Origin of the sequence: Verrucomicrobium sp. BvORR034, assembly GCF_000739635.1 — a bacterium.
In the GTDB taxonomy this organism is placed as follows: domain Bacteria; phylum Verrucomicrobiota; class Verrucomicrobiia; order Verrucomicrobiales; family Verrucomicrobiaceae; genus Verrucomicrobium.
Genome location: NZ_BATQ01000107.1, coordinates 1 through 46,388, shown reverse-complemented (window position 1 = coordinate 46,388; position 46,388 = coordinate 1). Strand labels below are relative to the sequence as shown.

The following is a 46,388-nucleotide window of genomic DNA, read 5'->3' as shown; positions in this document are numbered from 1 at the left end:
GCCGGACGCCTGGAGGCGGACAGCCTCTGGGACTATACCTGGAATGGCATGGGCCGTCTGGTGTCGATGCAGCGCAAGTCGGGCACCAGCCCCGATCCAGAGCTCACCTCAGAAACTATCGCGTTCGTTTACGACGCGGACGGTCATCGTACGCTCAAGACCCGGACCCGGACCTATGAGGATGCCCCCGACAGGGTGGAGACCAGCAAGCTCTATTGGTCGGACTGGCTGCCGGTGTGCGAGGAGATATCCGTGGACAGCGGCACCGCCAGCCGTCGCTGGTTTGTCTGGGGACAGGATGTGAGCGGGAGCTGGGACGGTGCTGGCGGCATCGGCGGTCTCCTGGCCATTCAGGAGGAAGGCGGGCGCACCCTGTTGCCCGTCCATGACGGTCTGGGCAACATCACCGCCTTGATCCATGCAGGCAATGGCGACACCGTCGCCACGTACGACTACGCCCCCTTCGGTGAAATCATCGCCGAGAGCGGTGAGGTCGATGCCTGCCCATTCCGCTACCAGAGCAAATTCTACGACGGGGAGACGGGTCTGAGCTACTTTGGGTTCAGGTATTACAGCGCCAAGCTTGGGCGATGGATCAGTCGGGATCCGCTGGGGGAGAGCGGTGGGTTTAATTTGTACGGGTATTGCGGGAATGACCCGGTGAATGGGCGGGATTACTTGGGAATGTGGGACGTTGTAAAGGGTAGTTTGCGAATCGATCCGGTACCTACTAATGTGGGAGTCATTTTCAGAGCCAGCGTGGAGATTGCGAGGGAATGGAGCACGCCTGGACCGGTGGCGTCAGGCATGTACAATCCTTCTTGGACGCCCAACGTACATCGGCAGACGGTCCGGATTCCGGTAAATCAAGGGATTCATCTTCGATCTCTTCTGGCAAAGGGCGGGGGGCCAATGGCCCAATACTGGGCCGAGCAGGTATTCCTGGGAAGTGCGCAGAACATCGTGGATGGACTGCATGGTGAGGAAGTGGTGGACGGAATCACCACCGCTAACGATGTGCTCTCGATTTTGCCCGGATGGCAGGTGGGAGAATCCATGGTGGATGGCAAATGGTGGGCGGCGCCACTCTTTTTAGGGCGAGATGTGCTCCTATGGGGCACTGGCACCAAGTTTATTCAGGCTGGTGCTACAATTCCTGCAAAAGTCGGTCGTGGAGCGCTAGTGGGTATGGGGCAAGGTTTTACCGCTGCTACCATCGACATTGGTGTTGACCGAGCGAGCGCAGGTCTCGGAGGGTATGCCTACGCTGGGTCTTGGAGGAGCGATGGGACTAGGGTCTTGATGTCCACTGCCTTTGGTGGATTTGGCGGAGGCGTCGCCGGTCGGTTTGTCAGGGTAGCAGAAACGTCAACCATGCCCATCACCCTGATCCAACAAAGGGAACTGGCACGACTTGCAACGTCAGCAAGAAATGAATTAGTTAACGACTTCGACAAGTTGTTGAGTGAGCTTACGCCATCACAGATCGCTAGCATCGCAGAGGAACCGTGGCGCATGCAGCTATTCTTTGGAACGGCAGTGGAGACTCGAGTTGCTCGCAATGTTGCTGAGATTGTGAAAAGAGATCCTAAAAGTGTCTTGACAGGTCTTCGATGGACTGGGCGAACAAACGCTCCGCAAGATTTTATTGGCCCGGGTGGTTTTGGGTTTGACATTACGGGCGGAAGTTGGAGTTCAATATGGAGCCACCAAAGACGTGCCGCAGTGGATGCGGTAGTCACCTACGATTCAATACCGAGTGATTTGGGCTACAAATTTATTAAGTGGCTTGAATGAAACTAGCCAAAGACTATGGAACTGATTGATACGTTTAAGCCTGACTCATTAGGGCGGATTTTGACGGATGAGACATTTACTAACAAAGTCTTCTCGGATTTTACTTTGAGTCCTCCAGGCGCCAGCAGATTCCTAATGCGTGGCGTCAAGTTTGAAGGTTGTAGGGTGACACCAGGGACATGTGTCATCGAGGCAGGCTCAGTTCTTGATGAGGTGGTTTTTACAAACTTCGAGTGTGGGGATGCCATGCATATCGCATCGGAGGTTGCCATGCGAAATGTCACGATTCAAGGCAAAGAAAGCCCTAGGATGCTCTGGATAAGGCCCTCTGGGAAAGCAGAGTTGCTTCGATCAACGCATGCTTGTAAAGGCGGCTGTTCTTTGGATATCAGCGGATATAATGGTGAGTTGAGCATCACTGGGATTGATGTGAAACGCGTCAGAATAGATCCCCAGCTACACGTGAAAATTGATCTTGGGAAAATGAATACAGTTGATTGGAAGAGTCTCGGTATCGGCGGACTTAGCTATTGGCGTTTGATGGCAAGAAAAGTCAGTGCCGACGGTGCAACTGAAGGAATCTTTAGCATGCCATCGAAGGAGAGCCGCAACTACGAGAAGTCGATGGCAGAACTCGATCTTCTTCGAAAGGCCGGAGTAGAGATGTGAAAGCAGGCGCTCGACAATCGATTGACAGTTTATCAGCTTTGGGCAATCTTGCGGTGCTGATCGTAAATGGACGGACCGAAGGCAGGTCGATAGGACTTGGGATCGAAAACTTGACAACCCATAGCAGGCCGTGCCAGCAGGCTGCTTTCGACAAATTGGGCTCCAAAACAAGCGTCTCGTGAGCAGGGGCTTTATGGGCATGCTCCCTTACCATCCGAACGCAGAAACACACGGTTCCGCCACCATCCAGTGTTCGTTCCCGGCAACAGTGGGGGAGGGTGAGCGGTGTTTTTCAACCTGCCTCTTGTTCACGAACCGGGTTAGATGCGTGACTTGTCTGGCTATGTGCCCTTCACTATTGAGGGGAGTCCTCGCAAGGTAAAGTGATTCCTTTCCATTGGGCGCCCCCCTCGTGATGTTTCACTTCATTGGTAGTGACCAGTGGCAGTATGTCATCGACCGCCTTGTCGGAATGTCGGGCACCGTCGGCGGTCGCAATGTTGGGCTGGAGATCAAGGCCGAGGGCCAGGTGAGGCGTGTGTCCGGCCCCGGTTTTGACAAGTCCTTTGAGCTCACCGGCCCCTCCGGGATTCGAGTTCAAGGAAACGGACTCAAAGCGGAGTGCCGTGAAGGCGGTCAAGGCCAGTGCGGTGGGGGAGTGCGTGGAGGTGAGCGGGAATGTCAACGAACCCAAGACCGCCAGCACCTCGGATCTGGGCAATGGTGAAACGCAGATGTTATACTCGAGGTGCTGCCCCTCGAGTATTCCTGGTCTGTTGTGCACGTGATTCCCCATGCAGTGCTATGGACGCTAGGGAATTAAAGGTTCAAGTGGTGGATCTAGCAAGGTCGGCAATTCAGCCGTCACATTTTGTGTTCGTATTAGCGACACTCCATCGCAGATCAATTGTTGTCGTGGCTGGGTGGGGGGAGTGGTCGGGGGGCCGATAGGCTCGATGTGGAGATGTTTGCGAGTTCGCGGGACACGCAGGTGCTGCTCCGGGTAATCTTCTGGTCCCTGGCAGCATCAAGCCTTTCCACACCTCTTCTGCTCTTCAAAAGCACCTTGATTGAATGCCCTGCCTGCTTCATCGGGGAGGATGCCCTCCAGAGCACTGGTGTCCTCGTCAGATGAGCGGCGCGGCCCTCGTTTTCCCAAGCTGCGATATGCCAGGCCCGCACCGGCTCAGGTGCGGATGCTTGGCGGGTTGATGTTGGGAGCGTTGGGGCTGTTTGTCATCGGCTCATGGCGGCTGCTCATGCTGCACCCCATCATGTGGGGCTTCGCACCGATCCTGGTCGTGATCGTTCTTCACGAGGTTTTGACGGTGCTGGCGAAGTTGCAGAGACCAGAGTACGACTTCAAGACTCAACGTGAACGCAAGTCTCGACTTCGAGACCGTGCGGTCCTTGCCGAAGTGGATGTTCTGCTCCCGGTGTGCGGCGAGCCTCTCGCCGTTCTCCGCCGGACCTGGGAAGCCGTTGCCAGGATTCGATACGCTAACCTCACGATCACCGTTCTGGACGATTCGGCCAATGATGAAATCCGGATGCTGGCTGGGGAATTTGGTTTCCGTTGTCTAACCCGGCCAAACCGGGGGGAGCATGCCAAATCCGGAAATCTGGCCTACGGCTTTGCGCATACCTCGGGAGAGTTCTATCTCGTGCTGGATGCGGACTTTGCCCCACATCCGCAGATTATCGAAGAGATGCTACCCTGGCTGCTGGAGAATCCAGAAGTGGGTATCGTTCAGTCGCCGCAATATTTTGATTTTCACGAACCCGAGGTTGCCGCCACCGCCTTTTCTCGTGCCTCAGCGGCGACGGTGGAGGACTTCTACCGATTTGTGTTGCCCTACCGCAACGCCCACCGTGCCGCCATGTGTGTGGGGACCAGCGCCCTCTATCGACGGGCGACCATCGCTGAAAGCGGATTTTCCCTGGCACCTGCAAGCGAAGATGTGAAGCAGGGGTTGCTGGTCAATGCCAAAAGTTACCGGGTGATTTACCTGCCGCTGGTGCTTTCTGCAGGGCACACGCCTGAAAGCTATGATGCCTTCGCCCGGCAGCAGTCACGCTGGTGCCATGGAGCGTTTCTGAACATGACTTCGAAACTCTTTTGGTCGCTGAAGATGACGCCGTGGCAGCGCACCCTCTGGCTGGGGAATGTCTTGAACTATCTTCGGAGCGGGTTGGGGGCCTTTCTGCCATTTCAGTTGGTGATCCTGGGCTGGCTCCCGGAGGTAACGCTTCATTGGAAGTATGCTTGGTGGTTCCTGCCACTCGCAGTCTGCCGCTTTTGGATGTGGCGATATCGTTTCGCACCGTGGAGACCTGCCCACATGGTGGTAAGTCGCCTGCGCTCTCTTGTCCACTTGTGTTCCATGACTGCCTTTTGCCGCTCGCGCAACTTCCATTGGGTGGCCACAGGGGATGCTCGGGGCAGACAAAGCACTTGGGAATCCCACGGCGGAGTGCTCTTGTATTTGGGTATCGTCGGCTGCGTCAGTTTGGCAACGGCGCTCCACTTGGCGGTTCCGTGGCGGTGGGAGGTGAGTTTGGTGTTTTTCTGGCTGCTTTGGGAGAGCGGAATGGCTCTAGCTACAGTGCTGACGATATTAACCAGTATACGGGCTTTGGGGCAGAAAGTGACGCTCTGAACGACAGACCGTATAGCATCTCGTTTTGTCTGAGCCATTGGAAAAGGATATACAATTGCGAGTGGGTTCTTGCCAGCTTGGGAGTTGGTGATCGAGAGAGGGCGAAAATCATCTTGCCCCCCCTTTTGAGGACAGCGACAAAAGCTTGTATATCCGCCCATCCTTAGGGTTGTCCTGCGTCGACAACTCGCAAGGAGATTGGATTTGGACGGGGGGGCGGATCTTCCTAATCCCAGAACGGAGCAGGGGTTGAGGCAAGGATGCCGGCTATAAGAGCCGAATAAAAAAGCCCCGCCAGGGAGAACCGGGCGGGGCTTCAAAGAGAAAATAAACTACCAAAGGGCTACCTTCCCGCTGCGGCGTTGGAAAGGTCTGCCTGGAGGCGCGCAATCTCGTTCTTGATAGACAGTGTCTGCTGGGAGGCTTGGGCGGCGTTCTGTTCGCATTGTGCGGCCTGGGCGTTGAAGGTGTAGGTGGGGCGCCCGTTGAATTGCGCCATCGAAGCCTGGCTCCGAAGTTGGCCCGCTTTGCTCAACCACTGGGACCGAACCTGCTCAAGTTGAGCGATCTGGTTTTGCTTCTGATCGATCTCGACTTGGATGCGGTTGACCTTTGAAAGGGCGGCCGTTGGGGAAGGGGCCGTCTCCGCGGCTGGTAAGCTGGCCACCGGGGTAGGCTCGGCTCCGGGCTTCAGCAGGGTGAAGGGGACCATGTCATGACGAAATTTCTGGCGGAGGTCAGCAGGCAGGTTTTCCGGGGCAACCTTGGTCACGCCAAGGCTGTGGGTAAACGTTACGTCATCCTCGGTCACTTTCTGGATCTTGGCGGCCTGTAGCCCTTGCCCGGTTGCCAAAGTGATCACACCCAGGTCTGCGCCTTCAGATCCGCTGCGTACCTTGATCACTTCACCCGCAAAATCAGACACCAGCTTTTCCTTGGCAGCCTTGAGTTCGGCGATCTCGCGGGTGAGTCTGGACTTCGCGTCACTGAGGCCTGAGTTGCGCTCCACCACTTCCCGGGTGGCGTCATATTGAATTCGCAAAGCGTCCAACTGCGACTGCTTGTTCGCGATGCCGGTTTGGTTGGATTCAAGCAGGCTCTTCGCCTGATTGTACTCGGAACGTCGGGAGTCAATTTCAAAAAAGTAGCTTACACCGACTGCGAACAGGACGATGAAGAAGAATGCGGCCAGCATGCCTACGACGCGGTTTTCCATAAGATAATCAGCTGAATTTGCTTGGCGGAGAATGCCTTAGTTTGCCTTCTTGTAGGTTTCGAAGTCCTCTTTCAACACTGCCAGTGCCTTCTCAGCATCTGCCTTCTGGCTGGTCAAAGAATCGATCTCGATCTGCAACTTTTTTGCGCGATCTTCAGGAGTTGTTTTGCCTGAATGCTTCAGCGAAGGGTCAGCCTTCAATGCGTTCAGGTTATCCGCAAGGATCCGATACTCGTCGTTGAGGTCCTTGAACTTTTGCTCTTCCTCATCGATTTTTTGCCGCATGATGACGGTCTCACTGGCAAGGCGTTTATGCTCCGTGCAAGCTGGGCTACACAGGACCAAAAGACCGACGATGGCGAGTTTTCCTACAGAGGCAAATTTCCGCATGGTTGACTGGGCTCTTTTTGATGCCTAATAGGGGTAATTCTTAGTGTTAGTCAAGAAGCAAAATTGTCGTTTGCGCCTAATAGATGCTCTTTGCCGACCGCATCCTGTATGTCTCCCGCCGCCTGGAAAACCGTCCTTCTGCTCGCAACCTCGAATGTCTTCATGACCTTCGCGTGGTACGCCCATCTCAAGGACATGAAGTCCAAGCCGTGGATTGTAGCTGCTCTGCTCAGCTGGGGGATTGCCCTGTTTGAGTACCTCCTCCAGGTGCCGGCCAACCGGATCGGCAGTACTGAATTCAGCCTTCCTCAGCTCAAGATTCTCCAGGAAGTCATCACGCTCTCTGTTTTTGTGCCCTTCGCGTTGTTCTACATGAAGCAGCCGCTGAAATGGGATTTCGTGTGGGCCGCGCTGTGCATGTGCGGCGCTGTGTATTTCATGTTCAGAAAGTAGGGAGTGGCTTCTGAAAAGTTGGGTGGTATTAAATTTTCTGCTAAAAAAACTAGAAATGATGCCGCCAGGATGGGATGAGATCCGATAGAGGGGAGTTGTTGGGAGGAGTCCAGTCGGCGCTCTTGGGTGATGGACTCGATTTTGCTTCTCCAACGGCCCCACACCTACTCCCACTGCATTCTATGTTTGGCCGCACCCGAAAAAGACTTGATGAACGCGATGCCCGCTGTCTGGAACTCCGGAAACAAAGGGATGAGGCTAGAAAAGAGAGGGAAGGGCTCAAGGCGCGCAACAGAGAACTGACCGATACGATCAAGCAGATAAACGGCTCGTCTCTGCCTTTGGATCACTCCATGGCATCCCTGATTGAGGCCCGCCGCTTGCTCGCGGCGAGGTATCTCAAAGGGGAGGGTATGGAGATTGGTGCCATGCACTGCCCCGTTGCGGTGCCACCGGGAGTGAAGGTCATCTATGCTGACTACAAGTCCAAAGAGGACAGCATGCGCAAGCACCCTGAGCTCGATCCCACCCACATGGTGGATGTGGATCTGATCATGAATGGCGAGACTTTGGATGAGATTCCCGACGGCAGCCTGGGGTTCGTCATCGCCAATCACATGCTGGAGCACTGTGAAGATTTTGTGCGGGTTCTGAAGAACTTCTATCGCGTCCTCAAACCGGAGGGGATTCTTTTCATCGCACTGCCGGACAAGCGATACACCTTTGACTACCGCCGACCACTGACCCCCTACGAACACATCGTTCAGGACCACCGGACGGGACCACTCGAGAAGCGCTATGACCATTACGTCGAATTCAGCACCCTGGTCTCTGAGACGCCGGTGGGGGAGCTTGACTCCGAATCTGTGGTGATGGCCCTGCCTCACTTGGACATCCACTATCACGTTTGGGATCAGGCAGGGATGATCAGGCTCATCAACGATCTGCGCTCAGACTTTGATCTCAGCTATGAAATGGAATGCTACATGAAGAATGGAATCGAGGGCATCTTCATTTTGCGAAAGACCACGGTGGAAGAATATGATCGCGCCAAGCCTTCAACTTCTGCTCGCAATTGATTTCAGGGTCAGAATTCTTACCGGGATTGCTGAGTGAACTTCCTGCTACACGACATCGCCGGGCGTGCTCAACGCATGGATGATTCTGGCTGCTCCTTGCATGAGGTGCAGTTTGAGCCCGCGCGACGGCAGCGGGCCTCTGAGGAGGCTGGAATCGGTTTGGCAAGAGATGGTGCTGACTACGTGGCGGAGGCACTGTCGCCTGATATGACGATCGTGGGCTGGTTTGTGCCGCCGGAAGCCAGCGGCATCCGAGGGCTTCGTGCCCGTCAAGGGGAGCAGCTTTATGTCGCGCGCCGCAAGCATCGCCGGCATGATGTCTGGCATCGCTTTCCTGATCACCCCTTTTCCCTTGAGAGCGGCTTTGCCGTGGCCGTGCGGCTTCAGTTGGGATGGAATATCATCCAGCTTGAGTTCAAGGAGGAGGTCAGCCGTCGCTGGCGTGAATTTGCGGTATGCCGGGTCTGGCTCTCCCCTTGGTGGCCGCTGAAGGCGCGGGTGTACCGCCCCGCGTGCCTGAGTGAATATGAAGCGTGGGCGCGTCTGGAGCATGATCCCTCTGCACTCGACTTGCGGGCCATGCGGACGACCGAGGCCGCGCTGGCGGATCGACCTTTGTTGTCGGTCCTGATGCCCACTTACAACACCCCTGCAAAATGGCTGGAACGAGCCATCGAGTCGGTGAGAGCCCAAACCTATTCAAACTGGGAGCTGTGCATCGCAGACGATGGCTCCCAGTCGCGACAGGTGCGACGCACGTTGCGGAAATTTGCCGCGCGGGACCCTCGGATCCGTATCACCTGGCGACTGAGGAGCGGGCACATTTGCAATGCATCCAATTCGGCGCTTGAGAACTGTCGCGGCGTTTTCACCGCCTTGATGGATCATGACGATGAACTGGCCCCTGATGCGCTCTTCCACGTTGCGGAGCGCATCGTACACCAACCGGATGTCATGATGATCTTCTCTGATGAAGACAAGATCGACGAGAGTGGGGTTCGATCCGGTCCCTACTTCAAACCAGGTTGGAACTACGATCTGCTGCTTGGTGAGAATTGCGTGAGCCACATGGGTGCCTTCCGGACGTCCTTGCTTCGGGAGATCGGAGGCTTCAGACCGGGGTTCGAGGGCAGTCAAGATTGGGATTTGGCCCTGAGAGTGGTTGAACGAGTGCCCAGGGAGGCTGTCGCCCACATCCCTCGCGTGCTCTACCACTGGCGGATCCTGCCTCAGTCCACTGCTTCCAGTATGGATGCCAAGCCCTACGCGCGGGTGGCCGCCAGACGGGCCGTGAAGGACCATTTAGCGCGTCACCATCCGGGGGTTCGCATGGAGGAGTTGCCCGAGCCACATGATGGCTGGCGTCTGCACTGGCCTTTGCCGGCAAGCCCGCCATTGGTGAGTATCGTCGTATCCAGCCTCGAACCCCTCGATGACGTTCGCGATGCCGTGGAGACCGTCGAACGTATCACGACCTATGCAAATTACGAAATTCTGGTGATGGACACCGGCTTGGCCCATACGCCTGCGGAACTTGCTCTGCGCGACTGGCTGTCAACACGAGCCATGGTTCGAGTCATCAACGCCGCAGGACTGACCGGGTGGTCCCGGCTGAATAATCACGCTGCCCGCGAATCACTTGGGACCGTGCTGCTTTTCCTCAATCCTTCCCTTCGTCCTTCTTCGCCAGACTGGCTCAGAGAGCTCTGCAGCCAGGCCTGTCGAGCCGGTGTGGGAGCGGTCGGGGGGCAGTTGCTGGACCTTCTGGGCACGATTCAGCACGGGGGTATCGTGCTGGGCATGAATGGTTCGACAGGCCATTTGTTCAGAAACTGGCTGCCTGACGCCAACACGATCGGTGGGCGTCCAGACTTGGTCCGCGAGGTCACCGCAGTGACGGGCGACTGCCTGGCGGTGATGAAAAGCCGGTTCGAGGAAGCAGGCGGGTTTGATGAAGCCACACTACCAGACGTGCATGCGGACCTGGATCTATGCTTACGATTGCGTTCGTCCGGGTTGCGTCAGGTATGCACGCCATTTGCTTCGCTGGTGTTCCAGTCAACGCGAACCGCCTGCGGACGCCGTGCCCGCGCTCGTCGCGCTGCGGAGGTGGAGCAGTATTCCGCCGTCGTGCGGCGCTGGCACCTTGAGAAAACGGTGGATCCCTACTTCAATCCCAATCTGTCGCTACAGACCGAAGTTCCCGTGTTGGGAAGGCGGCCTGTCAGCATCGGTTGTGAACTGAGCGCTTCCCAGAGTGACTGAGCCAGGCGCTGGCCCAAAAGGTCCTGACCTGATCTCATCACCCTGGGGCAACCATCCGGCACCGTGCCCTGGATGAAGAGCACCTTTGGGCCTGTTTGACAGGAGATCTTGAAGTGGAGAGGGCAGCCCAATCGCTTGACGACTGAGGGAGCGGCCGGGATCGGTTGCTTCATGGGTCATTCAAGGTGGTGCAGTTCAGTCTGGTAGTGCACTGCCACCGCGATGAAAAACAAGCTGGTGTACAAGCCGCCCCATTCGTAGGTGCTGAGAAGTTCGGTCACGCGTGAATAGGTTTCTGCCATCACGTCATCATCTGCACTCAGGCTGATCATCCAGGCTGCAAAGAGCGGCTCTCGCATGCAATCATCTTCCCACGGGCTGCGAGGACTGTGTTCCGCCCACTTGGGAAGCTGAGTGCGGGCGAGTTGGATGGCGGCATCGCAATCCGCCTGGGCAATCCAATGCTGGTTCAGGAAACGCCAGTCAATGTCAAACGTGCTCTTGTTGTCGCGGCGGTACTTGTATCGTCTCGCAAGATGAGGCACGGCAGCTCTGGCCGTGGCTGAAAGTCCTTGCGCATAGGCTTTCTTCCACTGGGGATCTTCTTCCGTTTTCCAGAGGGTGCGAAGGGCTGCCTGGGACATACTGGACGTCCAGAGAAACGATTCCCCCACTTCCGGCGGATCGAGGGCAAGTCCCGCGGCACACCACTCCAGCCTGGATCTGGGCACCTTGCCTACCTTTTCCTGTGCCAGTTCACGGTAACGGAGCCGCCATCGTTCCTGGCCCGTCAGGGTGTGCATGATACGATGGATGAAGAGCAGACGGGCGGCATCGGTGGCCTTGGGGCGCAAGAAATCTCCGCGAAATCCAAAGGCTGGCGGATCACATGGTACGCGCCACTGGTGTTCCTCCACGGCCAGCACATGTTTCTCCATGAGAGCATGGACTTCGCGTTTCTCAGTCTCGCTGGGGAGATCAGACTTCACGAAGTGCCAGAGGCCATAGAGCCAGGGGAAGAACTGGTCTTCAGAACTGGCGGGGTAGTGGCTGCGGCCATCGGAGGCCAGGCCCCGTGCAACAAAGCCTGGCGTCTGACCGACCTTGGCAAGTTTGACCAAACCACCCGCAATGCGGCGGGCGCTTTTTGCAGCTTCAGGCGTTCTGAGCACCTGCCAGCGCTGGCAGAGGGCGGCGAGATAGAGCCCGCCGAAGAACGGGCCGTCCTCAATGGGAGTGGACCAACTCATACCGTTGGGGCGCGCGGCTTCGCAGTCTTCTGGGGTGGGAAGCACGACTTCGCCATTTAATCCGGCGTAATGCAGTAGCGTGCCGTGGTCCGCAGTGACGAAGCGACGCCAGATCTCCGCATGGGCCGCCTCGGCAGGTCCCTTCGTGGGACTGGCGCGCTCTGGGGCGAGCGCCATTGCCTGCCCGGAAAGGAGCACTGGAAGAGCCCCCGCACTGGTTCGCAGGAATGCGCGACGGCATGAAACAGCGCGGTTTGAAGGATTCATTGCGATGATCGCATCAGACCTGTTCTACCAAGAGGGTGTTTCCTGAGACCACCTGCAGCACCTTCACCTGGCGCTGGGGGGAGAGGTCAGCGGGAGCATCTGTGCATGCTTCCAGAGTCTGCAACCGACCCTGTACCAGAATCTGAATTTTACCGATGCCGCCTCTGCCAGCCGGAATGCGCTGATAGACTGTGCCGGATTGCCCGATGGCGTTTTGAAGGTTCAGGGTGCCTTCGCTGCGGAGGGAGTGCATAGCCCTCATGAGCAGGCCGAGCAACAAGCCGATGGCTACCCCCAAGGCGCTCCCCAACAAGGTGGCCGCAAAGACCCCGAATCCATAACGCAGGGCGATGACGCCGCCCCAGCCCAGACCCAGCATGTACCCAAAGAGCCCTCGAATCGACAGCAGGCCCCAGGAGTGCCCGGCATGCCCATCCATGTCGCTGATGTCGTAGTCGTGATCCACGTCCCCCCCCACCAACGACATCAAGGACTGCAGCAGGATCAGCACGATGGCCACGGTGCCGATGGCGGTGAAGATTTTCTCCGCAACGCCAAGCGTGCTCCAGTCAAAGAGGAAGTTCATGGAGGGTCAGGAGGGTGGGGGAGAGGAGTTCGAGCTGGCAACAAGGGACGGGGCACGTGCCTCGGGACCTCGTCTAGGCGGACGGGCCGGAGGGCTTGCCGCCGCCCATCTCACCAGTCTTGCCAAGGATGCTGGGAAGTTCAATACCGGCGTTTTTCGCCAGCTCATGAATCGGGGGCAGACTGCCGGCAAGGCCGCTGAGGAAGCTGGCGGTGCTGTTTTTCCCGTCGGCTCCGACCCCGCTGTCCCACACCGTGATCTTGTCCACCTTGATGTTGCTGATGGCTTTGACCTGCTCCTCGACCAGTCGGGGAAGCTGCTCGGTGATGAGCAGGTTGATCGCGAGTTCTGGACGGGAGGCGGTGACTTCCACCAGGGCCCGGAAACCTTCCGCCTTGCTCTTGAGCACCTTTTCCGTGCCCTCGGCTTCGGCGAGAAGACGGGCGCGCTGGCCGTCTGCCTCAGCGAGGAAACGAGCCTTCTGGCCGTCTGCCTCAGCCTGTTGCACGTAGCGGATGGCATCGCCCTTGCCCTTCGCCTCAATCTGGATGCGTGCGGCATCGGCGGCGGCGATGGTCTCCATGCGCAGTTTCTCCACTTCAGCAGGCACCACGACGCTGGCATACTGGGACGCTTTATCCTTCTCTGCACGGGCGACTTCCGCCTCACGCTGGGCGAGGTAGGCTTCCTGCTGGACGCGGGCATTGGCGACATTCTGGGCGGCCTCAGCCTGTCGGTTGGCCTCCGCCTCCTGCACAAGCCGGTTGGCATTGGAGTTCGCGATGTCCACAGCGGCAAGGTTTTCACCGGTGGTGGCTTCTGCCTGGGCCTGGGCCACGACAATCTTCTGCTCCTTCTGGGCCTGAGCACGACCGATCTCCCCATCGCGCTCTGCCTGGGATACTTTGATTTTTGCGTCGTTGATGGCGCGGGCGGCGGCCTCTTGACCCAGGGCCTCGATGTAGCCGCTCTCATCTGTGATGTCCTGAATGTTTACGTTGATGAGCTGGAGGCCTACCTTCTCCAGTTCCACCTCAACACCGCGGCTGATATTCTCTATGAGTTTGTCGCGGTCGGCGTTGATCTCCTCGATGGACATGGTGGCGAGAACCACGCGCATCTGGCCAAAGATGATGTCTTTGGCCAGTTCCCGGATGGACTCGTTGGATAGCCCCAGCATACGTTCGGCAGCGTTTTCCATCGTGCCGGGCTTGGTGGAGACGCCGACGGTGAAGGTGGAAGGCGTATTGACGCGGATGTTCTGCTTGGAAAGAGCACCCGTCAGCTTGATGTCGATAGGGATCGGGATGAGATCGAGGAACTGGTAGTCCTGGATCATCGGCCAGATGAAGGTGGCCCCACCATGAATGCATCGGGCGCTCAACCCCTTGCCGACCTTGCCATACACCACCAGTATCTTGTCCGACGGGCACCGCTTGAAGCGGGTCGTCAGGATCCACAAGGTGGACAGCACCAGAAAGGCAACACCGCCAACAAGGAACAACAGGGGGAGATCGGCTGTGGAGGGCATGAAAAGATGTTGGCATGGTGGCACTGTGGAGACAACAAAGAAGGTGCATTTCTGCATGCAAACATTTGCCTTGCCGGAGCCGTTTGGGATTTCGTACCATGCGTGGTTCCCGCCTGTTTCCATCTCCACTTTCATCCATGAAACGCCGCCGCTTCCTGCTTCCCCTGGCCCTTCCTGTCCTGGCAGCTTCTTTCCTCGTGCAATGCGGGCCTTCGTCGAATGGCGGAGGCGGCAAAAAGCCCCGCGTTGCCTACATCGGAAACGCGATTGCTCCTTTCTGGACGATCGCTGAGAAGGGGGCCCGCAAGGCCGCCGCCGAGTATGGGGTGGATGTGGAGGTGCGTATGCCGCAGAACGGCGCCACCGATCAAAAACGGATGGTCGAGGAGCTTCTGGCACGGGGCGTGGACGGCATCGCCTTCAGCCCGGCCGATCCCAAGAATCAGCTGGATCTGATGAAAACGATGGCCCAGCAGACTCATTTGATCACCCAAGACAGCGACGCTCCCGATTCACCCCGGCTCTGCTTTGTAGGGATGGACAACTATGAAGCCGGTCGGCTCTGCGGCAAGTTGGTGAAGGAAGCGATGCCCGACGGGGGCAGCGTGATGTTTTTTGTGGGCCGTGCCGGTCAGCTCAATGCCAAGGAGCGTCGCCAGGGCTGCGTGGATGAGCTTCTGGGAAGGCCTGAAGGGGAGCGGCATGACGATCCGCCTGACGCGGAACTGAAGGGCGAAAAGTACACCGTCCTTGGCACCCGGACGGATGAGGTGGACTTTGCCAAGGCCAAGTCCAATGTGCAGGAATCCATCACCCGCCACCCAGACATTGGCTGTCTGGTGGGGCTTTTCTCTTACAATACGCCCAAAATTTACGAGGCGGTCAAAGAGGCCAATCTGTTTGGGAAGGTGAAAATTGTCGGATTTGATGAGGAGGAAGACACCCTGCGCGGCATTCAGGAGGGCAATATCTACGCCACCGTCGTGCAGAATCCCCACCAATACGGACACGAGAGTGTGCGCATCCTCGCTGCCCTTGCCAAGGGGGATAAGAGCGTTGTCCCCGCCAGCAAGTTCGTCGAGGTGCCAGCCAAGGCCGTGAAAAAAGGCGACGTGGACATATTCTGGACGGAGCTGAAAAAGCAGGTGGAATAGCCCGGTCCATCATGAGTGATCTGCTGTCAGTTCAGAATCTAAGCAGACAGTTTCCCGGTGTCCGGGCGCTGGATGATGTCAGTCTGGCAGTCGCAAAAGGAGAACTGGTGGCTGTCATCGGGGAGAACGGAGCTGGCAAGAGCACGCTCATGAAGATCCTCGCGGGCCTGCAGTCCCCTGACCGCGGACAGATCCAATTTGAAGGGCGCGCCGTGAGTTTGGCAGGAGTCCAGCATGCGCAGTCTCTGGGGATCGCTTTGATTCACCAGGAACTGGTGCTGGCGGACAATCTCGATGCCGCTGGTAACGTCTTCCTGGGCAGGGAGCCTCGGAAGGGCATTTTCATCCGCCACGAGGTGATGCGGCAGCGCGCCCAGGTCCTGCTGGACCAACTGGGCTCTGGCTTCTCGGCCACCACGCCTGTCGCAGATTTGTCCCTTGGCCAGCGTCAGCTGGTAGAGATTGCCAAGGCGCTCTCACTGGACGCGAAGCTGGTCATCATGGATGAGCCGACTTCGAGTCTCTCGCTGAGGGAAACAGAGACTCTCTTTCGCGTCATTGCAGACCTTCGGAGTCGCGGATTGAGCATCCTCTACATCTCGCACCGGCTGGGTGAGGTGAAACAACTCGCAGATCGGGTGGTGGCCCTGCGGGACGGCCGAAATGCGGGAGGGCTCGCGCGTGAGGAAATAACGCATGACGCCATGGTGCGGCTGATGGTGGGGCGGGATCTTTCTGGAGCCCGGCCATTGGAGGCACGACCGCCAGGAGAGGTGGTGCTGGAGGTGAAATCGCTCCGCACGCGGGCCTTTCCCGCCAACCCATTGACCTTTCACGTGTGTCGTGGCGAGATGGTCGGCCTGGCCGGTTTGGTGGGTGCGGGTCGGACTGAGGTGTTGCGCGCCCTGTTCGGGGTGGAGCCTCCGCTTGCTGGGGAGGTGAGAGTGGCGGGGCAGTTGCTTCCGGCACGTCATCCGGATCAGGCAGTTGCAGCCGGTCTTGCCTTGGTGCCAGAGGACCGGAAGACCCTGGGTGTCTTCTTGGAGGAGTCTGTGCAATGGAATGTCGCCCTGACCACACTGGCTCGCGATGCCAAGGCTGGAATCTTTGTGAATGAACAGGCCGGTTTCACCCTGACCGAGGACCTCAGCCAACAGCTGCGGATCAAGGCCGCCTCTCCCGATACCTTGGTCGGCACCCTGTCCGGTGGCAATCAGCAGAAGGTCGTCCTGGGCAAGTGGCTGGCACTAGCCCCCAAGGTGCTATTGTTGGACGAGCCCACTCGCGGGATCGATGTGGGTGCCAAAGCTGAAATCTACCAGCTGATGGAGAAGTTGACCGCTGAGGGCATGGCGGTGCTCTTCGCCAGCAGCGAGATGGAGGAGGTGCTGGCCATGTCCGATCGTGTGCTCGTGATGCACGAAGGGCGGCTGAGCGGGGAACTCTCCCGTGCCGAAGCGACCGAGGAGAGCATTATGGAACTGGCCACGGGCATCACGGCCCCAAAGCGAAGCCTGAATTGATATCTTTGTCCATAGCATGAAAAAAAACTTGGGTATCAGCCTGCTTTTGCTGCTCGTCTGCGTGGTCACCGCATTGGTGAATCCAAACTTCTTGATACCCTACAACGCCGAGAATCTCGTCAACTGGGTGTCCCTCTACGCGATCATCGGTGTGGCGGTGACCTTTGTCATCATCACCGGAGGGATTGACCTTAGCATCGGCAGCGTGGTCGGTCTGGTGGGCACCGTCCTGGGATGGCTGTTGGTAGAGAAGGGCTGGCCCGTGCCGCTGGCGTTAATGGCCACGGTGGCGCTATCAGCCTCCATTGGGCTGGTACACGGTCTTCTCATCACCAAGGTGAAGTTGCAGCCGTTCGTGGTGACCTTGTGCGGCCTGCTCATCTACCGCGGGGTGGCGCGATGGCTGGTGCACGACGGCACCCTTGGTTTCGGTACGGCCTATGATGGGCTGCGCTGGTTCGCCAACGGTCGCATCGCCATTCCCTTTTTGGGAGACTACCGCTTTCCGGCACCCTTGATCATCCTGGCAGTGATCGCCGGTCTCGCAGCAGTATTCTTGAACAAGACCGTCTGGGGGCGTCACTTGTTTGCACTGGGGAGGAGCGAGGAGGCCGCGCGGTACAGCGGCATTCGCACGGACCGCCTGGTGATCCTCTCCTACGTCTTGTGCTCCACCGTCGCTGGTATCGGTGGCATCCTCTTCGCACTGGACGTCAATACGGTGCAACCCGCCTCGCAAGGAAACTTTTACGAGCTCTATGCGATTGCTGCTGCTGTTCTCGGCGGATGCAGCCTGCGAGGGGGCGAGGGGAGCGTCGTGGGCGTTTTGATCGGAACGGCCCTGATTCGGGTTCTGCTCAACGCGATCAATATTTTGGGCATCGCCACCCAGTTGGAGTTTGTCGTCCTTGGTATGGTGATCCTTATGGGCGCGGTTGCCGACGATTACTTGCGGCGGAACCGGAGCAGACGTCAGCTGAAAAGAGCAACGCCGACAGGCTGATCGGGATATCCCGGAATCAGGCGTCGGCGTCGGTGGGACAGAAACTTCCTACTTCTGCTCGCGGGTTGCTTCCGCCTCGCGTTTCAGTGCTTCAGCCTTGGCTTCTGCTTCTTTGCGGGTCGCCTCGGCGTTCAAATCGTTGACCTTCTTGGCGTCTTCAATCGCATCCGCGTGCTGTTCGCCCTCTTTCTTGACGGCCTTCGCCTGGTGTTCCAGGGCATCGGCTTTGTTTTCGAGACTGCGTTCGCGTGCTTGCTCCTGTTTGGAGTCGCATGACACCAGCATCGTGGTAACTGCGGCAAGGGAGGCTGCGAGGAGAGTAGGAATGGTCTTCATGCCCGGAGATCGGGGACTACAAGTCCCCTGGTGGCAAAAAGATGCCACAGGCACGCATTTTTTATGGTTTGCCAGTCGTGGACCCCCGAACGTGACGGAATTTCCTGCTAAAACCGGATGCCAACAGGCTGGGGAGGCGTAAGCATGCAGGTCACGCCTGTGGCGTGCTTTTCATCTCGTTCGTTCAGATCTGCCTTCACAATGTCCCACACTGCCCCGACTTCTTTTGACTCCGCCCGTGTCACCACACCTGCTTATGTGGTGGACCTCGCTCTATTGAAGAAGAACCTCACCCTGCTGCACCATGTGCAGGAGGCGTCGGGGGCGAAGATTCTGCTGGCCCTCAAAGGCTTTTCCATGTTTTCCACCTTTGGGCTCGTTCGCGAGTATCTGCATGGATGTTGCGCGAGTGGGCTCAACGAGGCACTGCTGGCCCACCATGAGTTTGGCAAGGAAGTGCATGTTTACTGCCCGGCGTTCAAAGAAGCGGAGATGGAGCAGATCCTGCCCATCGCCTGCCACATCTCATTCAACTCCCTGGCCCAGTGGCAGCGATTCAAACCGGTTTTGGAAGCCGTTGAAGGCAATCGCCCGAGCCCAGGCCTACGGGTGAACCCCGAGCTCTCCACGGTGGAAGTGGCCCTCTACGATCCCTGTTCTCCAGGATGCCGGCTGGGGACCCGCGACATCGAGCTGGAAGGGGCTGATTTGACTGGTCTCGAAGGACTCCACTTCCACGCTCTGTGTGAGCAGAACTCCGACGTGTTGGAGCGAGTTATCGAATCTGTAGAGCGCCGCTTCCCCAAATTCCTCAAGCAGGTGAAGTGGGTGAACATGGGAGGAGGCCACCACATCACCAAACCTGGCTACGATGTGGAACGTCTCGTGCGGATCGTGAAGGCGTTTCGTGAGCGTCACAATGTGGAAGTGTATCTGGAGCCCGGTGAGGCGATCGCGCTGAACACTGGCTACCTGGTCACCTCGGTGCTGGACATCGTGGGGGCAGAAGAGAAAACCGCCATCCTCGATACCTCTGCCACCTGCCATATGCCAGATGTGCTGGAGATGCCTTATCGCCCCCAGATCATTGGGGCCGGTCTGCCGGGTGAGCATGCACACACCTACAAACTGGGAGGCACATCTTGCCTGGCGGGTGATGTGATCGGGGCCTACTCGTTCCCTGAGCCCCTGCAACTGGGTCAGAAACTTGTCTTTACCGACATGGGCCACTACACGATGGTCAAGACCACCACGTTCAACGGGGTGCCCCACCCGGACATTGATACCTATGATCCTGCCACCGAAGAGCTGCGGGTGGTCCGCCGTTTTGGCTACGAAGATTTCCGGAACCGGTTGTCCTAAGAGGGAGGGGGACGTGACCCCGAAAAAAAGACCATTGCTAGATTTTCCTCTTCCTGCCAGACTCATCCCACCCGGAGGACTCCCCGGGTATTTACCACTATGAGCATGCTAGGAGATCTGGCGCGCCAGCTAATGAGTGGCGCGCCTGGAGAGGAAAGTGAACTCACGCCCGGAGCCAACGCCCCGGGAAGCCCAAACCTCGTGCAACTGGGCATTGCATTGGTCAATCAATCCGGGGGACTCGACGGACTGATTGCGAAGTTCCAACAAGGCGGTCTGGGAGATCTGATCTCCTCCTGGGTGGGTCGGGGTGGCAATCTGCCAATAAATGGGGAGCAAATCATGCAGGTGCTTGGCCGTGGTCAGGTACAACAGATTGCCGATGAATCCGGTACGGACACCGAAACGGCCGCGAACGGGCTGGCCCAGATCCTCCCAGGTCTGGTTGACCAGCTCACCCCCAATGGCGAATCCGTATCAGGAAGTGCACTGCAACAGGGGCTGCAAAGCCTGTTGGGAGGTGACCTGAAGAAATTCTTCAGCTAAATGCATGCAAAAGAAATCACGTGGGCGGCGTTGGACAAACTCCGCCCACGAAATTGTACCACCAATCCATGAAATCCAAGCTCATCCTCACCCTTCTCGCCACCGCTACGGTCGGGCTCTATGCCGCAAAGGAAGAAGCCGCGAAAGCCATCCCCAAGGAGGCCTTCGGCGTCTATAGCTTCGAAGACGCTCAGAAGCAGTCCGCCAAAAAGAAAGATCCCATCGTGTTCCTGCTTGTGAACGAGCGGACAGAGGATGCCAAGGTGGAAGGTGCCGGGAAGATCACCTACTGGGGCCTTGAGAAAGACAACACCGTCGTCGTGCTGCGCCCCAACTCTGCCGGGGAGTGGGCCCGTCGGCTTCCCGCTGCGCTGCCAGCAGCGATCAATGCCAAAGATCTCGGCAAAGAATACCCCCGAGTGGTCGCCATGGATCACACTGGGAGCGTGGTGCTGACTTCAGTGCCTGCTGCCAAACTCATCGACGGTGGGGAAGATGCAGTGAAGGCTCTCAACAAGGAAATCAAAGAACTGGCCAAGAATCCGCCCAAGCCCACGGCTGCTGCTCCCGCTACAGCTCCAGGCGCTGCGCCCACTCCTGCACCGGCCACCCCTGGTGCCGCTCCGACCACCGCCCCTGCGGCAGGTGCCGCTGGCTCAGTGGCCATCCAAGGGGCCAGTACGGAAGGGTGGACCAGCTCCGATGGACGCACCATTCAGGCAACCCTGCTTGAGGTGGCTGCGGACAAAGTGGTGCTCCAACTGGCAAACGGCAACAAAGTGGATGTGCCCCTGGCCAAACTGAATGATGCCTCCAAGAAGCGTGCGGAAGAACTGAAAGCGGCCAGCTCGAAATAGGTCGCTCAGACACCTGGCCAATCATCTGAATCTCGAAGGCGCGGAGCAATCCGCGCCTTTTTTGTTGGCAGGGCTGCCGTCACCCCTTCGCGGGAATCTCAATGGCTTCGCATACATCGCGCCAGCCAGGAAACTGCCAGGCGTTGGGAAATCCGCTGCATTGAGCAGGCTTCACCGGCTGGATGAGGCAGGAGTTCTGGCCTTCCAGATAGAAGCAGGAGCCATCGCCCTTGTCGATGATGGACAGGTGTTTCCGGTTCGCGCTGAGCCGCGTACGTGTTTGGATGAATTCGTCCACCTCCATGCCCACGTGGCGGGCAATGGCATCCACTTCCGCGGGAGTCACAATCACGTCGCCGGGCCAGCGGCAGCAGTTGCCACAGCGCTGGCACAGATAAGAGACTTTCGAGGTGTCAAGCGACATGCAGAGGAGAGGGACTTTTAGGTTTTCTGCGGTCGTTGGTCCGCTAAAATAGCCAGTCTGCCATGATAGCCCGGTTTCCCCAGCCTTCAACGTCACGCTCGTCCGGCACCGATCCAGACGGGAAACTGGCGTTGCATAGTGCAGAGTCCCGGGCAGAGCATGACGAGAATCTCTCATGGGTGCGGTGGATGTTTCAGAGTGTGCGCGCGCAGTGTGAGGCGATCCTGTTCCTGACCCATGGCGAGGCAGGACGGCATACGATGATCAAGGACTGGGAGGCCTTTCTGGACCGTCCTTGGAAAGACTCCATCGCTCCCTGCCTGTTGGATGCCTGGCGGGCGGCAGACGCCGGGGATCTGGACGCACTTCTCGCGGTGGACGTTCGGTTGGGGAAGCAGCTTTCCTCCGAGGAGCTCTCCAGGAGCCTGCTTGCAGGGGAGCTTCTGCTGAAGAGTACTCGGGGTGCCAAATATCAAGGAGTGCTTGGCCACCTGCGGCAGCGGATCGATGCCGAGGCTCGCGAAGTTCATCTGGCGACGGTTTGGGCGGCGGTGTCGGTGGTATTCCAACTGCCGGTCGCGGATGTGGTAGGGGAGTATCTGCGTGAGGAGTGGATGACCTCCACGGGGCGTCACGCTCACCATGCGGATCCACAGGGATTGCTCAGTTTTGCTGCCACCGCGCACCGGACGCTTCGGGACGCCGGATTCCATGACCTGCAGATCTGGTCGTCATGACCGCAGGGGCTGATGTGGGGGAGTCTTAATTTCCCATTTGTCAGGATTTGGACGCATGAAGTATGTCCACGATCCACGTATTCCGGTTTCTGATTCAACCATGAAATCCATCCTCGCCCTCCTGCTCTGCACCGCTCCCGTCGCACTGGCCCAGCAATCTCCCGCGACTGGTGCGAATCCTGCCAAGACCTCAGTCGCTCCGACGCCCGCGCCGGTGGCAAATCCCAAAGTGGCAGTGACTCCCGTGGAACGTCCAGAACCCGGGTGTCAGGCACGACATGCACGGTTCAATGAGATCTCTAGAAAAGGGGAGGCCCCCCTCGTCTTTCTCGGAGACTCCATCACCCAAGGCTGGGAAGGGGCTGGCAAGGTCGCCTGGGAGAAGCACTGGGCCCCCCTCGGTGCCGCCAACTTTGGCATCGGTGGTGATCGCACAGAGCACGTGCTCTGGCGTCTGGAGAACGGGAACTTCGATGGCCTCAAGCCCAAGCTGGTGGTGCTGATGATTGGCACGAACAACACTGGCCATCAGAACCGCAACGGGTACTTGTGCAGTGCGGAACAGACCGCAGAGGGCGTGAAGGCCATCATCACCAAGGTGCAGCAAAAGTGTCCGGGTACCAAGGTGCTCCTCCTCGGTATTTTCCCACGAGGCACGGATAACAACGATGCCTTCCGCAAGCAGAACATCGCCACCAACAGCGTGATCAAGACGTATGCCGACGGCAAGTCCATCTTCTACATGGACCTGGGTGAAAAATTCCTCCAACCCGACGGCACCCTCTCCCAGGAAATCATGCCCGACCGTCTGCATCTCTCACCCAAGGGATATGAAATCTGGGCCGACGCCATCGACGGCAAGGTCAAGGAACTGATGGGGAGCTAGAGCACTGCCGTCGGCTGAGCAGGCACCATCGCCAGTCCCAGAACGTAGGATATCTCAACTGTGTTATTGAAAATGCCATCCCTTCCCCGCCTTCATCTCTGGCAAGACCTGGTGCCCCGTCAGGGCCCCCTGAACATGGCATTAGATGAGGCCATGCTGCTCCAGGCTGAAGGGGTATGGATGCGGGTCTATGGTTGGGAGGAGCCGAGTGTCAGCATTGGTTTTTCCCAGCCGATCTCAGTGATTCCTGATACTCAGGCGGGCTGGCCGATGGTGCGACGATGGACGGGCGGGGGAGTGGTGGTCCATGATGGTGACTGGACCTACACCCTGGCGGCACCCGCTGGGAGTGACCTCAGCGAGCAGCGTGCGGTGGAAACCTACCGCGAGATCCACGAGGCGATGATCCGTGCCCTTCATGAGGCGGGCATGGGTGACTGCTCCTTGCAGTCTGAGAACACCTCCGATGGCATGGGGGTCTGCTTTGTTGAGCCTGCGAAGTTCGACGTGGTGTGGCAGGAGCAAAAGATCGCCGGTGCCGCTCAACGTCGGGCCAAGACTGGATTCCTCCATCAGGGCACCATTCAGCCTGTGAAATTACCCGCTGACTTTGGCCTGCTGTTTGCACGTCAACTGGCGATGGATGTCGTCGTGATGGATCAAATGGAAATGGAGGCCCGGCTTCTGCCTGCAGCCCGGGAACTGGCCCGGGACAAGTATGAGACCATGGAATGGACGCTCCATCGGAGTGCACCTTCCTCGAACCCCGGGCCGCGGATTGCGGGTGCTGGATCCACCGTCTTGCCATGAGTGCTCCAGAGCGGGTTGCGGCCTCTTTGCAGCGCATCTTTGTTTACGGGACGCTGAAGCGCGGCTTGAGCAATGCCCATTATCTGAACGGCCAGACTTTTGTGGGCACGGCCCGCACCCTGCCGAAATACCGCATGGTGAATGCGGGAGGTTATCCGGGCCTCTATGAGGTGCCGGAGGAGGAGGGGGGGCTCAGAGTTCATGGGGAGGTCTGGGAGGTGGATGCCATCTGCCGCAAGGAACTGGACCTTCTGGAGGACGTTGCGGTGGGGCTCTATGAACTGGTCCCGGTGGACCTGGAGGAGCCTTTTGCCAGCGGGCAAGTTTTCACCTACCTCTACCGGTGGTCCATCATGGGGCGGGACGACGCGGGTGATGATTGGCGGGAAAGTTGATGCTCCGATCCAGTTGGGGATTCGGCTCTTGCTATTGCCCCAGTTCCCCGCTCTGCCGGCACCAGGCTTCGAAGCCTCCTTGCAGGACCAGTACTTCCTTGAACCCGAGGGCATCCAGCCTTGAGGCGGCGCGGGCCGCCCGTCCACCCAGGGCACAGTACACCAGACAGGGGCGGTTGCGGTCCAGTTCCAGATTCAGAATGAACTGGTCGAAGTTCGACACAAAGAGGTTCACGAACCTTGCGCCGGGAAGGTGATTGTTGCCGGTGACTTCTTCGGAAGTGCGGACATCAATGATCCCCCCCAGTTTGCCTTCCCTTAGGAGTTCCCTGGCCTCGACCACGCTGATGTATCTGGCAGTCGCTGGCAGCACCACGGGAGGAGGGCGCGGAGGAGCCGCAGGGGCCTGGGCCAGCATCGGGACGGCTCCCATCATGAGCGACACCAGCAAGGTGTGGCAGAGGAGAGTGGCGTGAGTCTGCATGAGACTTGGGGAAAAGGAGCCTACTTACGACTGATAGCCTCGAAGTACACGTCTTCCATGGCAGCCACCTGGGCAGTGCTGCCAAAGTTGGCTCGTACTGAAGCGGCGGCGTTCGTGGACAGGGTGGTTAGCAGCGCAGGCGCGTTCATCAGGGTGAGCAAGGCTTCGGCCAGTTGCTCTGGACTGCGTTCGGGGACGAGCAGTCCATCAAATCCGTGCGTCACGGCCTCGGGAATACCCCCATGCTGAGTGGCCACCACGGGAAGTCCCGTGGCCATGGCTTCAAGCATGGAGTTGGGAATGCCTTCCTGGTCTGCGTCTTTCGTCGTCTCGCTGGGGTGGAGGAAGATGTGTGCCGCTTCATACTCCTGCAGCAGCTGATCCTGGCTCATCCATCCCCGGAGTTCCAAGTGTGAGCTCAGGTCCAACTCGGCGGCGGTACGCTGGATTTTACCGGCAAGTGGGCCCACGCCGCAGATGACGTATTTGACGTTGGGATGTGTTTCCGTAACGATCTTCAATGCCTTGAGGGCCGTGATGATCCCTTTTTTGGGAATCAACCGGCATGCCTGCACAAGACGCCATTCGCCATCGGGAGGTGGTGTCCGGGGCACCGCGTTCAGGTGTTCCAACGGGATCGGTGTGCGATTGAGCCGGAGCTTTTCTTGGGGGCAACCTAGCAGGACCAGCCTGTCCAACAGGGACTGGCTTCGCGCCATCACCAGCTTCGCGTTTGCGAACACCTTCTTGAGGGTGGCCACATAGGCGGGGCGGTCAAGAAACTTGGAAACATCCACCCCATGAAATGAGACTACAAAAGGTCCTCCCCAGGCCCGGAGCATTTCGTAGTAGTGCACCGCTTTGTGGCCGTAGTACACGTGCACCAGCGCAGGATCATTTCTCTTGAGGCGGGCGACAAGATCATACGGGTAGTAGGGGTGCACGTGCCGCTCGATGGGCCGTGGCGGAGGCCAAACCTTGAGCACGTGTTTGTACCAGAAGCGCTTCACGAAGTTCCCGCGAGGCCGGGGCCGGGGCAGCTTCTTCAGCACTTTGACCGGTTCAAAAGGGAACAGATCCGCGTTTTCGTGGCTCTGGGTATAGACGATGGTTCGCACCCGTTGGAATCCCGTCACCTGCCGGTAGATGCTCTGCATTTCCGGCTTCAAGAAGGTGCCGCAAAGAGAGACGACCAGCGGTTTGGATTTGTCTAGGGCGTCGGGGCAACAGGATGGCATGTACGGTGGGGGTCAGCGGAGCCGCCCCGGCTGGGAGTGGTGATACTGGTGTTTATGATGGCTCAAGGGAGAGCCGCTTCAACGTCTTTCCCTGGCTTCGTCGTACGCCTGCTCGAGTTTGGCGATCTGCTCAGAAGATTCAAAGTTTTCCCGCACGTCCAACGCTGCCGCAGCCCCCATGCGCTCCCAGAGGGCAGGGCTGTCACTCAGTTCATGCAACGACCGCTCCAGTCCAGCCCGGTCGCGCTCTGGGACAAGCAGCCCCGTGACACCGTTTCTCACCGCTTCCGGGATGCCACCATGCAGCGTTGCCACCACGGGCAATCCCGTGGCCATGGCCTCTAGCATGGCATTGGGTACGCCTTCCTGGTTTTGATCGGCCGTCATGCGGCTGGGATGGATGAAGAGGTGGGCACTGTGAAAGAGGTCACACAGCGCGGAACCTTTCACAAATCCAGGGAACTGAATTTTGTTCTGTAGTCCCAGATCATCCCTCAGTCTTTTGAGAGGCTCAAGGAGCGGACCTTCACCGGCGATGGTAAACTGACTCTGCGGATGGACCTTGGCAAAGGCGGCAAAAGCGTGGATGGCATCGTCCAGCCCCTTCTTCTCGATCAGCCGACAGGCTTGTACCAAGTGCCAAGCCCCGTTTTCAGGCCATGAACGGCTGATGGTGGGAAACTGGTCCAAGGGGATCCCAGTGCGGTTCATACGGACCTTGTCCTCCGGGCAGTCCAGTTCGAGAAGCCGGTCCAGCAAGGACTGGGAGCGGGCCAGCACCAGTCGGGATGCTTTCAGCAGTTCCCGTAGACGGACTTCATAGGACGGGTCATGTGCCCGCGTCTGAACGTCCATCCCATGAAATGAAACCACGGTCGGCTTCGGCCATCGTTGGATGAAGGGCAGCAGGTGCACGCCGGTATGGCCAAAATAGACGTGCATCAGATCGGCCTCACGCCGATTCAGCAGACCCGCCAGCACCCCGTATTCTCCCCGATAGACAATCGCTGGCTCGTGTTTGATATATTTTAGCCAAAAACGCCTCAGAAAGTTGCTCTTCACCCCCGGAGCCACTTCGATGCCGCCATCAGGCATGGGGTAGAGGTCTTCGCTCTGCCGCTCTTTGCAGATCACAAACGTCTGATACCGTCGCAAACCTTTGATTTGACGGTAGATGTGAAGCATCTCCGGCTTGAGAAATGTCGTGCAGTAGCTGGCAACGGTGGGGCGGTTCAAGGCGAATGAAGTGGGGGCGGGAAATGAAAATGGCGTTCAGTAAGCGTCGCGTTTGGCGAAAGGCAATCCCTTGCAGAATAAAAGTAATTCATCGCGGTGGGGAACCACTGGGATGTTCCGTATCGTTTGCTTGCAATAGACCTGTTCAAGTAGCTCCATTTATCGTAAACTCCCGTTGCTCCCGAGTTTCCCGGGCGGGCGTTGAAAATTAAGCCCCCTGATCTGATGAAAGTCACTTCCTCCTGGCAATCTGCCCGTCGGTGCGCTCTGATCCTCACCATCGTGGCCGGATGGTCCATGAACGGGATGACTGCACCTCCTTCCGCCCCAGTTCCCAAGGAGGAGGATCCAAATTTCTTCAAGAAGATGGGAAGCTTCCTCTTCAAGAAGACACGCGACTTCGAAAAGTCGCAGGAGCCCCCGAAAGCACTGCCGCCTCCCACCGCCGCCCAACCCAAGCCGAGGACGGGCCGGAGACCTCAGACGTCCGACGGGGCTGCGTCGCAACCAATCCCCGGCGTGAACTCAGGCCGCAGAGGGGATACTCAGTACCTCCGTGAAGATCCCGCCAACCCGGGAACCGGATCTGACGGAGGCGAAAGGTCAAACAGCGGAAGCTCCAAATCCAAGTCGGACAAGGGAGCTGGCGCGACGGAAAAGACTGCTGGGTCCAGCGAAATCATGGGCCCGCCAGCACCCCTGAGCTACGCTGTTCCCGTCGCCGGCCGGGCGGGCTTTGTTTATCCTCCGGGTGCGGAACGGAACGAGGCCAACATGCTCGATGTGCGGGGATTGGCTCCGGGGCAGAAGGCCCGTGATCCTCGCACCGGCAACACGTTCCTCGTACCATGAGGTGGGACTGGGGGAGACGGTTCCACGCTGAGATGCCCCCTTGGGTTGTCATTCGAGGGGGCAATGGCGAGCCGGGTCCGGTGCGACTGCGTGTCTTCGTCCAGCATCCGGGGAGCTAGTGTTCAAGCATTCGGTCCATGGCTCCTGGCTTGTCGTGAACAGCCAAGCGGTCAACCAAGGTGGCGCTGGCCTCGTTCATGCCGCTGATAGTCACGTGGGCGCCCTCTCGGCGGAACTTCAGGACCACTTTGTCGAGGGCGGTGATCGCAGTGATGTCCCAGAAGTGCGCATGAGAAACATCAATCGTGACCTCTTGTAGGGCTTCTCGAAAGTCGAAGGCCCTGGCAAAAGCTCCGGCGGAAACAAAAAACACCTGTCCTCGCACCAGGTAGGTCCGTCTGTTCTCTTTTTCGTCGAAGGTCGAGCTGACCCTTACAATCTGTGAGATCTTCCGGGTGAAGGTAAGGGCGCTCATCAACACGCCTACAAACACACCCAGCGCGAGGTTGTGGGTGAAGACGACCACCATCACGGTTACGATCATAACCATGCTGGAGCTTTTGGGATAGAGGCGAAGGTTCTTCAGAGACGCCCAGTTGAAGGTCCCGATGGACACCATGATCATGACTGCGACCAGGGCCGCCATGGGGATTCGCTTCACCCAATCACCCAAAGTCACGATCATCGTCAGAAGCAGCACGCCAGCGGAAAATGTGGACAACCTCCCGCGACCACCCGATTGCACGTTGATCACAGTCTGGCCGATCATGGCGCAACCTGCCATGCCGCCAAAAAGACCCGCTACCATGTTGGCGGCTCCCTGGCCGGCGCACTCCCGGTTCTTGGAACTGTCTGTGTCCGTGAGATCGTCCACGATGGACGCCGTCATCAGCGATTCCAGAAGGCCGACGACAGCCAGGGGAATCGAGTAGGGTAGTATGATAGAGAGTGTTTCAAAGTTCAACGGGACATCTGGAAGCAGGAATATGGGAAGCGTGGAGGGGAGTTCGCCCAAGTCGCCCACCGTGCGCAGATTGAGCCCGGTGATGATGGAGAAGGCGGTCAAAACAACGATGCACACCAATGGGGATGGCACTGCCTTCGTCATGAGGGGCAGCAAGTAGATGATGGCCAGACCCGCAGCCACCATCGCGTACATCTGCCACCCGGCTCCGTGAAACTCGGGTAGCTGAGCCAGAAAAATAAGGATGGCGAGAGCATTGACGAAGCCCGTCATCACAGACCGGGAGACAAACTTTAACAGGTCCCCCAGTCGTAGTGCCCCTGCAATGATCTGGAAGAAGCCAGTGAGCAGGGTCGCTGCTAGAAGGTACTGAAGCCCATGCTCCTTGACCAGATTGACCATAAGCAATGCCATGGCCCCGGTGGCCGCAGAAATCATGGCGGGCCGTCCCCCCAGAAATGCGGTGACTACGGCAATGCAGAACGAGGCATACAGTCCGACTTTTGGGTCAACACCCGCGATGATGGAAAATGCGATTGCCTCTGGAATAAGGGCCAGCGCTACTACCAGGCCTGCCAGCAGGTCTTTGCGGACATTAGGAAACCACTCTTGTTTTGTTTGTTGCCAGTTGATGTCGATCATGGACTGAAATTGCTCTATCCGGTCTTGGTGTTACACTTGCGTAGGATGATTGCGCTGCAGACCATGCCGCTCCCCAACCCTGGAGGGAAGGCGGGCTTGAGGTGACGTATGCATCGAACCCGGAACTGCGGCCCAGTTCGTGGCGGGAAACGCGTGCAATCAGAAGGATGCTCTTTGCCTTGAACGCTCGAAGGTGTGCGAAGCAACACCCGGGTTCTTAGGCTGGACAATGTCTCCGCTGAGGAAACCTGTTGTGCAAGATCATCGCTGTACCAGCGCATGCTTCACGGCGGAATCACCGGCGTGTCCGTTGAAACTGCTGGAATGATGATGTCTTTCTGATTCAAGAAGCGGCGAAGCTAGGCAGCGAAACCGGGTTTTCAAGAGTTCTTTTCGAACATGCAATTCGTCGTTTTTTTAGCCCCATGGTCGAGAAGGGTGTCCTACAGGCTGACGTCGTAGTACACGTTCATCACTGGCTCGAAGATGTCGGTGGAACGATGTTCTCCGGTGAGTTCCGGGTGGCTGTCAGCTGACTCCAATTCCAGGCGATAGACGTGACCTTCTTCGCGTTCGGACGAGGCGAGCGTCTGGCCTCCCAGCACCACCCATTGCAGGACGATGATCTCGGTGTCTTCCAGTTGCCCGGACAACACGCGCTTCACCTTGTAAACGTTCTCCCCCAGGCTTCGCACATAGGGGGCGATGGTGGCTGGCTCATCAGGCTCTGAAGCTTGAAGCAACTCCGCTTCCACCACGACGCGAGCGGCGGTTTGCCGTCCCTGCCTTGTTTTCACAGACCGTTCATTCAGCGTGGCGACTTCCCCGGCGGACACCGCGCGGTCGAGCAGGCGAATGTTCTCGAGAGAGCCCTCCCAAGGCCGACTCCGGAGGACGTCGTTGCCGAAGACCAAGGTGGTGGCATCCCATTCTGCCGGCTCGCATGCCGCAGAGATGCGGGCTTTTTCCTTGCCATCACGGTATCCTACGAGCTGTCCGGAAGTGTAGGTGACCACGACCTGGGTTGATGTTCCCGGCGTGACTTCTCCCAGGGCGAGCTTCACTGGCTTCCGGTCTTTGTCGGTCACGGCAACTGACAGTGTGGCCTGGTTCTGGATGAGTTCGAGAATGGGCTTCTCCTTGGAGTTTGCCAGGGACAGCACGGTTGCTTCCTGTTTCCCAGATGTGGAGGCGGGTTCAAGGTCCAACGCAAATGAGAAGGCTCCCGAAGTGGCGGCAGCCCTGCCGAAAGCGGGAGCAGCATCCTCGTCCGGTCGAAGGGAACCTTGGCGGATCAAGGCGCCGAACCAGCGGTTCGGACGGGTGGCTCCTTCGTAGCGGGCGGACCAGCTGCGGAGCACCTTGCCATCGGGTGCGGTGATGACGTTGCGGGAGCGTTCGTTTTCCCAGACGAAGACTGTGCCAGGCAATCCGTTCTCGTTCGACTGGGCCAGCAGTCCTGTGCTGCCCGATCCCGGCTTGCTGGGGGCATTGTGTTTGCTGGAAGCCGCAAACCAGGCATCTCCAAAGAAGTCTGCCGTGTGGTTGTAGGTTACGCGAAACCAGCTTTCCACCTCGGTGAATCCGGCGTCAAACCTGCCGATATAGAGCTCCGTTTCCGGCATCCATTGGGGGGCCGTGAGGGTGACGAAGCGCACATCATTCGTCCATCTAGGGTGGTAGACTTTCCGCCCGGTCCATCCAGGTACGGTGGCGAGGTTGATCGTGCGCGGCGTCGCCTGGGGGGTGTCGAAGAACTGTACGCCGGTGTGTTGACCAATGAAATAGAACGACCGGTGACTGCTGTCTGGTGCCACGGCGGGCCAGCATCCTTTGCCCATCACTTTGAATTCGCCCGAACCCAGATCAGCCAGACCGCATTGCGGCCAGGGGAAGGCATCGGCCGCGAGCTTGCCATCTCCGGAGAGATGAAACCACGCGGTTTGCGGCTGTCCGGTCCCAGATTTGGTCCAGACCTCCTCGGAGACAGAAGGATCATCGAGCCGGAAGCGCCTGACTGGGGCTTTCACGTCCCGCCATCCGGTCCGCACATACACCCAGGTGGTCCCGGTGGAGGGATCCTCCCAGATGTCGGATGCGTAACCGGCCGACAGTTCTCGAAGCCCGGCCCCGTCGAAACCAACCACGTAGCACTTGTGTTTCGTTTGGTCCGTGAACACCACCTGCCTGCCATCCGGAGTAAGCATCGGACTCGCGTAGCTTCGGATGTCGGAGAGGATGGCTCTTTCGCCTTTGCCATCCTCGGTGTCATATCCATAGAGCACGCCAGTGCCGCCTTTCAGATAGAAATCCTCTTCATCCTCTGTGCGCGTCCACACCACCCGGGCTGGACCCTCTGCAAAATCGCGCAGTTGTTGCGCCAAGTCCGCGGGAGCGCTTGGGCTGGCCAATGGAGGGCGGGTGAGGGGGGCTCCGGCGGGAGCGGGCAGGACTTCGATCCCACTGAGGAACACATCATCACCTCTCCCGCGAGTGCCACGAATATCGAGTCCGTTGCCATCCTTCACCTGCACCACGGCTTCATAAATATAGGCGCGGTTTGACGAACCTGCGGCTTCTCGAGGACTGAAGTTCTGCAGCAGGTGCTCGCCTTCGATCCAGAAGTCCATGCTGCGCTCGGCCTGCTGTTTGCCATCGACAAAGTGCAGTCGCACCAAGTAGGTGCCATCTGCCACGCTTCGTATCCGGTAGTTGAGGTTGGCTCTGCGCACCGACTGGTACACCAGTTCAGGGGCGGGTTCCTGAGCCTCTTTAAGATTCAGCCTCTGATTAAACCGATACTTCTTGCCGCGAACCACATAGTTCTTGTCGGACAGCCAGACATGCCCCGTGAGGCGGTCCTTGATGGTGCCGCCCCCGCAGTTGATGCGAAGGGGTTCAAACGGGCGCGCGGCTGCCCGCGCAGCGTGAGGAAGGCCGACCATGAAAGTCAGCAAAGCCGTGGATAACGCCACGGAAAAGGCGGTGGAACGAAAAGTCATGAAACTGGCTTGAGATACGAGAAGAGGTTCCTAGCCACCGGACCGTCTGGCGACGGAGGGGTAGCAAGGAGTATCACAGCGTCATGCGCCCATGAGAAAACGTCCGTGAAGTTCTTCCCGGACGCGTGGGCGACGCTGTGGTCAGCGTTCTTGCGCCTTCAATGAAAGGCGGCACGAACGCGTGCAGAGGGGTCTCGTTGGTCTCAGCCTGGAATGCTCATGAAAATTGAACGGGAGTTGGGATGGGGAAATAAAAGCGGCACGTCCAGGAGTGGAGTGCCGCTTTTTTGACATCGCGGAGCGAAATCAGTTCGACTTTGTTGGCGCCGGGGCTGTTTTTGCCTTCGGAGCTGCCGGTTTGCCAGCGCCTTCGGCCGGCTTTTGCGTGACTTCCGGCGTAGGGGCGCTTTTTCCGGTGTACTCATTCCAGGCCTTCTGAATCACCTCGGCGGAAGGGAGCCCTCCTTCGGCGATCAGGAAGCGGACCTGCAGAGTCAGCGTTTCGTCCTTCTTGATGCTCGTCTTGAAGAAGGCGCCAAACCGGCCGTAGTCGCGGTACGCGGAGATGCGCGTGCCGGTGGGATTGGAGGCATGGTTCAGGTAAACCACACTGTAGCTCTTTCCGTTGAGGGAGTAGGTTTCAGCGAACCAGGGGTAGTCGAGATCCTTGTGGGCATCTGCCTTCGCCACGGGATAGAGGTAGGCCGTCTTGGAACGGTCCACTTCCTGAGCCGGGCGGAACTGGAGGCCAGCGTGCTCAGGGTCGCCGTCGAAGGTGGTGTCCCCGGCGATTGCTTTCAGTTTGGTCGTGACGTCGATGATCGAGTAGAACTGACCTGAGGGGGGCAGGAACTTGAAGGTGCGCTCATCCTCCAACACCGGCTCGGCGGCTTCGCCTTTGCCCTGCCAGCGGACGAGAGACGTAAAGGTGGCCCCATCCGCAGTGGCGGACTGATTGAGGTACTTCACATGTACCTGCGCCCCGTCCTTCATGTGCCAGCGGTCATAGGTCTTGTCGCCCACCACCAGTTTGTTCCAGCCTTCAAAGATGCCGCGGTGATGGGTGAAGTCGCCACCTGGTCCTTTGGTGATCGGTCCGCCGCCTTCTGCATCGAAGACGTGCAGGAAGGGTTTGTAGGTATCGTGGATCTGCTCCTTGCTGGAGATGTCGTAGGCGGTCATCCAACGCGCGATGACCTTGCCATCACGCAGGATGTCCAGGTGCTTGGCCGGCGTGTCCTTGAAGCTGTACTCTGCGCTGAACAATGGAGAGGAGCAGGCGAGAAGCCCGGCCAGAAAGGGAAGGTGGTGAAGTTTCATGAGAAATCGATGGTTGCGGGCTGTTAACGACGGCCGGAGACGTTCATTTTCACACCATAGAAGCCAGTCTTCGCGGTGATGTAGAGCATGTTGTCACGACCGAAGGTGCAGTTGGCCGGGTTTTCCGGGACTTTGATCTTGGTCACCTCTTTGCCTGCGGGATCAAAGACCCAGACGAACTCCTGGGCCGTGACATAGACGTTGCCAAACTGGTCAATGGTCATGCCATCGCCGCCAGTGGCCTGGCCTTCGGCCATCTTCGCAAAGTCACGGCCATTTTTCACAGTCCCGTTGTCCTGGATGTCGTAGGCGCGGACCTTGTTGGATCCATTGTCGCCGACATAGAGCGTCTTCTTGTCGAGCGACAGCACAATGCCGTTGGGCTTGAGGCAGTCGTCCACCACCTGGGTGACCTTGCCACCACGGTCCACGTAGTACACGCACTCTTTCTCCATCTGGATGTCGTCCTTCTGGCCGTAGTTGGGATCGGTGAAGTAGTACCCGCCCTTGCCGTCGAGATCCACATCGTTGGACTGATTGACCCGCTTGCCGCCCACCTTTTCGACGACTGTCTTGATCTCGCCGTTGGCTTCCCGGGTCACTTTGCGAGCCTTCATTTCACAGGCCAGCAAGGCACCTGTCGGGGTGAACATCAGGCCGTTGGCGCCACCGGTGTTCTCACGATGAACGGTCGTTTGTCCCGTGGCCGGGTCATAGATGTGAATCCGGTTGTTGGGGATGTCGGTGAAGTAAATCCGGCCGTCTGGCGCGAGGGCAGGCCCTTCGGTGAATTTGAACCCGCCCTGGAGCAGCTTCACTTCTGCACCTTCCGCCACAAGAGATGCGGGAGCTTTGGGGGCGGCGGCTTCAGGGCTGAGGTCTGCCTTGGATGGGTTTTCCATCAGGCGGATGTTGCGCCAGCGCACCTGCATCTGGGCATCGCTTTTGCCAATGCCATGCACTTGCAGGGCGATGAATCCTTTCGGGGTCATGCCATCCTTCAGGCCTGCAGCGGGCACTCCGTTGAGGAAGGTGCGCAACTGGTCACCCACAGCTTCCACCCGGGCCTTGTTCCATTCGTTTTGCTTGAAGGCAAACCGGGCGGCGTCGTTGGTCTCCAGAGGAGCCAGCCAGGCGCGGCGGCCTTCGTCGTAGATGCCGGCCGTCCAGGCGCGATCCGCTGGATCAATCTCGAACTGATAGCCGTGAACCTGTCCTGCCTTGTAGTCAGGTTTGGATTCACTCCGAAACTGAATTCCGCTGTTCATTCGAGGGTCCACCTTGAACTCAAGCTCAAGGACGAAATCGCCGTAGTCTTTTTCGGTGCAGAGGAAACTGTTAGGTGTGTTGGGGGCGGTGGTGCCCACCACGGCTCCATCTTCCACCGCATAGGTCGCCTTGCCTCCCCGTTGTACAAATCCGGCAAGGTCCTTGCCATTGAAAAGGTTAACCCAATCTCCGGCAAAAAGGGGGGTGGCGGAGAGGAGACAGCAGGCGGCGACGGGAAGCAGTTTCATGAGGTCAGAAAAATCCAAAACGCAGGGGGAGTGATACTGCCCGAAAGCGTGATTTTCTGACAACCGAATTGATAAATTTTCAGCCCACCGGGTTCTGTGGCACCCCGGCCAGGAAAGCACGCACATTTTCAGTGGCCACCTGGATCAATCGAGCACGGGCTTCCAGGCTTGCCCAAGCGATGTGCGGGGTGATGATGCAGTTGCGGGCGGTGATCAATGGATTATCCGCCGCGGGTGGCTCTGAGGAAAGGACATCCAGGCCAGCGCCGGCGAGACGACCTGTGTTGAGGGCCTCGGCCAAATCGGCCTCATTGATCAACGGGCCGCGAGCGGTGTTGATCAAGAACGCTCCAGGTTTCATTTTCGCAATATTTTCGCGGTTGATGATGCCTGAAGTGTTCGGTGTTAAGGGAAAATGTAATGTTAATACATCTGAATTATTGAAACACGATTCAAGATCCACTTTCTCAACGCCTTGAAGGGGTTCCGACGACCATGTGCGACGATTGGCAATGACTTTCATGCCCATGGCAAGCGCGATACGGGCCACAGCTTCTCCAATCGCTCCATACCCGAGGATGCCCAGCGTGCGACCGCTCAACTCCACCAAGGAGCCGTCCCAGTAGCTGAAGTCCTGGCAGGAACTCCAGCGGCCTTCTCGAACGGTCTGCGCGTGATGGCCGACCCGATGGGTCAACTCCAGCAGAAGGGCAAACACTGTTTGAGCCACCGAAGCGGTGCTGTATCCCGGAACATTGCAGACGGTGATCCCGCGTTCTTTGGCGGCGGTGACGTCCACGACATTGTAGCCAGTGGCGAGCACCCCGATGTACCGCAACTTGGGGAGTGATCGGATCGCATCACCACTGATGACGGTCTTGTTGGTCAGGATCAGCTCACAGTCTTCGGCTCGCTTCACCACCTCGCTGGCAGGCGTACGATCATGAAAGGTGCACTCCGCCAGTGCGTGTAAGGCATCCCAGGAGAGGTCCCCTGGATTGGCAGTGTAGGCATCGAGAACGGTGAGCTTCATTCAGACGATCAAAAGGGAGTTGAGGACGCTGCAGGAAACCCCATCAGAGTTTTTCTGGAGTCTGAAGGAGCTGCGCCACGCGGGCCAGCAGTCGGCCTGCCCCGCCACCGTCAAGAATGCGGTGGTCGAAGCTCAACGTCAGCTCGGCTTCGGTTACGGGGATGAAGGTCTTCACTTCCTCACTCCAGACGGGAGCCTTTCGGCCCGCGCCAAGTCCCAACACCAAGTTCTGCTCGGGAAGGGGAATCGGGGTGGCCCACACGATCCCGAACGTGCCGAAGTTTGTAACGGTGGCGATGCCTGGTCGGCTGGCCTCATTGGGCAGCCGACGGCTGCGGGCTTGTTCCACCAGCTTGTTGTAAACTTCCACCAGGGTTGCCAGCGGCTTCTTCTCCACCTCACGGAGGGTGGGGACCAGCACGCCGTCGGCCACTTCCACGGCGAAGCCGATATCTATCGCTCTGGGGTGGACAATGCGATTGCCCACGAGGCGGCCAGCAACGGCTGTGTCTTCGCTCAGCGCGAGGGCGAGGGCCCGGATGACGTACAGAGCAGGGCCGGGTTTCGGATTCGCTTTCTTGCGGTGGGCCAGCAAAGGGTCCAGCACGACGGGGGATCCCACGGTCGCCAGTGGTCGGCTCCAACTGCGGCGCATGGAGTCCGCTACCGCGATGCGCATGGGGGACGCGTTGGTCATGCGATGGGCGTCCAGGTTGCGCAGGAACTGCTCGAAGTCCTCCACAGTGACGCGTCCACCTGCGCCGGTACCGGCCACGGCAGAGAGGTCTGAGGCGTTGAGCCCGAGTTCATTCATCCGGGCACGCATGCGCGGGGAGATGTAGTGGGCCCCGGTAGCGCCAGCGGGCACCGGCAGGCCGCCCACTACGGGTTCCACGGTAGGCAGCCGCTCCTGGATGGTGTCGGCATCACTGATCTTGAAATGCAGATTGGCGGGCTCCCCATCCTCGTGATGGTTGGACGATGATTGAGGCTTCGGGGCGGACTTGATGGGGTCCACTCCCATGTCTTTGGCCATCTGGGAGGAGACTTCCAGGGCTCCCAGATTGGAGCCGACTGGGTAGCTCACATTCACCTGCGCCGTGAGTTCACCCACCTTGCCTTTGCAAGGGGCGGTGACAGTCATCACGGCTTTGTTCGTCTCCACCTCAAAGATCTCCTGGCCTTCATCCACGTCCTGTCCGGGCTCGATGAGCACTCTGACAATCGTGGCTTCGGCGATGGACTCCCCAAGTTGGGGCATGAGAATCGGAATGGCGGGCATGAGATGCTGTCGAGGAAGGGAGAGTGAAGGGGCGCAAGCGGTCGTCTGTGTGCCGTCTATGGGGGCGCGGAAGCTGCTGGCTAGAACTTCAAAAGCTTGCGAAGCTCAGCCACAATGCTGGCAGCCGTGGGCCGGTGAGCGCGCCAAAGATTGGGATGGTAGGGGATCGGTGTGTCTTTGGAGTTCAGGCGCTGGGGAGGGGCATCGAGGAGGTGAAAGCCATCGGCGACCACGCGGGAGATCACCTCTGCAGTGACGCCGCCCCAAGGGAAGGATTCCCCCACACAGAGCAGGCGTCCCGTCCGGGCCACCGAGGCCAGGATGGTGCCAGTATCGATAGGCTTCACGCTCCGCATGTCCACGACCTCGATTTGATAGCCGTCTTGCTGAAGCTCCTCAGCGGCGCGGATGCTCTCGTGCACCATGGCGGAATAAGCGACCACGGTTGCATGACGGCCAGGACGCGCGATGCGGGCCTTGCCAATGGGCAAGGTGGAAGTCGGCAGCGCATCGGCCTTCAGGTGATAATAGAGGAACTTGTGTTCACAGAAGATCACCGGGTCTTCCAGTTCCACTGCATCGAGCAGGAGATGGTAGGCATCCTCCACGGTTGCAGGAGTCAAGATCACCAGCCCGGGGTAGTGGGCGTAAATGCTCTCCATGCTCTGGCTGTGGAACGGGCCACTGCCGGGGGTGCCCCCGCTGGGCAGGCGGATCACAATGGGGCAGGGTACATTGGTGCGCCAGTACAGCGTGGCGGCCTGATTGACGATCTGGTTGAATCCAACGCTGCTGAAATCTGCAAACTGCATCTCAACGATGGGCCGACTTCCTTCCACAGCAGCTCCAATGGCCATGCCGACCATGGCATCCTCACTGATGGGGGAGTCCAGCACCCGGCCGGGAAACTCCGCGCTAAGGCGTTTGGTGGCCTTGAAGGCCCCGCCAAATTCTCCGATGTCCTGCCCGTAGATGAAGACGCGCGGATCACGGCGCAGGGCTTCGTACTGGGCTTCGCGAATGGCTTCGAGGTAGGTCAGACTCATTTCTCTTCGTCCACCAAAGCCGAGGTTGCGAGGGCGCGCCACGATTCTTTGTAAGGATCGGGCGACGGTTCACGGCTCGTTTGGGCCAGGGCTCTGTCCACTTCCTTCTGGGAACTTTCGCGCAGGGCGGCCAGCTCCGTCACGGTGGCCCAACCCCGCTCCAGGGCACACTCTTCGGCCAATTGCAGGCAATCCCGCCCATGCTCGGAGTGTTTGATCGTATCCGGAATGTACGAGGCATCATCGTGCTCACCGTGCCCGCCGAGACGGAGCAAGGAGCCAACTACCATCTGCGGGCCGTGCCCGGCGCGCGCGCGACTGATGGCATGCTGAAAGACTTGCAGGCAGGCCAGAAGGTCCTTGCCGTCCACTTCGTAGCCCTCCACACCATAGCCTTTGGCGCGATCCACAAGGTTCGCGCAGGCAAACTGCCGGTTGTTGGGGGTGGAGTACGCGTACTGGTTGTTGGCCACGGCAATGATCAGGGGAAGCTTTTCCACCGCCGCGAGGTTCAAGCCTTCATGGAACGCTCCGGTGGAGGTGCCGCCGTCACCAATGGCGCTGGCACCGACGGCGTCACCCAGACGCCCTTGCAAGCGGCGGGACATGAGCATGCCCGCCACGACGCTGACCATGGAGCCCAAGTGGGAAATCATGGCGGGCAATCCTTCCTTGGGACGGCCACGGTGAATGTTGCCATCCCGCCCACGCATGGGGCCGAGGGCAGAACCTAGATAGGTCCGTGTGGCATCAAGCATCGGTTCACCAAAGGCCAGCTTCCCGGCTTGATCGCGAATCAGCCCGGCAAAAATGTCCCGGCCTTTGGAGAGCTGGAGACCCAGAGCCACACTGAAGGCTTCCTGGCCTTTGCCCAAGTAGACGCCGCCGACGATGCGCCCACCGGCACGGTAGAGGCTGGCAAGTTTTTCTTCCAACACCCGGGCAGCCGTCATGTGGTGGAGGGCCGCTAGAAACGAGGCTTTCCATGCCTCCGCGGAGGGAGCGAGTTCAACACTGAGTGATGTAGTCACAGGTCGAATGGTTTGGAGTGCTGAAACAATGACACACGAGGACGCGGATGGGAAGTCCTTAATTGTTCAAGATCTATCAAATTTTGGCTTTTGCACGCGTCATCCTGACTGAGAATGTGAAAAGTCCCAATGAGTTCAATCTCAACGGCAAAATCTCACTGAGCAGGACGAGGGATGAGTCCTACAGGAGTTCTGCCGACTTCGTGTGTGACATCCTTGTGACACGCGACAACGACGAACCCGCCCCACCCGGCAATGGGTTGAGGCGGGCACGTGAAAACCCTTGGGATTTAGAGCTTGGTGTATCCGACGGATTCGCAGGGCATGTCCCAGAGCTTTTTCAGCTCGGCATCCAGCTTGGTGATGCTGAAGGACACGCCTGCCATTTCCTGACAGGTGACGATGCTGTCCACAATGGTCTGATGGATCTTCAATCCGCGGGCTTCGAGCAGCGGGCGGGCCTCCTTGAGGAGAATGAGCAGCTCCATCATATGCGTGGAGCCCAGGCTGTTGACGAAGAAGACAATCTCGTCGCCAGGATTGAGCGGAAGGTCGTCGCCGAAGATGATGTCAAGCATCTTGGGGGCGAGCTCCTTGGCGGTGCACATGGGGATCAGGGCGACGCCTTTTTCCCCATGAATGCCCATGCCGAGACCGATGACGTCGTCAGCGAGTTCGAAAGTTGGCAGTCCGGTGGCGGGAATGGAGCCTGGCTTCGTGGACACCCCAACTGAGCGGGTGTGGTCATTTGCCTTCTGAGCGAGGCGGGCCAGTTCGTCCAAAGTGTCCACCGTAGCCGCTGCGGCGGCGGCTAGTTTGACGATCGGCACGAGACCGGCCACGCCACGACGATTGCCTTTCTGATCGACCGGGGCAGAGGCCACGTCGTCATTGATGATCACCGTTCTGACTTCAATGCCCTCTTCGACCGCGAGTTCCGCGCCGATATCGAAGTTCATGACGTCTCCCGCATAGTTGCCATAGAGGTAGAGCACCCCTTTGCCACGGTTCACGGCCTGGGTGGCCTCCAGCACGATATCAGGAGGGGGGGCGGCAAAGATGTCGCCGATCGCAGCACCATCCGCCATGTTCTTGCCGACGAGGCCGTGGTAGATCGGTTCATGCCCTGCACCGCCGCCGATGAGGAGGGCGGGCGCGTCAGGACGCAGATCATTCATCACGATCGAGCGGGTGCCCACTTTGCGGGCCTTGCCATCATAAGCGAGCACGAGGCCTTCAAAAAGGTCGTCGGCACACTTCAGGGGATCGTTGATGATTTTTTTGGCAGGATTCGTGTTCATGAGAGGAGGAAGTCGGAAAGAAGCGGTTGCTGGAGAAAACGGAAGGCGAGTTTTGCGGAGGGCAGCCCGCTGGTCAACTAGGAAGCGAGACGAGCCGCATGGACCGTGGCTTTGGGGTGCCATGCCGGGGTAGGAAGGGTGGCTGCGGTCCGGAAAGAAAAATGCCCGCCTGCACAGGTGACTGCGCAGGCGGGCAGGGTGCTCTCTCGATAAACTCAACAATTCACACAACAACATCAGCATTTCGTAGCTGGTGAGCGCACTGGAGGTGTGGGCACAAAGATTTTTTCAATCCCTTGTCTCATGGGGAGGATCCAGCCAAGGGCGGGGGAGTTTAGACAGAACAGGGGCCCCTGACCGCGGAATGCCGGGAGCCCCTGCGCTGCATCCAACAGCTTCGCTCGGAATTCGGCTTTCGCTTTATTTCCTAACGATGATTCACGTTAGTTAAGAAGTTTCAATAATGCAAGTACATATTGAGAAAGTTCTTATATTATTGCGATGCCGGAATTATCGCAGATGGGCCCTTCTGAAATGTAAAAAAACCCACCACTCCTTCATTGAAAGAATGGCGGGCCGTTGTGTGCTGCAACTAACCCAACATCCACTCGGAAATTGAGCTGTTTATTCCATGCCATTCTTGTGACGGGATTGCAACACGATTGGAGACCTTCCGCAAATGTGGAAGTCTAATTTGAGGGGAGGGGGAGATTCCTGCCTGTGGATTTTCTTGCGGCGTCTTTTGTCCTTGCCGAATTCACTGAAACCTCAATAGAAAGGGGGATGACTTGGACTGCTGATCTGATCTTGGGAGTCTGGGATGCCTGCTGCCGGAAGTTCAGCTTTCCCAGTTTGGGCAATGGCCATCTGCATCTGGCGGCGAGCAGGTTGTTTCTGTATCGCTCCGAAAATGATTGGGCCATGACCATCGAAGTGTTTGGGTTCTCGCCCCGCTCGGGTGAGCCGGAAGTGCAAGTGTACTCCTCTGGCAGTAAGCTGATCAATCGACCGGGTCAGGAGGACTTCTTCAATGACCACGCCTGGCATCAACATCAGGCGAACCATCCGCATGACGAGACGCGCTTTGTCTTTCCCCTTGAAAGCGGCAGCTGGCAGTATGGCGAACAGGTTGCCTCCGGCGTCGGGGAGGTGGTGGTTCGTGGGAATTATGTTCCCCTTCCTTCGCGTCACGAGTATGAGGAGGCGGCGGTACAGCTGGCAGATCCAGATCGGATTCAAGTGTATGAACTGTGCCGGTATCTGGCAGCGACCCGCCGCGAGCTCGTGCTCTGCACGCCGGAGGAACTGGTGGTAAACCTTCCTCCTGAATTGAAGCTGGTGCTCAAGCTGGATGAATGGCACCATCCGGATCTCTCCAGTGGGGAGACGGCAGGCTCCACGGAGACATTCCGGCAGCTTGCGGCCGTACTGGAAACGGGCGATGTCACAAAATACGGCCCGACGGAGCTACCCAATACGCACTGGAAAAACTGGCCCGGAAGTGGTACCTTTTAGCAGATCATGGTGAATGCAAACGAACCCACACCGCTGAAGTTAACCCTCCCCTTGGGTGTCTGGACGCTCTGCACCTCTGTCTTGACCCTTCTTGCCAGTGTTGGCCTGGCGCTCTTCGTGGCATTTGTGGGCATCCAGTCTTTTCTTGCCACTGACAAGGGCCAGGCGGACCTGAGCAGGTTTTTGTGGTTCATCCTGTTCACTGGCGCGGTGGGATTGCCCGGGCTCTGGGTATGCCTCGGCTACTACCGCATCACCTGGCCAGCAGGTTACCCGAACAAAGTCCGGCGGTTTTGGGCGGTGTCTGGGTTTTACCACCTCTTTGCCATGATCATCCTTAAGAATGTGTTCCGCGGTGCGGTGGGGATGACTACGCCGATTGAGATTCCGTCGATACCTTTCTGGATACTCAGCCTGCTGGCAGCCAGCGTTTCCTTCGGGTTGGCTCTCGGTCTGCGGGGCGCGCGAGCGGTCGCGCAGACTCCCTAGCGTTTCCGGTGCTTCTTTGGAGTGAGGATTCCTCCGCAGGGAATTCACCGTCATTTCATCGTCCCTTCAAAGTTCCTGCACACAGGAGTGGGAGGCTGTTCACGAGGACAGCAACCCCACCTTGTTGAGAGGAGCCCACGATGAACTTCAGCCACTGGATCAATCACTTCCGCAACAACCAGAATTATCGCCCCGAACCGGCTTGGGAGAGCCCGAGTACCTTGCGTAAGCAGCTCTCACCCCGCCAGTTCGCGATGCTGGTCCGGTCCCTGCAGCAATTCCAGCTGGGGGATGGTGGTGGCCCCGCATACCTGATTGCCCGGGACCGGGCAGGGGTGCTCAGCGGGAGCGGGAGCATCAAGGTGCTGGTAGATTTGTGGTTCAAGGAAGAAGAGGAGCATTCACGACTGCTCGGTTGTGCGCTGCGCCGGTTGGGAGCACCGGAGATTCAGTCCCACTGGAGTTTCTCCCTGTTCTGTGGTTTGAGGAAATGGCTGGGGGTTCAGTTTGAGCTCTATGCTTTGCTGCTGACGGAGATTGTCAGTCATCAGTACTACAAGCTGCTGCGGCGTCATTGTGATGACGTGGCGATCCGTGCCATGTGCGACTTGATCAACCGCGATGAAGCGGGGCACATTGCCTTCCACCGGGCAAGGCTCACGAGTGAGGGGATCCGGCATCGACGGCACTATGGCTGGCTCTGGGAGTTGCAGTTTCGCTTGCGTGGTCTGGCAGCTGGCACGGTGCTTTGGGTCAATCATCGCGGGGCATTAATTGGCATGGGGGCCACCGACAGAGAGTTCTACCGCGCCATCTGGCGGGGGATGGGCCGCTTCATTGCCGGACTGCGTGCGGATCTGGCCTGGGAGCGGGCTTCACGTCGTCTGATTCGCCAGGGCGATCAGGCTCAATCCGAGGGCGATGAACCAGGGAGTGTCCCGCGAGGCGCATGCGAGGGTAAAACTTGATGGAGCGTTTTCTCAGGCGTTTTGGTCTTGCTCTTGCTTGAATGCTTTGCGGCTATTTGATAGAGGAACTCACTCAACCATCGGGAACCTTGCGACGTGATGCCTGGTGCCAAGCTTTTTGCAGTTTTCATCGTTCATGGACCAAACAATGCAGGTGCACCAGAAGCGGAGAGACCAGGGCGTACCAATGGTTTCAGCGCTTCACGGAGCGGTGTGGGAGGTGCATCAGCAGTGGATCGGTGCATGGAGGCGCGTCGGCCGGCCGGTGGTTTGCATCGATTCCTTTGAGGGAGGTCGGGTGGCGATCGAGTGGGTGGGTTGCCTGCTGAACCTGCCTCATCTTCTGCCGTTGTGCATCGCCTTCGTGGCCCGGTTGAAAGGCGACGATCTGGAGCAGGTGGCGTCCGCCCTGGCGAACAAGACGGAATTGGAGCTGGGCCTGTTTTTGGAGCAGGTGACTGCCGGGAAACTCGACGAACTTGAAAGGCAGGTTTGCAAAACCATACTTCGCCACGGTGTGGCCCCGCGGACGTCAGAGCAACTCGTAAGGGAAGTGTTGGACCTGACGGGAGACCTCGAGACTTCCGTCAAGGTTTTCAATCGCCTCATGCCTCCTGAGATGCTGCCTGCCATGCTCCTGCGGCCGCAGAGCGGACGTATGGAAGTGGCAGCGGCGGATGTGCAGGCATTGTGCCGGTTCGCGGAAGTCGTGCCGCGGCTTCCGGTGGCGGTGACGCTGAGCGAGCCGCAGGTGGCTGCGCTGGCCACTAGCGAGATTGCGACCCGCTGGGAAGTGCTTTTGCGCGAGGGGTTGGTGGCGGTGGTGAGTCCAGCCAGCCCACGAGGTACGGGCTCCTCCGTCTCAGAGGACACCGCCTGGAGAGAGAATAGGCTCAGCCGCGCATTGGAATTCATCGCTCGGGAGGGCGGTGAACTGTCGTCTGCAGAGCTTGCCCAGCTGCAAATATTGGGGGAGCAAGCTGTGGCGGAACCTGCGAAGGGGGAATCAGCAAGGGAGGAGAATGAGGCTCGCAGCGCCGCCGAGTCCTTCCTCTTTGAAGTGCTGGAACGATTGCCCAAGACCCGGGGCAAGTTCCGCCTGAATCAGCGGCTGGCGATGACCTTTGGCAACCAACGGGCCGAAGTGGATCTGCTGGCAGTAGAGGCTGGGGTGGTCATTGAGATCGACGGGTATCACCATTTTGCCGATGTGGATGCCTATCGGCGTGACCGGCGAAAGGATGTGCTGCTGCAGAAGCACGACTTTTTTGTTCTCCGTTTTCTGGCGGCGGATGTGGTGACACGTCTGGAGGACATTTTAGATGCAATTCTTAGTGTAATTCGCTATAGGAGCCCGCGTGAACCCCATGAATCCTGACATCCTCTCTGAGTTGACTTTGGCGCGGTTGGTTCTGGCCCCGCCGGGCAAGGGTGAAACTGCGAGCGCCGTGGGTCGGGATCTGTGGCCTCTGGTGGAAGACAAGTGGACCAAGCCTGGGCTGGCGCGTGATCTGGAGGCAAGAGCCAGTGGCCTCGTGGCAAAGGGACTCGCCATTCGCCTGGGCAAAGCACGTTACGCTCTGACGGAATTAGGGGCAGAGGCAGCGCTAAGTCTCTTGGGTGTCAACGGAGTGCCGAGGGGAATGAAGTGGGAGCAGGTCAAAAGCAAAATCCTCACGGCCCGGGCGTTGGGCCTGATGCCCCCTTCTGCCAAGGTGCAGACGCATATCTCCAAGGCTGACGGGCTGCGGGCGTGCGTCCTCAGGCGGGAGCACAGGCTGCCGACCAGCGATTTGCCCACTCCGACGCAGGTCCTGGACCTGCTGGCTGGAAAGACCGTGGGTGCCCGGAAGAGCGGCTCCACGGAGATGCGCCACGCCCTCCTGCGGGGATGGGCCGAACCTTTCCTGTCTGACCTGATCCTCACGCGTCTGGCATTGGTCGACGGGACCCAAGGGGAAACTGTGAGCGCGGTGGGCAAGGATCTGTGGCCTTTGATGGAAGGCAGGATGACCAAGGCAGAGCTGACTCGGGCTCTGGAGGAAAAGGCCCGCGACCTCACGGACAAGGAGCTCGTCATCCGCCTGGGGAAAGCACGTCTGGTCGTGACGGAGAGCGGGGCAGCGGCGGCGCTGGGTTTTCTAAACGTTGCTGCGTTGCCCAAGGGGATGAGATGGGAGCAAGTGAAGGGCAGGTTCCTCACGGCCCGGGCGCTGGGCCTGACACCCTCCTCCGCCAAGGCGCAGGCGCATGTCTCCAAGTCCGACGGGCT

At 58.6% G+C, this 46,388-nt stretch carries 41 protein-coding genes and 1 pseudogene; 23 read left to right on the top strand and 19 right to left on the bottom strand.

What is annotated here, in order from left to right:
• The 4 genes from BV034_RS18105 to BV034_RS18085 all read left to right on the top strand — a co-directional run.
• Positions 1-1,797 (top strand): RHS repeat-associated core domain-containing protein (locus BV034_RS18105; RefSeq protein WP_265593144.1); only part of this gene is annotated, 1,797 nt, incomplete at its 5' end.
• A gap of 15 nt (positions 1,798-1,812) precedes the next feature.
• Positions 1,813-2,466: a hypothetical protein gene (locus BV034_RS18100; RefSeq protein WP_050028403.1), complete on the top strand. Its 654-nt coding sequence runs from the start codon at positions 1,813-1,815 to the stop codon at positions 2,464-2,466.
• Between the two features lie 412 nt (positions 2,467-2,878).
• On the top strand, positions 2,879-3,193 hold the full coding sequence (locus BV034_RS36130; protein ID WP_265593143.1) for a hypothetical protein: 315 nt from the start codon (positions 2,879-2,881) through the stop codon (positions 3,191-3,193).
• Positions 3,194-3,566: 373 nt separating this feature from the next.
• Positions 3,567-5,126 (top strand): glycosyltransferase family 2 protein, encoded by a 1,560-nt coding sequence (locus BV034_RS18085; RefSeq protein ID WP_081887901.1) that lies wholly within the window; start codon positions 3,567-3,569, stop codon positions 5,124-5,126.
• Between the two features lie 343 nt (positions 5,127-5,469).
• Here the strand turns inward: BV034_RS18085 and BV034_RS18080 are convergent, their stop codons facing one another.
• The gene (locus tag BV034_RS18080; protein WP_050028399.1) at positions 5,470-6,342 is read right to left on the bottom strand and encodes a hypothetical protein; all 873 of its coding nucleotides are present in this window, start codon (positions 6,340-6,342) and stop codon (positions 5,470-5,472) included.
• Between the two features lie 36 nt (positions 6,343-6,378).
• Entirely contained in the window at positions 6,379-6,732 is a 354-nt protein-coding gene (locus BV034_RS18075; protein ID WP_265593142.1) for a hypothetical protein, read from the bottom strand.
• A gap of 108 nt (positions 6,733-6,840) precedes the next feature.
• Here BV034_RS18075 and BV034_RS18070 point away from each other — a divergent pair, with 108 nt between their 5' ends.
• The 3 genes from BV034_RS18070 (at position 6,841) to BV034_RS18060 (ending at position 10,529) form a co-directional block, all read left to right on the top strand.
• Entirely contained in the window at positions 6,841-7,185 is a 345-nt protein-coding gene (locus tag BV034_RS18070) for a DMT family protein (RefSeq protein ID WP_050028397.1), read from the top strand.
• A gap of 353 nt (positions 7,186-7,538) precedes the next feature.
• Entirely contained in the window at positions 7,539-8,264 is a 726-nt protein-coding gene (locus BV034_RS18065) for a class I SAM-dependent methyltransferase (RefSeq protein WP_063768825.1), read from the top strand.
• Positions 8,265-8,297: 33 nt separating this feature from the next.
• Entirely contained in the window at positions 8,298-10,529 is a 2,232-nt protein-coding gene (locus BV034_RS18060; protein ID WP_265593141.1) for a glycosyltransferase, read from the top strand.
• A 176-nt stretch (positions 10,530-10,705) separates the two neighbouring features.
• Here BV034_RS18060 and BV034_RS18055 read toward each other — a convergent pair whose 3' ends face one another.
• The 3 genes from BV034_RS18055 to BV034_RS18045 all read right to left on the bottom strand — a co-directional run bounded on the left by BV034_RS18055 (position 10,706) and on the right by BV034_RS18045 (position 14,163).
• Positions 10,706-11,956: a hypothetical protein gene (locus tag BV034_RS18055; protein WP_050028394.1), complete on the bottom strand. Its 1,251-nt coding sequence runs from the start codon at positions 11,954-11,956 to the stop codon at positions 10,706-10,708.
• A gap of 103 nt (positions 11,957-12,059) precedes the next feature.
• Positions 12,060-12,632: an NfeD family protein gene (locus BV034_RS18050; protein WP_050028393.1), complete on the bottom strand. Its 573-nt coding sequence runs from the start codon at positions 12,630-12,632 to the stop codon at positions 12,060-12,062.
• Positions 12,633-12,705: 73 nt separating this feature from the next.
• Entirely contained in the window at positions 12,706-14,163 is a 1,458-nt protein-coding gene (locus BV034_RS18045; protein WP_050028404.1) for a flotillin family protein, read from the bottom strand.
• Positions 14,164-14,300: 137 nt separating this feature from the next.
• Here BV034_RS18045 and BV034_RS18040 point away from each other — a divergent pair, with 137 nt between their 5' ends.
• Genes BV034_RS18040 through BV034_RS18030 form a run of 3 tightly spaced genes read left to right on the top strand, consistent with a single transcriptional unit; the run spans position 14,301 to position 17,843 of the window.
• A complete protein-coding gene (locus tag BV034_RS18040) occupies positions 14,301-15,317 on the top strand; it encodes a sugar-binding protein (RefSeq protein ID WP_050028392.1) in 1,017 nt (338 codons plus the stop codon).
• An 11-nt stretch (positions 15,318-15,328) separates the two neighbouring features.
• Positions 15,329-16,840, top strand: coding sequence for a sugar ABC transporter ATP-binding protein (locus tag BV034_RS18035; RefSeq protein ID WP_050028391.1), 1,512 nt, complete (start codon positions 15,329-15,331; stop codon positions 16,838-16,840).
• A 16-nt stretch (positions 16,841-16,856) separates the two neighbouring features.
• The gene (locus BV034_RS18030) at positions 16,857-17,843 is read left to right on the top strand and encodes an ABC transporter permease (protein WP_050028390.1); all 987 of its coding nucleotides are present in this window, start codon (positions 16,857-16,859) and stop codon (positions 17,841-17,843) included.
• A gap of 48 nt (positions 17,844-17,891) precedes the next feature.
• On the opposite strand, the gene BV034_RS18025 is transcribed toward BV034_RS18030, so the two are convergent.
• Complete coding sequence (locus BV034_RS18025) at positions 17,892-18,179, bottom strand: hypothetical protein (RefSeq protein WP_050028389.1); 288 nt, start codon at positions 18,177-18,179, stop codon at positions 17,892-17,894.
• A 201-nt stretch (positions 18,180-18,380) separates the two neighbouring features.
• On the opposite strand from BV034_RS18025, the gene nspC reads away from it, so the two are divergent.
• The 3 genes from nspC to BV034_RS18010 all read left to right on the top strand — a co-directional run bounded on the left by nspC (position 18,381) and on the right by BV034_RS18010 (position 20,944).
• Complete coding sequence (gene nspC, locus BV034_RS18020) at positions 18,381-19,541, top strand: carboxynorspermidine decarboxylase (protein ID WP_050028388.1); 1,161 nt, start codon at positions 18,381-18,383, stop codon at positions 19,539-19,541.
• A gap of 99 nt (positions 19,542-19,640) precedes the next feature.
• A complete protein-coding gene (locus BV034_RS18015; protein WP_050028387.1) occupies positions 19,641-20,087 on the top strand; it encodes a YidB family protein in 447 nt (148 codons plus the stop codon).
• A gap of 68 nt (positions 20,088-20,155) precedes the next feature.
• Positions 20,156-20,944 (top strand): hypothetical protein, encoded by a 789-nt coding sequence (locus BV034_RS18010; RefSeq protein WP_050028386.1) that lies wholly within the window; start codon positions 20,156-20,158, stop codon positions 20,942-20,944.
• Between the two features lie 79 nt (positions 20,945-21,023).
• On the opposite strand, the gene BV034_RS18005 is transcribed toward BV034_RS18010, so the two are convergent.
• Positions 21,024-21,368 carry a zinc/iron-chelating domain-containing protein gene (locus BV034_RS18005; protein ID WP_050028385.1) on the bottom strand — a complete coding sequence of 115 codons (345 nt, stop codon included), beginning with the start codon at positions 21,366-21,368 and terminating at the stop codon, positions 21,024-21,026.
• A 62-nt stretch (positions 21,369-21,430) separates the two neighbouring features.
• Here BV034_RS18005 and BV034_RS18000 point away from each other — a divergent pair, with 62 nt between their 5' ends.
• The 4 genes from BV034_RS18000 to BV034_RS17985 all read left to right on the top strand — a co-directional run bounded on the left by BV034_RS18000 (position 21,431) and on the right by BV034_RS17985 (position 24,196).
• Positions 21,431-22,105 (top strand): urease accessory UreF family protein, encoded by a 675-nt coding sequence (locus tag BV034_RS18000; protein WP_265593140.1) that lies wholly within the window; start codon positions 21,431-21,433, stop codon positions 22,103-22,105.
• Positions 22,106-22,205: 100 nt separating this feature from the next.
• Positions 22,206-22,991 (top strand): platelet-activating factor acetylhydrolase IB subunit, encoded by a 786-nt coding sequence (locus tag BV034_RS17995; protein ID WP_063768821.1) that lies wholly within the window; start codon positions 22,206-22,208, stop codon positions 22,989-22,991.
• Between the two features lie 72 nt (positions 22,992-23,063).
• Positions 23,064-23,801 (top strand): hypothetical protein, encoded by a 738-nt coding sequence (locus BV034_RS17990; protein WP_050028382.1) that lies wholly within the window; start codon positions 23,064-23,066, stop codon positions 23,799-23,801.
• Positions 23,798-24,196, top strand: a complete 399-nt coding sequence (locus tag BV034_RS17985; protein ID WP_050028381.1) for a gamma-glutamylcyclotransferase family protein — start codon at positions 23,798-23,800, stop codon at positions 24,194-24,196. The genes BV034_RS17990 and BV034_RS17985 overlap by 4 nt, the downstream gene beginning before the upstream one ends.
• 31 nt (positions 24,197-24,227) lie before the next feature.
• On the opposite strand, the gene BV034_RS17980 is transcribed toward BV034_RS17985, so the two are convergent.
• The 3 genes from BV034_RS17980 to BV034_RS17970 all read right to left on the bottom strand — a co-directional run bounded on the left by BV034_RS17980 (position 24,228) and on the right by BV034_RS17970 (position 27,154).
• Positions 24,228-24,680, bottom strand: coding sequence for a rhodanese-like domain-containing protein (locus BV034_RS17980; RefSeq protein ID WP_050028380.1), 453 nt, complete (start codon positions 24,678-24,680; stop codon positions 24,228-24,230).
• Between the two features lie 20 nt (positions 24,681-24,700).
• On the bottom strand, positions 24,701-25,918 hold the full coding sequence (locus tag BV034_RS17975) for a glycosyltransferase (protein ID WP_063768820.1): 1,218 nt from the start codon (positions 25,916-25,918) through the stop codon (positions 24,701-24,703).
• Between the two features lie 78 nt (positions 25,919-25,996).
• A complete protein-coding gene (locus tag BV034_RS17970) occupies positions 25,997-27,154 on the bottom strand; it encodes a glycosyltransferase (RefSeq protein ID WP_050028378.1) in 1,158 nt (385 codons plus the stop codon).
• A 225-nt stretch (positions 27,155-27,379) separates the two neighbouring features.
• Between BV034_RS17970 and BV034_RS17965 the strand changes: the two genes are divergently transcribed.
• The gene (locus BV034_RS17965; RefSeq protein WP_050028377.1) at positions 27,380-28,006 is read left to right on the top strand and encodes a hypothetical protein; all 627 of its coding nucleotides are present in this window, start codon (positions 27,380-27,382) and stop codon (positions 28,004-28,006) included.
• 115 nt (positions 28,007-28,121) lie between these two features.
• On the opposite strand, the gene BV034_RS17960 is transcribed toward BV034_RS17965, so the two are convergent.
• The 9 genes from BV034_RS17960 to BV034_RS17920 form a co-directional block, all read right to left on the bottom strand.
• Complete coding sequence (locus tag BV034_RS17960) at positions 28,122-29,612, bottom strand: SulP family inorganic anion transporter (RefSeq protein ID WP_050028376.1); 1,491 nt, start codon at positions 29,610-29,612, stop codon at positions 28,122-28,124.
• A gap of 443 nt (positions 29,613-30,055) precedes the next feature.
• On the bottom strand, positions 30,056-32,614 hold the full coding sequence (locus BV034_RS17955; RefSeq protein ID WP_050028375.1) for a LamG-like jellyroll fold domain-containing protein: 2,559 nt from the start codon (positions 32,612-32,614) through the stop codon (positions 30,056-30,058).
• A gap of 306 nt (positions 32,615-32,920) precedes the next feature.
• On the bottom strand, positions 32,921-33,934 hold the full coding sequence (locus BV034_RS17950; protein ID WP_063768819.1) for a DUF6807 family protein: 1,014 nt from the start codon (positions 33,932-33,934) through the stop codon (positions 32,921-32,923).
• Between the two features lie 23 nt (positions 33,935-33,957).
• The gene (locus tag BV034_RS36125) at positions 33,958-35,451 is read right to left on the bottom strand and encodes an SMP-30/gluconolactonase/LRE family protein (RefSeq protein ID WP_050028374.1); all 1,494 of its coding nucleotides are present in this window, start codon (positions 35,449-35,451) and stop codon (positions 33,958-33,960) included.
• Between the two features lie 79 nt (positions 35,452-35,530).
• Positions 35,531-36,484, bottom strand: coding sequence for a D-2-hydroxyacid dehydrogenase (locus BV034_RS17940; protein WP_050028373.1), 954 nt, complete (start codon positions 36,482-36,484; stop codon positions 35,531-35,533).
• A gap of 43 nt (positions 36,485-36,527) precedes the next feature.
• Positions 36,528-37,766, bottom strand: a complete 1,239-nt coding sequence (locus BV034_RS17935; RefSeq protein ID WP_050028372.1) for a 2-oxo acid dehydrogenase subunit E2 — start codon at positions 37,764-37,766, stop codon at positions 36,528-36,530.
• 80 nt (positions 37,767-37,846) lie between these two features.
• Positions 37,847-38,812: a transketolase C-terminal domain-containing protein gene (locus BV034_RS17930; protein ID WP_050028371.1), complete on the bottom strand. Its 966-nt coding sequence runs from the start codon at positions 38,810-38,812 to the stop codon at positions 37,847-37,849.
• The gene (locus BV034_RS17925) at positions 38,809-39,765 is read right to left on the bottom strand and encodes a thiamine pyrophosphate-dependent dehydrogenase E1 component subunit alpha (RefSeq protein ID WP_050028370.1); all 957 of its coding nucleotides are present in this window, start codon (positions 39,763-39,765) and stop codon (positions 38,809-38,811) included. Before BV034_RS17925 ends, BV034_RS17930 begins: the two co-directional genes overlap by 4 nt.
• A 368-nt stretch (positions 39,766-40,133) precedes the next feature.
• Positions 40,134-41,144, bottom strand: a complete 1,011-nt coding sequence (locus BV034_RS17920; protein ID WP_050028369.1) for a dihydroxyacetone kinase subunit DhaK — start codon at positions 41,142-41,144, stop codon at positions 40,134-40,136.
• 783 nt (positions 41,145-41,927) lie between these two features.
• Here BV034_RS17920 and BV034_RS17915 point away from each other — a divergent pair.
• From BV034_RS17915 to BV034_RS17895, 5 genes and pseudogenes are all read left to right on the top strand, one after another.
• Positions 41,928-42,659, top strand: coding sequence for a hypothetical protein (locus BV034_RS17915; RefSeq protein WP_050028368.1), 732 nt, complete (start codon positions 41,928-41,930; stop codon positions 42,657-42,659).
• Positions 42,660-42,665: 6 nt separating this feature from the next.
• A complete protein-coding gene (locus BV034_RS17910; protein ID WP_050028367.1) occupies positions 42,666-43,148 on the top strand; it encodes a hypothetical protein in 483 nt (160 codons plus the stop codon).
• A 140-nt stretch (positions 43,149-43,288) separates the two neighbouring features.
• The gene (locus BV034_RS17905; protein ID WP_050028366.1) at positions 43,289-44,116 is read left to right on the top strand and encodes a hypothetical protein; all 828 of its coding nucleotides are present in this window, start codon (positions 43,289-43,291) and stop codon (positions 44,114-44,116) included.
• A gap of 187 nt (positions 44,117-44,303) precedes the next feature.
• Positions 44,304-45,494 (top strand): DUF559 domain-containing protein, encoded by a 1,191-nt coding sequence (locus tag BV034_RS17900; protein WP_265593139.1) that lies wholly within the window; start codon positions 44,304-44,306, stop codon positions 45,492-45,494.
• Positions 45,484-46,388, top strand: a pseudogene (locus BV034_RS17895) (hypothetical protein); the annotation flags it as partial. The gene BV034_RS17900 and the pseudogene BV034_RS17895, both read left to right, overlap by 11 nt.

What these genes read in the sequence shown, in the direction of transcription:
- BV034_RS18100 (WP_050028403.1), top strand. Translation starts at nt 1,813, where the DNA reads ATGGAACTGATTGATACGTTTAAGCCTGACTCATTAGGGCGGATTTTG.
- BV034_RS18085 (WP_081887901.1), top strand. Translation starts at nt 3,567, where the DNA reads ATGCCCTCCAGAGCACTGGTGTCCTCGTCAGATGAGCGGCGCGGCCCT.
- BV034_RS18080 (WP_050028399.1), bottom strand. Translation starts at nt 6,342, where the DNA reads ATGGAAAACCGCGTCGTAGGCATGCTGGCCGCATTCTTCTTCATCGTC.
- BV034_RS18075 (WP_265593142.1), bottom strand. Translation starts at nt 6,732, where the DNA reads ATGCGGAAATTTGCCTCTGTAGGAAAACTCGCCATCGTCGGTCTTTTG.
- BV034_RS18070 (WP_050028397.1), top strand. Translation starts at nt 6,841, where the DNA reads ATGTCTCCCGCCGCCTGGAAAACCGTCCTTCTGCTCGCAACCTCGAAT.
- BV034_RS18065 (WP_063768825.1), top strand. Translation starts at nt 7,539, where the DNA reads ATGGCATCCCTGATTGAGGCCCGCCGCTTGCTCGCGGCGAGGTATCTC.
- BV034_RS18055 (WP_050028394.1), bottom strand. Translation starts at nt 11,956, where the DNA reads ATGGCGCTCGCCCCAGAGCGCGCCAGTCCCACGAAGGGACCTGCCGAG.
- BV034_RS18050 (WP_050028393.1), bottom strand. Translation starts at nt 12,632, where the DNA reads ATGAACTTCCTCTTTGACTGGAGCACGCTTGGCGTTGCGGAGAAAATC.
- BV034_RS18045 (WP_050028404.1), bottom strand. Translation starts at nt 14,163, where the DNA reads ATGCCCTCCACAGCCGATCTCCCCCTGTTGTTCCTTGTTGGCGGTGTT.
- BV034_RS18040 (WP_050028392.1), top strand. Translation starts at nt 14,301, where the DNA reads ATGAAACGCCGCCGCTTCCTGCTTCCCCTGGCCCTTCCTGTCCTGGCA.
- BV034_RS18035 (WP_050028391.1), top strand. Translation starts at nt 15,329, where the DNA reads ATGAGTGATCTGCTGTCAGTTCAGAATCTAAGCAGACAGTTTCCCGGT.
- BV034_RS18030 (WP_050028390.1), top strand. Translation starts at nt 16,857, where the DNA reads ATGAAAAAAAACTTGGGTATCAGCCTGCTTTTGCTGCTCGTCTGCGTG.
- BV034_RS18025 (WP_050028389.1), bottom strand. Translation starts at nt 18,179, where the DNA reads ATGAAGACCATTCCTACTCTCCTCGCAGCCTCCCTTGCCGCAGTTACC.
- nspC (WP_050028388.1), top strand. Translation starts at nt 18,381, where the DNA reads ATGTCCCACACTGCCCCGACTTCTTTTGACTCCGCCCGTGTCACCACA.
- BV034_RS18015 (WP_050028387.1), top strand. Translation starts at nt 19,641, where the DNA reads ATGAGCATGCTAGGAGATCTGGCGCGCCAGCTAATGAGTGGCGCGCCT.
- BV034_RS18010 (WP_050028386.1), top strand. Translation starts at nt 20,156, where the DNA reads ATGAAATCCAAGCTCATCCTCACCCTTCTCGCCACCGCTACGGTCGGG.
- BV034_RS18005 (WP_050028385.1), bottom strand. Translation starts at nt 21,368, where the DNA reads ATGTCGCTTGACACCTCGAAAGTCTCTTATCTGTGCCAGCGCTGTGGC.
- BV034_RS18000 (WP_265593140.1), top strand. Translation starts at nt 21,431, where the DNA reads ATGATAGCCCGGTTTCCCCAGCCTTCAACGTCACGCTCGTCCGGCACC.
- BV034_RS17995 (WP_063768821.1), top strand. Translation starts at nt 22,206, where the DNA reads ATGAAATCCATCCTCGCCCTCCTGCTCTGCACCGCTCCCGTCGCACTG.
- BV034_RS17990 (WP_050028382.1), top strand. Translation starts at nt 23,064, where the DNA reads ATGCCATCCCTTCCCCGCCTTCATCTCTGGCAAGACCTGGTGCCCCGT.
- BV034_RS17985 (WP_050028381.1), top strand. Translation starts at nt 23,798, where the DNA reads ATGAGTGCTCCAGAGCGGGTTGCGGCCTCTTTGCAGCGCATCTTTGTT.
- BV034_RS17980 (WP_050028380.1), bottom strand. Translation starts at nt 24,680, where the DNA reads ATGCAGACTCACGCCACTCTCCTCTGCCACACCTTGCTGGTGTCGCTC.
- BV034_RS17975 (WP_063768820.1), bottom strand. Translation starts at nt 25,918, where the DNA reads ATGCCATCCTGTTGCCCCGACGCCCTAGACAAATCCAAACCGCTGGTC.
- BV034_RS17965 (WP_050028377.1), top strand. Translation starts at nt 27,380, where the DNA reads ATGAAAGTCACTTCCTCCTGGCAATCTGCCCGTCGGTGCGCTCTGATC.
- BV034_RS17960 (WP_050028376.1), bottom strand. Translation starts at nt 29,612, where the DNA reads ATGATCGACATCAACTGGCAACAAACAAAACAAGAGTGGTTTCCTAAT.
- BV034_RS17955 (WP_050028375.1), bottom strand. Translation starts at nt 32,614, where the DNA reads ATGACTTTTCGTTCCACCGCCTTTTCCGTGGCGTTATCCACGGCTTTG.
- BV034_RS17950 (WP_063768819.1), bottom strand. Translation starts at nt 33,934, where the DNA reads ATGAAACTTCACCACCTTCCCTTTCTGGCCGGGCTTCTCGCCTGCTCC.
- BV034_RS36125 (WP_050028374.1), bottom strand. Translation starts at nt 35,451, where the DNA reads ATGAAACTGCTTCCCGTCGCCGCCTGCTGTCTCCTCTCCGCCACCCCC.
- BV034_RS17940 (WP_050028373.1), bottom strand. Translation starts at nt 36,484, where the DNA reads ATGAAGCTCACCGTTCTCGATGCCTACACTGCCAATCCAGGGGACCTC.
- BV034_RS17935 (WP_050028372.1), bottom strand. Translation starts at nt 37,766, where the DNA reads ATGCCCGCCATTCCGATTCTCATGCCCCAACTTGGGGAGTCCATCGCC.
- BV034_RS17930 (WP_050028371.1), bottom strand. Translation starts at nt 38,812, where the DNA reads ATGAGTCTGACCTACCTCGAAGCCATTCGCGAAGCCCAGTACGAAGCC.
- BV034_RS17925 (WP_050028370.1), bottom strand. Translation starts at nt 39,765, where the DNA reads ATGACGGCTGCCCGGGTGTTGGAAGAAAAACTTGCCAGCCTCTACCGT.
- BV034_RS17920 (WP_050028369.1), bottom strand. Translation starts at nt 41,144, where the DNA reads ATGAACACGAATCCTGCCAAAAAAATCATCAACGATCCCCTGAAGTGT.
- BV034_RS17915 (WP_050028368.1), top strand. Translation starts at nt 41,928, where the DNA reads ATGACTTGGACTGCTGATCTGATCTTGGGAGTCTGGGATGCCTGCTGC.
- BV034_RS17910 (WP_050028367.1), top strand. Translation starts at nt 42,666, where the DNA reads ATGGTGAATGCAAACGAACCCACACCGCTGAAGTTAACCCTCCCCTTG.
- BV034_RS17905 (WP_050028366.1), top strand. Translation starts at nt 43,289, where the DNA reads ATGAACTTCAGCCACTGGATCAATCACTTCCGCAACAACCAGAATTAT.
- BV034_RS17900 (WP_265593139.1), top strand. Translation starts at nt 44,304, where the DNA reads ATGGTTTCAGCGCTTCACGGAGCGGTGTGGGAGGTGCATCAGCAGTGG.